Annotated in this window: 43 protein-coding genes and 1 pseudogene (1 of these 44 running past the window's edge); 27 read left to right on the top strand and 17 right to left on the bottom strand. The window is 70.5% G+C overall.

Translation table 11 applies throughout. The annotated features are described in order from the left end of the window. The 3 genes from ABZZ04_RS28785 to ABZZ04_RS28775 form a co-directional block, all read left to right on the top strand. A protein-coding gene (locus ABZZ04_RS28785) for a polyprenyl synthetase family protein (RefSeq protein WP_356935130.1) crosses the window boundary here: on the top strand, positions 1 to 370 show its 3' portion. The gene continues 653 nt to the left of window position 1, outside the view; only the last 370 of its 1023 coding nucleotides appear in the window; its start codon lies beyond the left edge, outside the window; the stop codon is at positions 368 to 370. Positions 371 to 787: 417 nt separating this feature from the next. Then, positions 788 to 1216, top strand: coding sequence for an ATP-binding protein (locus ABZZ04_RS28780; RefSeq protein ID WP_356935129.1), 429 nt, complete (start codon positions 788 to 790; stop codon positions 1214 to 1216). A 192-nt stretch (positions 1217 to 1408) separates the two neighbouring features. Further along, entirely contained in the window at positions 1409 to 3937 is a 2529-nt protein-coding gene (locus ABZZ04_RS28775; RefSeq protein ID WP_356935167.1) for a SpoIIE family protein phosphatase, read from the top strand. Positions 3938 to 4034: 97 nt separating this feature from the next. Here the strand turns inward: ABZZ04_RS28775 and ABZZ04_RS28770 are convergent, their stop codons facing one another. Both ABZZ04_RS28770 and ABZZ04_RS28765 read right to left on the bottom strand, forming a co-directional pair. Then, entirely contained in the window at positions 4035 to 4745 is a 711-nt protein-coding gene (locus ABZZ04_RS28770; RefSeq protein WP_356935128.1) for a PspA/IM30 family protein, read from the bottom strand. Positions 4746 to 4806: 61 nt separating this feature from the next. Then, complete coding sequence (locus ABZZ04_RS28765; RefSeq protein WP_356935166.1) at positions 4807 to 6900, bottom strand: TPM domain-containing protein; 2094 nt, start codon at positions 6898 to 6900, stop codon at positions 4807 to 4809. Positions 6901 to 7041: 141 nt separating this feature from the next. Between ABZZ04_RS28765 and ABZZ04_RS28760 the strand changes: the two genes are divergently transcribed. Beyond that, positions 7042 to 8085 (top strand): hypothetical protein, encoded by a 1044-nt coding sequence (locus ABZZ04_RS28760; RefSeq protein WP_356935165.1) that lies wholly within the window; start codon positions 7042 to 7044, stop codon positions 8083 to 8085. Positions 8086 to 8287: 202 nt separating this feature from the next. Here ABZZ04_RS28760 and ABZZ04_RS28755 read toward each other — a convergent pair whose 3' ends face one another. The 5 genes from ABZZ04_RS28755 to ABZZ04_RS28735 all read right to left on the bottom strand — a co-directional run bounded on the left by ABZZ04_RS28755 (position 8288) and on the right by ABZZ04_RS28735 (position 14518). After that, positions 8288 to 9760: a glucoamylase family protein gene (locus tag ABZZ04_RS28755; protein ID WP_356935127.1), complete on the bottom strand. Its 1473-nt coding sequence runs from the start codon at positions 9758 to 9760 to the stop codon at positions 8288 to 8290. A gap of 310 nt (positions 9761 to 10070) precedes the next feature. Beyond that, on the bottom strand, positions 10071 to 11273 hold the full coding sequence (locus ABZZ04_RS28750) for a family 1 glycosylhydrolase (protein WP_356935126.1): 1203 nt from the start codon (positions 11271 to 11273) through the stop codon (positions 10071 to 10073). Positions 11274 to 11385: 112 nt separating this feature from the next. Next, entirely contained in the window at positions 11386 to 12273 is an 888-nt protein-coding gene (locus ABZZ04_RS28745; RefSeq protein ID WP_356935125.1) for a carbohydrate ABC transporter permease, read from the bottom strand. After that, a complete protein-coding gene (locus ABZZ04_RS28740; RefSeq protein WP_356935124.1) occupies positions 12270 to 13262 on the bottom strand; it encodes a sugar ABC transporter permease in 993 nt (330 codons plus the stop codon). Before ABZZ04_RS28740 ends, ABZZ04_RS28745 begins: the two co-directional genes overlap by 4 nt. A 5-nt stretch (positions 13263 to 13267) precedes the next feature. Further along, positions 13268 to 14518: a sugar ABC transporter substrate-binding protein gene (locus tag ABZZ04_RS28735; protein ID WP_356935123.1), complete on the bottom strand. Its 1251-nt coding sequence runs from the start codon at positions 14516 to 14518 to the stop codon at positions 13268 to 13270. A gap of 247 nt (positions 14519 to 14765) precedes the next feature. On the opposite strand from ABZZ04_RS28735, the gene ABZZ04_RS28730 reads away from it, so the two are divergent. Next, positions 14766 to 15758: an acetylxylan esterase gene (locus tag ABZZ04_RS28730; protein WP_356935122.1), complete on the top strand. Its 993-nt coding sequence runs from the start codon at positions 14766 to 14768 to the stop codon at positions 15756 to 15758. A gap of 221 nt (positions 15759 to 15979) precedes the next feature. On the opposite strand, the gene ABZZ04_RS28725 is transcribed toward ABZZ04_RS28730, so the two are convergent. Then, a complete protein-coding gene (locus ABZZ04_RS28725; protein WP_356935121.1) occupies positions 15980 to 17035 on the bottom strand; it encodes a LacI family DNA-binding transcriptional regulator in 1056 nt (351 codons plus the stop codon). A gap of 335 nt (positions 17036 to 17370) precedes the next feature. Here ABZZ04_RS28725 and ABZZ04_RS28720 point away from each other — a divergent pair, with 335 nt between their 5' ends. From ABZZ04_RS28720 to ABZZ04_RS28690, 7 genes are all read left to right on the top strand, one after another. Continuing rightward, positions 17371 to 19722, top strand: a complete 2352-nt coding sequence (locus ABZZ04_RS28720; RefSeq protein ID WP_356935120.1) for an ABC transporter family substrate-binding protein — start codon at positions 17371 to 17373, stop codon at positions 19720 to 19722. 628 nt (positions 19723 to 20350) lie between these two features. Further along, positions 20351 to 22255 carry a translational GTPase TypA gene (typA, locus tag ABZZ04_RS28715; RefSeq protein WP_356935119.1) on the top strand — a complete coding sequence of 635 codons (1905 nt, stop codon included), beginning with the start codon at positions 20351 to 20353 and terminating at the stop codon, positions 22253 to 22255. A 678-nt stretch (positions 22256 to 22933) separates the two neighbouring features. Further along, on the top strand, positions 22934 to 24577 hold the full coding sequence (locus ABZZ04_RS28710; protein ID WP_356935118.1) for an ABC transporter substrate-binding protein: 1644 nt from the start codon (positions 22934 to 22936) through the stop codon (positions 24575 to 24577). 150 nt (positions 24578 to 24727) lie between these two features. Next, on the top strand, positions 24728 to 25654 hold the full coding sequence (locus tag ABZZ04_RS28705; RefSeq protein ID WP_356935164.1) for an ABC transporter permease: 927 nt from the start codon (positions 24728 to 24730) through the stop codon (positions 25652 to 25654). Beyond that, the gene (locus ABZZ04_RS28700) at positions 25647 to 26597 is read left to right on the top strand and encodes an ABC transporter permease (protein WP_356935117.1); all 951 of its coding nucleotides are present in this window, start codon (positions 25647 to 25649) and stop codon (positions 26595 to 26597) included. Before ABZZ04_RS28705 ends, ABZZ04_RS28700 begins: the two co-directional genes overlap by 8 nt. Before the next feature lie 14 nt (positions 26598 to 26611). Beyond that, positions 26612 to 27667, top strand: coding sequence for an ABC transporter ATP-binding protein (locus ABZZ04_RS28695; RefSeq protein ID WP_356935116.1), 1056 nt, complete (start codon positions 26612 to 26614; stop codon positions 27665 to 27667). After that, positions 27660 to 28811: a dipeptide ABC transporter ATP-binding protein gene (locus tag ABZZ04_RS28690; protein ID WP_356935115.1), complete on the top strand. Its 1152-nt coding sequence runs from the start codon at positions 27660 to 27662 to the stop codon at positions 28809 to 28811. Before ABZZ04_RS28695 ends, ABZZ04_RS28690 begins: the two co-directional genes overlap by 8 nt. A gap of 199 nt (positions 28812 to 29010) precedes the next feature. On the opposite strand, the gene ABZZ04_RS28685 is transcribed toward ABZZ04_RS28690, so the two are convergent. The 5 genes from ABZZ04_RS28685 to ABZZ04_RS28665 all read right to left on the bottom strand — a co-directional run bounded on the left by ABZZ04_RS28685 (position 29011) and on the right by ABZZ04_RS28665 (position 35124). Further along, positions 29011 to 30108 (bottom strand): dipeptide ABC transporter ATP-binding protein, encoded by a 1098-nt coding sequence (locus ABZZ04_RS28685; RefSeq protein ID WP_356935114.1) that lies wholly within the window; start codon positions 30106 to 30108, stop codon positions 29011 to 29013. A 26-nt stretch (positions 30109 to 30134) separates the two neighbouring features. Continuing rightward, positions 30135 to 31100: an ABC transporter ATP-binding protein gene (locus ABZZ04_RS28680; protein WP_356935163.1), complete on the bottom strand. Its 966-nt coding sequence runs from the start codon at positions 31098 to 31100 to the stop codon at positions 30135 to 30137. A 71-nt stretch (positions 31101 to 31171) separates the two neighbouring features. Continuing rightward, positions 31172 to 32152: an ABC transporter permease gene (locus ABZZ04_RS28675; RefSeq protein ID WP_356935113.1), complete on the bottom strand. Its 981-nt coding sequence runs from the start codon at positions 32150 to 32152 to the stop codon at positions 31172 to 31174. A gap of 87 nt (positions 32153 to 32239) precedes the next feature. Next, on the bottom strand, positions 32240 to 34024 hold the full coding sequence (locus ABZZ04_RS28670; protein WP_356935112.1) for an ABC transporter substrate-binding protein: 1785 nt from the start codon (positions 34022 to 34024) through the stop codon (positions 32240 to 32242). A 74-nt stretch (positions 34025 to 34098) separates the two neighbouring features. Continuing rightward, positions 34099 to 35124, bottom strand: coding sequence for an ABC transporter permease (locus ABZZ04_RS28665; RefSeq protein ID WP_356935111.1), 1026 nt, complete (start codon positions 35122 to 35124; stop codon positions 34099 to 34101). Between the two features lie 510 nt (positions 35125 to 35634). Between ABZZ04_RS28665 and ABZZ04_RS28660 the strand changes: the two genes are divergently transcribed. From ABZZ04_RS28660 to ABZZ04_RS28635, 6 genes are all read left to right on the top strand, one after another. Beyond that, positions 35635 to 37266, top strand: coding sequence for an ABC transporter substrate-binding protein (locus ABZZ04_RS28660; protein WP_356935110.1), 1632 nt, complete (start codon positions 35635 to 35637; stop codon positions 37264 to 37266). Positions 37267 to 37413: 147 nt separating this feature from the next. Further along, positions 37414 to 38337 carry an ABC transporter permease gene (locus ABZZ04_RS28655; RefSeq protein ID WP_356935109.1) on the top strand — a complete coding sequence of 308 codons (924 nt, stop codon included), beginning with the start codon at positions 37414 to 37416 and terminating at the stop codon, positions 38335 to 38337. After that, positions 38330 to 39304 carry an ABC transporter permease gene (locus tag ABZZ04_RS28650; protein WP_356935108.1) on the top strand — a complete coding sequence of 325 codons (975 nt, stop codon included), beginning with the start codon at positions 38330 to 38332 and terminating at the stop codon, positions 39302 to 39304. The genes ABZZ04_RS28655 and ABZZ04_RS28650 overlap by 8 nt, the downstream gene beginning before the upstream one ends. A gap of 13 nt (positions 39305 to 39317) precedes the next feature. After that, positions 39318 to 40295, top strand: a complete 978-nt coding sequence (locus tag ABZZ04_RS28645) for an ABC transporter ATP-binding protein (RefSeq protein ID WP_356935107.1) — start codon at positions 39318 to 39320, stop codon at positions 40293 to 40295. Further along, a complete protein-coding gene (locus ABZZ04_RS28640; protein ID WP_356935106.1) occupies positions 40285 to 41592 on the top strand; it encodes a dipeptide ABC transporter ATP-binding protein in 1308 nt (435 codons plus the stop codon). The genes ABZZ04_RS28645 and ABZZ04_RS28640 overlap by 11 nt, the downstream gene beginning before the upstream one ends. A 198-nt stretch (positions 41593 to 41790) precedes the next feature. Then, positions 41791 to 42804, top strand: coding sequence for a hypothetical protein (locus tag ABZZ04_RS28635; RefSeq protein ID WP_356935105.1), 1014 nt, complete (start codon positions 41791 to 41793; stop codon positions 42802 to 42804). A gap of 70 nt (positions 42805 to 42874) precedes the next feature. Here ABZZ04_RS28635 and ABZZ04_RS28630 read toward each other — a convergent pair whose 3' ends face one another. Further along, positions 42875 to 45010, bottom strand: a complete 2136-nt coding sequence (locus tag ABZZ04_RS28630; protein ID WP_356935104.1) for a prolyl oligopeptidase family serine peptidase — start codon at positions 45008 to 45010, stop codon at positions 42875 to 42877. A 174-nt stretch (positions 45011 to 45184) separates the two neighbouring features. Between ABZZ04_RS28630 and ABZZ04_RS28625 the strand changes: the two genes are divergently transcribed. The 9 genes from ABZZ04_RS28625 (at position 45185) to ABZZ04_RS28585 (ending at position 54007) form a co-directional block, all read left to right on the top strand. Then, complete coding sequence (locus tag ABZZ04_RS28625; RefSeq protein ID WP_148839028.1) at positions 45185 to 45379, top strand: hypothetical protein; 195 nt, start codon at positions 45185 to 45187, stop codon at positions 45377 to 45379. Positions 45380 to 45582: 203 nt separating this feature from the next. Next, entirely contained in the window at positions 45583 to 46488 is a 906-nt protein-coding gene (gene mshB / locus ABZZ04_RS28620) for an N-acetyl-1-D-myo-inositol-2-amino-2-deoxy-alpha-D-glucopyranoside deacetylase (RefSeq protein WP_356935103.1), read from the top strand. Continuing rightward, entirely contained in the window at positions 46485 to 46931 is a 447-nt protein-coding gene (locus ABZZ04_RS28615) for a DUF6113 family protein (RefSeq protein WP_356935102.1), read from the top strand. Before mshB ends, ABZZ04_RS28615 begins: the two co-directional genes overlap by 4 nt. A gap of 175 nt (positions 46932 to 47106) precedes the next feature. Beyond that, positions 47107 to 49251, top strand: coding sequence for a hypothetical protein (locus ABZZ04_RS28610; protein WP_356935101.1), 2145 nt, complete (start codon positions 47107 to 47109; stop codon positions 49249 to 49251). Between the two features lie 229 nt (positions 49252 to 49480). Beyond that, a complete protein-coding gene (locus ABZZ04_RS28605; protein WP_356935100.1) occupies positions 49481 to 50419 on the top strand; it encodes an ABC transporter ATP-binding protein in 939 nt (312 codons plus the stop codon). Further along, complete coding sequence (locus ABZZ04_RS28600) at positions 50413 to 51168, top strand: ABC transporter permease (protein ID WP_356935099.1); 756 nt, start codon at positions 50413 to 50415, stop codon at positions 51166 to 51168. The genes ABZZ04_RS28605 and ABZZ04_RS28600 overlap by 7 nt, the downstream gene beginning before the upstream one ends. Then, positions 51165 to 52391: a sensor histidine kinase gene (locus ABZZ04_RS28595; RefSeq protein ID WP_356935098.1), complete on the top strand. Its 1227-nt coding sequence runs from the start codon at positions 51165 to 51167 to the stop codon at positions 52389 to 52391. The genes ABZZ04_RS28600 and ABZZ04_RS28595 overlap by 4 nt, the downstream gene beginning before the upstream one ends. Beyond that, positions 52388 to 52999 (top strand): response regulator transcription factor, encoded by a 612-nt coding sequence (locus tag ABZZ04_RS28590; protein WP_356935097.1) that lies wholly within the window; start codon positions 52388 to 52390, stop codon positions 52997 to 52999. The genes ABZZ04_RS28595 and ABZZ04_RS28590 overlap by 4 nt, the downstream gene beginning before the upstream one ends. Positions 53000 to 53224: 225 nt before the next feature. Then, positions 53225 to 54007: a DUF3626 domain-containing protein gene (locus ABZZ04_RS28585; RefSeq protein WP_356935162.1), complete on the top strand. Its 783-nt coding sequence runs from the start codon at positions 53225 to 53227 to the stop codon at positions 54005 to 54007. 9 nt (positions 54008 to 54016) lie between these two features. Here the strand turns inward: ABZZ04_RS28585 and ABZZ04_RS28580 are convergent, their stop codons facing one another. The 3 genes and pseudogenes from ABZZ04_RS28580 to ABZZ04_RS28570 all read right to left on the bottom strand — a co-directional run. Beyond that, positions 54017 to 54817 (bottom strand): immunity 49 family protein, encoded by an 801-nt coding sequence (locus ABZZ04_RS28580; protein WP_356935096.1) that lies wholly within the window; start codon positions 54815 to 54817, stop codon positions 54017 to 54019. Between the two features lie 157 nt (positions 54818 to 54974). Continuing rightward, positions 54975 to 55652 carry an immunity 49 family protein gene (locus ABZZ04_RS28575; RefSeq protein ID WP_356935095.1) on the bottom strand — a complete coding sequence of 226 codons (678 nt, stop codon included), beginning with the start codon at positions 55650 to 55652 and terminating at the stop codon, positions 54975 to 54977. Between the two features lie 201 nt (positions 55653 to 55853). Beyond that, positions 55854 to 57671, bottom strand: a pseudogene (locus ABZZ04_RS28570) (hypothetical protein); the annotation flags it as partial.

Raw genomic sequence — 57671 nt, 5'->3', positions numbered from 1 at the left:
GCTCGGCGTCGCCTTCCAGATATCCGACGACCTGCTCGACCTGGACGCCCCCGCCGCGCGCACCGGCAAGGAGCAGGGCAAGGACCTGATGGCGGGCGTGCCGAGCCTGCCGGTGCTCCTCGCCCGGCAGGACACGAGCCCGGAAGGAGCCGAACTGCGGGAGCTGCTGGCGGACGGTCCGGTCGAGGGGGCCGGGGCCAGACGGCGCGCGCTGGAACTCTTCCGGGCCTCGCCCGCGCCCGCGCGGGCGCGGGACCTGCTGCACGGGCGGCTGGACGCGGCACGGGCCGAGCTGGCCCTGCTGCCGCAGTGTCCGGCCCGTCGCGCGCTCGACGCGCTGTGCGGCTACGTGGCCCTGCGCACCGGCTGAGGGCCCGTCGGGTGGCCTCCGGACGGGGCGGTCCGGCGGACCTGCGGGCCGCCCCGCCGGACCGTCGGACGGCCGCGGGGCGGCGCGGGTCTCCCCGGGGCCGTTCGTCGGCGCGTTCCCGCCCGCCACGTCCACCCCGCGTGCGCCGGAGTGCGACGGTGCGCCCGGGGTGATCGGGGTTGGGTGCGACGGCAGGGCGTACGGGGGCGCCGGGCAGGTGGTTGACCGAGGCAAGCACCATCTCGGCGGCGCGTGCCGGGCGGTCGTGCGCCCCCGCCCCGGTGTCCCCCCGTTCGTGCGCGCGGTCATACACCCGTACGCCCCACGTGTCGATGCCGACGATAGTTCACCCCGATTATCGGGTATGTGCTGATTAGTCCTCGCAGGCGAGGCGTTCTTCTTTGCTGGTCTTGGGAAGTGATCGGCGTGATCGACACCGCAGGCGACAGCGCCGAGTGGACCTTCCCGGCTGTGCCGGGCGCCGTTCGATCCGCGCGGCACGCGGTTCACGAGGCACTGAGCGCCTGGGGGCTCGACGCCGGTGTCGCCGATGTGACGGTTCTGCTGGTCAGCGAGTTGGTGACCAACTCCATGCGGTATACATCGGGTCCCATCGGCGTACGGTTGCTGAGGCCGGACCCCGACGGCGGCGGGCCCGCCGCCCGGCCCGGACTGCTGGTGGAGGTCTCCGATCCGCTTCCGGATCCGCCCACCGAACGCGCGGCGGGACCCGACGACGAGGGCGGCAGGGGGCTGCAGCTCGTGGCCTGTACGGCGCGGCGCTGGGGGACCAGACAGGGAAAGACTGGCAAGACGGTGTGGTTCGAGCTGGCCCTGCCTGGTTAGGAGTGGGGTGGGACGCACAGCGATCACGGAGGTCCGAAGGAACCTGGACGAAAGGGACTGAGACCGTGCTGTGATCGTGAACGCCGTGTCGGAAGAGGCCGTAGTGCTGAATACTGCGGGCAGGACCGGTCCGGTGTGTGAGCTGGAGGGGACGGTCGCGTGAGCGAAATACCTGGGACGGCGGGCGATGTCATGTGGCAGACAAGCCCGCCCGGCTCGATCTACGACTACATCAGAGTCGCCTCCTTCTCGATCGGCCCCGACGGCCTGATCGAGCAGTGGAGCCGCCGGGCAGCCGGCCTCTTCGGCATTTCCGCGGACAAGGCCGTGGGCATGGACCCGGTCGAGGCGTTCCTGCCCGACGGTCTGCACGGCGACGGCCGGCGCCGGATCGACGAGATCCTCGACGGCCGGGAATGGACGGGCCTCGTCCCCTTCCGGATGCCGGACGAGGACACCGTGCACGGCCTCGCCGAGATCTATGTGATGCCGAGCGAGACGGAACACGGGGAACGGGCCGCGATCTGCATCGTCGTGGACGTCCGGGCCCTGCGCCGCATCGAGACCGACCTCGCCGCCTCACAGGCCATATTCGGCCAGTCACCCTTCGGCTTCGTGCTGTTCGGCACCGACCTCACGGTGATCCGGGCCAACCAGCGCTTCGCCACCGTCTTCGGCGGCCGGGCCGACGACCACCGCGGCCGCACCGTCGAGGACTACCTCTCCCGCCCCGAGGCCGACCGGCTCACCGCCAGCCTCGAACGCGTACTGGAGACCGGCACCTCCGTCACCGACCTCCAGCTCGTCGGCACCGCCCCCGGCGAACCCGGCAGCCGGTACTGGTCCGTGAACCTCTACCGGGTGCACAGCGGTTCCGGCCGCCCCGCCGGCATCGCCGGGCTGGCCACCGACGTCACCCGCAGGCACATCGCCGCCCGCGAGGCCGCCAGCGCCCGCCGCAACCTCGCCCTGCTCAACGAGGCCAGCGCCCGCATCGGCAACTCCCTCGACCTGGAGACCACCGCCCGCGAACTCCTCGACGTCGCCGTGCCCGGCTTCTGCGACCTCGCCTCCGTCGACCTGTACCAGGGGATGCTGACCGGCGACGACGCCCCGCCCGGCAGCTGGGACTCGCTCCGTCAGGAATCCGTCGGCGGCTCCGCGGAGCTGCGCCGGGTCGCCCTGGCCAGCGCGGTGTCGGACGCCCTGCCGGAGACCGACGCCGCCGACGGGCCCGCGCTCGGCGCCGTGCACCGCTTCTCGTTCAACTCGCCCTGCGCCATCGCCCTGCGCACCGGCCGCGTCGAGGACGTCCCCGGCGACGACCGGGGCTTCGTGCAGTCCACGCTCGCCGTGCCGATGGTCGCCCACGACACGGTGGTCGGCCTGGTGCGGTTCTCCCGCACCAAGGGCAGCGAGCCCTTCGGCGAACGGGACCGCGCACTGGCCACCGAACTCGCCGCCCGCGCCGCGGTCTGCATCGACAACGCCCGCCTCTACCGGCGCGAGCACGAACGCGCGCTGATCCTCCAGCGCAGCCTGCTGCCCCCCGGCGACCCGGTGGCCGCCGGACTCGACATCGCCTGCCGCTACCTCCCCGGGAACACGGCCACCGAGGTGGGCGGCGACTGGTTCGACGTCATCGAACTCCCCGGCCACCGCACCGCCCTCGTCGTCGGCGACGTCATGGGCCGCGGACTGCGGGCCGCCGTGGCGATGGGCGAACTGCGCACCGCCGTACGGACCCTGGCCCTGCTGGACCTGGAACCCGCCGAGGTGCTCTCCGCACTCGACGAGGTCGCCCGCGGACTGGGCACCTCCGGCGGCTCCGGCCCCTCCCGCGGCGGCTCCCAGTGGCCCTCCCGGGCCGCCCACAAGTCCCGCGAGGCGGACCTCTCCGAGGTCTACCTGGCGACCTGCGTGTACGCGGTCTACGACCCGGTCACCCGGCGGTGCACCTTCGCCAACGCCGGTCACCTCCCGCCCGCCGTGGCCGAGCCCGGCCGGCCCGCCGTGCTGCTCGACGTCCCGCCCGGGATGCCGCTCGGCGTCGGCGGCGAACCCTTCGAGGAGGTCGAGGTCGAGCTGGGGGAGGGCGCCCTGCTCGCCCTCTACACCGACGGCCTCGTGGAATCCCGCCACCACCCGCTCGACGAGGGGCTGGACGCCCTGCGCGGAGCGCTCGTGGAACCCGAGCGGCCCGTCGAGGAAATCTGCGACCAAGTGCTGTCCACCCTCGACACCCGGCACGGCGAGGACGACATCGCCCTGCTGGTGGCCCGAGTCCAGGGGCTGCCGGACGACGCGGTCGGCGACTGGGTGCTGCCCCGCGAACCCCGCTCCGTCGGCCGCGCCCGCGAACTGGCCCGGGGCCGGCTCCTCGCCTGGGACCTGGACGAACTGGTCGACACCACCGAACTGCTGGTCAGCGAGCTGGTCACCAACGCCCTGCGGTACGGCGAGGGCGAGATCAGGCTCCGGCTGCTGCGCGACCGCACCCTGGTGTGCGAGGTGTGGGACGCGGGCCTGGTCCAGCCGCGCCGCCGCCGGGCGCGCGACACGGACGAGGGCGGCCGCGGCCTCCAGCTAGTCGGGCTGATGAGCGTGGCCTGGGGCTCGCGGCGGACCCCGCGCGGCAAGACCGTCTGGTTCGAACTGGCCCTGCCCGACGGGGAGCCGCCCGCCGAACTCTCGGTGGAGCAGCTGCTGAGCATGTACTGAGACGGGCGCACCGGGGACGCCGACCGGGACGTCCGTCCGGCCGACCGGTTCGCGGGCGTCGCCCGGGACCGCCCGTCGGGTTGCCTCCGGGCCGCCCTCAGGCCGCCTTCAGCGCGGCGAGCCGGGCCTCGATCTCGGCGCTGTCGCCCAGCGCGTCCAACTGCTCGAACTGGGCGTCCAGGGACGACGCGGCGAGCTCCTGCTTGCCCAGCGCCCTCGCCTCCTCGCGCCGCACCTTGTCCTCGAACCGGCCGAGTTCACCGGCCGGGTCGAGCACGTCGACGCTTCTGACGGCGTCCATCATCCGGTTCTGCGCCTCGGCGGTCTTCGCACGGGCCACCAGCTCGTCCCGCTTGGCCCGCAGCTCCGTCAGCTTGTCCCGCATCCGGTCCAGGCCGGACCTGAGCCGGTCCACGACCTCGGTCTGCGCGGCGATGACCGGTTCCGCCGTCTCCGCCTCCTTCTCCGACCGGAGCTGACGGCCCAGCGCCACCTTGGCCAGGTTGTCGAACCGGTCCGCCTCCGCCCCGGCCCCGGCCGCCCGCAGCTCGTCCGCCTTGCGGCTCGCGGCGAGCGCCTTGCCGCCCCACTCGTGGGCCGCGTCCACGTCCTCCCGGCGGTCCTGCTCCATCAGCCGCAGGTTGCCGATGGTCGTGGCGACCGCCTGCTCGGCCTCCGCGATGTTGGCCGTGTAGTCGCGGATCAGCTGGTCCAGCATCTTCTGCGGGTCCTCGGCCTGGTCGAGCAGCGCGTTGATGTTGGCCCTCGCCAGCTGGGTGACCCGGCCGAGAACGGTCTGCTTGGTCATGCTCTCTCCTCGATGCGTGTATGTGTCGTGGGGTCCGGGCGGGACCGCCCGGACCGTCGGCTCAGAAGCGGCCCCCGCCGCCGCGCCGCTCCCGTGTGCCCCCGCCGCCGAAACTGCCGGGCCCGCCGCCCCCGCCGTACCCCCCGCCCCCGTGTCCGCCACCGCGTCCGCCGCCCAGGAGCCCGCCGAGGATGATCCCGCCGAGCACCGCGCCGCCGATCCCGTCGCCCGCCCCCCGCACACCGCCCGCCGCGCCGCCACCGCCGTACGACCGCACGTCCTGTTCCGCCAGGCTCGACGCCTCCCCGGCCAGCGCGTCCGCCTGCCGGGCCTGTGCCAGCGCCCCCTGCGGATCGCCCGCCCCGGCCAGTTCGAGGGACCGGTCCAGCCTCCGCTGCGCCTCCGCCAGCCGGGTCCTGGCCGGGCTGCCCACCGCACCGCGGTTCGTGGCGACGAAGTCGGCGGCGGCGGCGATCGCCGAACGCGCGGTGAGCGTCGTGCGGTCGAGCAGGGAACGGGCCCGCTCCTCGTCCTTCTCCCGCGCGCGGGCACCGGCCAGCGCCTCGTCGAGCGCCGCGTCCGCCTCCTCCACCCTGCGCAGCGCGTCGAGCGGGTCGTACGGCCCGGCCCGCAGCTCCTCCCGCACCCCGTCGAGCACCGACCGGGCGCGGGCGATCCGGCCCCGCAGGTCACCGGTCGGCACGCCCGCCCCGGTGCCCTCCAGCAGCCCGCCCGCGTCGGCCAGATCGGTCTCCGTACCGGCGAGGGCCCCGGCCAGCCGCCCGTCCGCCTCCGCGAGCTCCCGGCCCCGCCGGTCCACCGCGTCGACGAGGGTGGCCGCCTGGTCCACGGCGCCCTCGGCGGCCCGGATGTACACGGCCGCCGCGGAACCGTCCCCGTCGTCCACCGCCTGCCGGGCCCGGTTGAGCCCGGCCGTGGCGAACAGCAGCCGCTCCTTGGCCTGCTCGACGTCACCGGCGACGGGCGCGGACGCCGACTGCGCGTACCGCCCGCGCATCGCGGTCAGGGCCGCCTCGGCGGTGGAGACGCGTCCGGCGAGCGTGCGGAACGCCTCCTCGACCGAGGCCAGGGCCCCCGGCGCGTCGCGCTCCAGGGCCCGCAGCCGGTCGAAGTCGCCGGACACGTCGTCGAGCCGGGCGCCCGCGTCCGCGCAGCGGCGGACGATCTCGTCCAGCATCCGGCGCCGGGTCGCGTCGTCCTCGGGAATGGCGTCGTCCAACTGCTGACGCAGCCGGAACGCGGCCGTCAGCTCGCCCTTCGCCCATTCGACCGCCGCCGCGAAGGGCGCGGCGGCCTCCTCCCCGAACTGGGCGGTGGCGAAGCCGAGTTCCTCCTCGCTGGTGCGCACCGCGTCGTCGGTCGCCACCAGCGCCTCCTTCGCCCGCGCGTCGAGCCGCTCCAGCGGGACGGGCGGCGGCTGCGGCGGCCCGCCCCGGCCCCAGCCCCGTGCGGCGGGCGTGGTGCGGGTCGCGGCGCGCCGCCTGCGCCGGACGTACGCGTAACCGGCGACCGCCACCACCCCGCCGACCACGACCACCGGCAGGACCAGGCTCTTGGCGTCCCTCCCGGCCGGGCCGCCGGTGCCGGGGTCGGGGTCGCCGGGGGTGGGGGTCGGGGTGGGCACCGCCCGGCCCGTCAGCACCGCCGCGTACCCGTTCGCGGCGCCGATCGCCGCCCCGGCCCAGTCGTTCTCCCGCAGCGCGGGCCCGATCGCCGTGCGCGCCACGTCCCCGAGCTGGTCGTCGGTGAGGCGCGAGCCCTGCTCGACGGTGTACGCGTACCGCCGGTCGTGGGTGGCGACGGCCAGCAGGACGTCGTCCTGGCCGAGGCCGTTGCGGTCGGCCGTCGCGTCGGCCCAGCCCTGCGCGGACCGCCCGGAGAAGTCGCGCACGTAGACGACGAAGAGCTGGACGCGGCGGTCCGCGTACAGCCGGTCGAGTGCCGCCTCCACCTGGTCCCTGCGGTTTCCCAGCGCCCCCACCCGGTCGGTGATCTGCCCGTCCCGGGACAGCGTGACGGGATCGTCGGCGTGCGCGGCGGGCAGTACGGGCAGGGCCAGCCAGCACACCGCCGACAGCACGGCGAGAAGGGCCCGGCCCGTCGGGGAGACCCGGGCGCGGCCCACGAGCGGCATCACCTTTGCGAGGCTATGTCCGCCCCGCACCGCCCGCGACCCGGCGACCGGACCACCGGGGCGCCGCACGGCACGCCCCCGAACCCTTCAGACTGTGACGGCACACCGACACACGAGGGGGAGACGGACGTGCCGACGCGGATGAGGCGGGGGATCGCTGCCGTACGGGAACGGGCGGCCCGGTTCCGTTGGACCTGGCCACGGCGGATCGCGCTGGTCGTGGTCCTGGTGATCGTGGTGCCGGTCCTCGCCGCGGGCACCGCCCTGCGGCTCAACTACACGGGCGACCCCGGCGACGGCACCCGCACCCGGGGCCGCGACGCCATCTGGCTCGGCCACGCCTGGGTCGACGGGCGCAAGGACGACGCCGACCTCGCCGCGTTCGCCGAGCGGATCGCGGGCACCGGCATCAAGGACCTGTACGTCCACGCCGGGCCGCTGGAACACGACGGCACCCTGCCCGCCGGCCGCCACCCCCGGGCCCGGTGGCTGATCGACGCCGTCCACCGCACCCTGCCCGGCATCCGGGTCCAGGCCTGGCTGGGCGACGTACTGGCCACCGAGGGCCCCGACGGGCTGGACCTGGAGCGGGCCGCGTCCCGCACCGCGGTGGTGGCCTCGGCCCGGCAGGTCCTGGACGCCGGATTCGACGGCGTCCACTTCGACCTGGAGCCGCTGCTCTCCGACGACGGCGACTACCTCTCGCTCCTGGACGACCTGCGCGCGCTCACCCGGCCGCGCGGGGCGCAACTGTCGGTCGCCGCCCACCAGATCGACCCGCTGCCGGCGGCGCACAGCGTGAACGGCGCGCTCAGCGGGAGCGAGAAGTGGTGGTCGCAGGAGTTCTTCGGACAGGTCGCGCGCCGGGTCGACCAGATCGCCGTCATGTCGTACGACACCTGGATGCCCCTGGAGGGCCTGTACGGCGGCTACGTCGCCCAGCAGACGGCGCTGGCCCTGGAGGTGACGCCGGAGGACACCGACCTGCTGATGGGGCTGCCCTTCTTCCACGAGGACGACCTCGGGCACCACGAGTCGGCGGAGACGGTCACGGCCGCGGTCCGGGGCACCAGACTGGGCCTGGCGCGCACGGACCGCGGCCGCGAACGGTTCGGGGTCGCCCTCTACGTCGACTTCGCCGCCCGGGACGGGGACTGGGCGGCGTACCGCGAGGACTGGAACTGACCCCGGGACCGGGGGACTTCGGGGCCCCGGGAGCCCGGAGGCCCGGGATCCCGGAACCGGGTCCGTCCGGCGACGGACCCCCGGCGGCGCACCGGGCCGGGGCCGGGCCCCGAGCACTCCGCCCCGCCCCGGTGCGCCGTGTCGGTGGGCGTCCTCGGAGCCTGTCGGGCGGCCGCCCGGTCAGAGGCCACCCGGCAGGCTCTCAGATGGAGAACCGCTCCTTGGCGAGCAGCGGCCGCACCCGCGACCGGAACCCGCCGGTGCGGAACGGGCGCTGCAGCAGACCGGGGCGGAGCGCCTGGGCCAGGGCCGCGGCGATCATGCCCTGGTCGAGGGCGAGCAGGTAGTCGCTGACCCGGCCGGTGTCCACGTTCACGGAGTCCCGGAACCCGTACCCGGGGTGGTAGGCGCCGAAGTCGCGGTCGAGCGCGCGCAGGTTGGCGACCGCCTCGTCGTGGGCGTACGGCAGGGCCAGGAAGGAGGCGTGCGGGGTGACCACGCCGTTGGTGAACGCGGAGGCGGGCGGCAGCGGCGCGCCGTCCTCGGTGTACGTGCGGTCGGTGTTGGAGGCGTAGCCGTCCACCTGCATGCCGAGCGCGTCGACGCCGTACTCCTGATAGCCGCCCTCGGGGACGTTGGCGGGGGAGAAGCCCCAGTACCCGTACTCCGCCTCCGCCAGGCCGTGCTCGATCTGGCCGCGGACGTAGCGGTGGTGGTTCTTCCCCCAGGAGTCCGGCGACCACTCCTGCTCCGGCACGAACAGCGGCACCATCAGCGCCTCGAACATCGACCCGCCCCAGGTGGGCACGATCTTCCGGCCGCGGTGGGTGTAGTGGCCCTGCCAGACGCGGACGCCGTCCATGGCGACGTAGCTGCCGCCGGGGTGCTGCTCCTGGCCGTGCTCGGGGAGCATCGTGCGCAGCAGGTGCCAGTAGTGGTCGGCGGGCAGCGAGCCGTCCGCGATGCCCAGGTAACTGGCCATCCGGGGCTCGGTGTTGAGCGCGCCGTAGTGGTGTCCGGTGGGCTCGCCGGTGTCGGTCCAGAAACCGCCGCGCAGCTGGCCGGGGCCGGCGACGGGGTCGGCGGGGTCGTACGGCGTGTAGTAGTGGGACCAGTCGGCGGTCGCCAGGATGCGGGCGATCCGGGGGCGCAGCGCGGGCGCGGCGTCGGCGGCGATCCGCAGACCGGTGACCAGCCAGGCGTTGTCGACCGAGGAGAGGAACGGGCGCACCGGGTCGCCGCTCCCGGGCCAGTGGGTGATGACCGAACCGTCGTGCGCGTCGTACCAGTTGAGCCAGAAGCCGTGGTGGCGCTCCAGCTTCTCGACGGCCCGTACGGTGTGCTCCAGCCTGCGCCGCATGGTGGCGTCGTCGATCACGCCGAGTCCGGCCGCGGCGACGGTCGACCACAGGCCGCAGCCGATGTTGGTGGGGGAGGTCTGGCGCGACTGCACGGGGCGCGTCCCGCTGACGTCGATCTTGTCGACGGCCAGCCCGAAGTCGGTCGTCATGGCCTCGATCGAGCGGTACGTGTCACGGAACCAGCGCAGCAGCAGCGGTGCGTCCGGGCCGCTCACGGGCCGGGCGGCGGCGCCCGCCGGGGACGCGGTGACGGCCCCGAGCGACAGGGCCGCGGCCCCGGTGCCCGCAGCGGTGAGAAACGTGCGACGGTTCATCTGAATCCCTCGGGGAAGAGTCGCCGGCGCTCCGGCCGGCGGGCGGATTTCGTTCGTCGGTCGTGCTCGCGGGTGCGGGGGCGCCCGGCGCGGGCGCCGCACGTGAACGGGGCTGGACACGGGCGGCGCCGCACGCGGGCGCGGGGCCCGTCCGGTACGTGTGCGGTCCGGACGGGGCCCCGGCGGTACGGGAACCGGCGATCCGTCAGGTGTCACCGGTGCCCGTACGGGCGGGAGCTGTCAGGTAGCTCCCGGTCGGGGGAGCCGGGAGGGCCCGGCGCGTGGAGCCGGAGCGGCTCCGGGACCGGCGTCAGCCGGCGGTGCGCGGCAGCGCGCGGGTGCGGCCCATTTCGCCCAGCCAGGAGGCGGACGGCTTGGGCAGCCGCTCGAAGGTCTCCGGGTTCCAGCCGATCAGGCCGAAGGTGGGCTTGTAGGAGCCCCACTCGTAGTTGTCGAGGGCGCTCCAGGCCAGGTAGCCCTGGACGTTCAGGCCGTCCTCGACGGCGTGGGCGACCTCGTTCAGCGCGCCGGTGTAGTAGTCGATCCGGCGCTGGTCGTCGTCGGTCGCGATGCCGTTCTCGGTCACGATCAGCGCGATGCCGTTGCCGGCCACCTCGGCGGTGTGGCGCAGCGCGTACCCGACGGCGGAGGGGTAGTACTCCCACTGAGTGAGGGTGCGCTCGGCGCCCTCGGGCGTCGGTATCGGGCCCTCGGGGCCGATCTTGGTCCGGGTGTAGGACTGCACGCCGATCCAGTCGTCGCCGCGGGCGGCCTCGATGAAGACGTCCTCGCGGGGGTGACGGTAGGCCGCGGTGACCTCCTCGGCGCCGGGCAGGGCCTGGTAGACCTGGTTGGCGATGGTCCAGCCGACCTTGATGTCGGGGTCGATCGCCCGGACCGCCTTCACGGCCGCGTGGTGCGCGGCGATGACGGCCTCGGTGGTCTCGTCGTCGGGGGTCGGCAGGCCGGCGGGCGGGAAGCTGTTGTCGCCCCGCTTGGCCTGGCCGGCCATCACGGCGATCATGTTCGGCTCGTTGATGGTGCAGACGTACTCGACGCCCTCGGAGATCACCGGCGCGCAGGCCGCGACGTAGCGGGCGAACAGCTCGGTGGCGCCCTCGGCGGTCCAGCCGCCGCGCGCCTCGAACCACTGCGGCACGGTGAAGTGGTGCAGGGTGATCATGGGGCGCAGGCCGCGCTCGATCGCGCCCTCGACCATGCGGCGGTAGTGGGCCAGCTCGGCGCGGGAGAAGGTGCCCTCGACGGGCTCGATGCGGGCCCACTCGATGGAGAACCGGTAGTCCGTGAAGCCCAGCCGGGCCAGCACGTCCATGTCCTCGTTCCAGCGGTGGTAGCTGTCGCAGGCGTCCAGGCTGGGTTCCTGGATGTGGGTGCCCGGGGTGTGCTCCTTGACCCACCAGTCGCAGTTGGTGTTGTTGCCCTCGATCTGGTGCGCGGCGGTGGAGGCGCCCCACAGGAAGCCTTCGGGGAACGGGACCTGGGTGTGAGTCATCGCGAAATGTCTTTCTGGTGCGTGAAGGGGTGTGACCGGGCGGATGCGGGGCGCGCGGCCTCGTACGTTTCGTGGGGGCGGCCGGGGAAGGACCCGGCCGCCCGGGGCGGGGCTACTTCATGCCCGCCGTGGCGATGCCCTGGGTGAAGTGGCGCTGGAGCGCGATGAAGACGACCAGGACCGGCAGCACGATCAGGAAGGACCCGGCCATCAGCATGCCGTTGGACCCGCCCGCCTTGTTGGGGTCGGTGGCGAAGGTGGCCAGCGCGACCGGGAGGGTGTACTTGTCGGGGTCGTTGGTCGCGATGAGCGGCCAGACGAAGTTGTTCCAGGAGCCCAGGAAGGTGAAGATCGAGAGCGTCGCCAGCGCGGGCTTCACCAGCGGCATCACGATGCGCCAGAAGATGTACCACTCGCCGGCGCCGTCCATCCGGGCCGCCTCCAGCAGCTCGTCCGGGATCGACTGCATGAACTGCCGCATCAGGAAGACCCCGAAGGCACCGGCCGCGAACGGCAGCACCAGACCGGCGTACGAGTCGATCAGCTGCAACTTGCTCATCAGCACGAACAGCGGCAGCAGCATCAGGTTGCCGGGCACCATCAGCGCGCCCAGGACCAGTCCGAAGATCTTGTTGCGGCCGGCGAAGTTCAGCTTGGCCAGGGCGTAGCCGAGCATCGAGCAGAACACCAGGTTCGAGACGGTCACCAGCACCGCCACGATCACCGAGTTCATGAAGTACAGCGGCAGGTCGAGCTTGTCGAGCAGGTTCCGGAAGTTCTCCAGGGTCCACTCGGTCGGGAGCCACACGGGCGGGCTGGCCGACAGGTCCGCCTGCGTCTTGAAGGCGGAGATCGCCATCCACAGGAACGGCGCCGACATGACCAGCAGGCCGAGGGAGAGCAGGACGTAGACGAGGACGCGCTTCGCTCCGCTGCCGGACCGCCGGGACTTCTTCACGGGCGCCGTCGGGACGGCGCCGGGTGCACTGGTGGCGCTCATTTCGTGTTGTCCTTCAGCAGTCGGAGCTGCAGCACCGTGATGCCCATGATCACTACGAAGAGGACATACGCCATGGCGCTCGCATAGCCCATGTGGAAGAAGTTGAAGCCCTCGCGGTACATGTTCAGCGAGACGGTGAGCGTGGAGTCCGAGGGGCCGCCCTGGGTCATCACGAACGGCTCCTCGAAGACGTTGAGGTAGCCGATGGTCGTGATCACCGTGGCGTAGAGCAGCGTGGGCCGCAGCAGCGGCACCGTGATGCCCTTGAACTCCTGCCAGGCGCCGGCCCCGTCCAGCCGGGCGGCCTCCCGCACCTCGGTGGGGATGGCCTGGAGGCCGGCGATGAAGAGCACCATGACCGTGCCGAGGTTGCGCCAGACCGCCATCGCGATCATCGAGGGCATGGCGAGCGTCTCGGACCCCAGGAAGTCGGGCGCGGTGAGGCCCACTTCCGAGAAGAGCCCCGCGATCAGACCGTCGCTCGGGTCGAGCACGAACCGCCAGACGACGGCGACCGCGACGATGGTCGTGACCACCGGGGCGTAGAAGCCGACGCGGAAGAAGGTCCGCGCCCGGTCGATGCCGTTGTTCAGCAGCACGGCGACGAGCAGACCGAGGCCGATCGTCAGCGGGACGCCGACCACCACGAAGTACGCCGTGTTGAACAGCGACTTGAGGAACTTCTCGTCGCCGAACAGCTTGACGTAGTTGTCGAAGCCGATGAACTCCGCGTCCAGCGGGTGCGTGACGTTGCGCAGCCCGAAGTCGGTGAAGCTCATCACCAGCGTCGCGATGATCGGGAACGCCATGAAGACGAGGAAGAGCACGAGGAACGGGGTGGAGAACAGCCAGCCGGCCAGGTTCTGCACGCCCATCGAGCGCTTCCTGCCGCCCCGGCGGCCGGCGGGCCCGCCGGCCGGGGACTTCGAGGTCCCCGGTCCGGCCTGCGCCTTGGCCGACTCCGCGGCCCTTGAGGTCATGGTGCGCATGACTCCTACTTCACGAGGCCTTCGATTTCGGACTGCGCGGTCTTGAGCGCGTCCTCGGCGGACGCCTTGCCCTGGGTCACCTTCGCGATGGCCTGGTCGACCTTGTCCGTGATCTCCGTCCAGTTGGACAGCGACGGCGAGGACTTGGCGGTGTCCATCTGCTTCTTGAAGACCTGGAGGTTGGCGTCGTCGGCGAGGTCGCCGGAGGTCCAGGCGGCGGTGTTGGCCGGCAGGTCCTTGGTGCGCTCGTACCAGTCGGCCTGGCCCTTGGTGTCGGTCAGGTACTTGATGAACTCCTTGGCGGCGGCCTTGTGCTCGCTGTCCTTGGAGATCACCAGGGAGGAACCGCCGGCCATGGAGACCGAGGACTTGTCGGCGGGCACGTTGGCCACCGCCCACTTGCCCTTGATCTGCGGCTGGCCCTCGTTCAGCAGGGTGACGTGCCAGGGGCCGCCGAAGAACATCGGGACGCGGCCGTTGCCGAAGTCCTTCACCACGTCGTAGCCGGGCTGCACCGACTTGTTGGACAGGCCCTTGTCGAAGTACGAGCCGTACTCCTTGAGCGCCTTGACGGCCTCGGGGCTGTCGATGACGGCCTCGCCCTTGTCGTTGACGATCTCGCCGCCGGCCGAGTAGAGGAAGGAGTAGAAGTTCTGCACCGTGTCCAGGCCGCTGGGCTGGATGGACAGGCCCCACTTGGTGCCGGCCTTCTTCTGGTAGGCCGTGGCGAGGTCCTGCATCTCCTTCCAGTTGCTCGGAGCCTTGGTGACACCGGCCTTCTCGGCCAGGTCGGTGCGGTAGTAGAGGACGCGGGTGTCGACGTACCACGGCACGCCGTACGCCTGGCCGTCCACCTCGCCCTGGCTCCAGCCGGAGGGGAAGTAGTCCTTCTCGTCGAAGGTCTTGGTGTCGACCGGCTCCAGCACCCCGAGCTCGGCGAACTCGCCCATGTAGCTGCCGCCCATCTGCGCCACGTCCGGCAGGGTGCCGGCGGCGGCCGCGGAGACCAGCTTCTGGTGGGCGACGTCCCAGCCGACCGGGGTCACCTTGACGGTGATGTTCGGGTTGGCCTTCGTGTACTCCTTGGCCACATCCGTGAGCTTCTCGCCCTCGGCCCCCATGGCCCAGACGGTGATCGTCTGCTTCTTGTCCGCGGCGACGTCGTCGCCCCCGGAGCTGCCGCACGCGGTGATACCGAAGGTGAGCGCGACTGCGGTGGCGATGCCGACCGTGGCGTTTCTGGCGGTGCGGGACATGGAGGGCTCCTCCTTGAGCAATCCTGATGTATGCGCTGCCTGTAAGCGCATACATCACTCTGCGACAGGAATCCGGGAATCCGCAAGAGGGTGCTGGGTCACACTCGTGCAACGTGCTGGACACCTGAATGTTCAACTTGGCACGGTAAGTGTGCCATTTGCGAAATAGTGGGCGTTGTGACCGATTCCGCATGATCGCGCGACGGCGCCCGGAGGTCCGCGGGGGCGGGGCGCTACTGTCGCGACCATGGCTTCGTTCGAACATGACTTCCCCTTCGACCCGACCCACGGGCACACGCTCGACGACCTGCTGCGGATATCCGCGCCCGACGGCGCCCCGGCCGACTTCGCCGACTTCTGGCGGGGCCGGTACGAGGAGGCGCGCAAGGTCGACACCGAGCCGGAACTCGGCCCGCCGGAGGACGAGCGCGACGGCGTGCGGATCCACGGCGTGACCTTCACCTCGGTGGGCGGGGCGCGGCTCGGCGGCTGGGTGGCGCTGCCCGACACGGGGACGGCGGAGCACGGCTTCGTCATCGGGCACGGCTACGGCGGCCGGGAGGCGCCCGGCCCCGACGTGCCGCTGCCGCTGCCCCGGTCCGCGGCGATCCTGCCGTGCGTGCGGGGCATGGTCTCGCGCGGCCTGCTGCCGGGCGTGCCGACCGTCTCCAGCTCGCACGTGCTGCACGGCATCGAGTCGCGCGACACCTACGTCATCGGCGACTGCGTGGCGGACCTGTGGTGCGCGGCCTCGGCCCTGCACGAGCTGGTGCCGGAGCTGGCGCCCGGCACCGGCGCCCCGCTGCTCGGATACCTGGGGGAGAGCTTCGGCGGTGGGCTCGGCGCGCTGGCGATGCCCTGGGACGACCGTTTCGGGGCGGCGCAGCTGACCGTGCCGACCTTCGGCAACCACCCGCTCCGGCTCACCCTGCAGTGCACCGGCAGCGGCGAGGCGGTGCGCGGGTACCACCGGGACCACCCCGAGGTCACCGAGGTCCTGCGGTACTTCGACGCCGCCACGGCCGCGACGTGGCTGAAGCAGCCCACGCTGGTGGCCGCGGCGCTCTTCGACCCGTCGGTGCCGCCGCCGGGGCAGTTCGCCGTGCACAACGCGCTGGCGGGCGAGAGCGAGCTGCAGGTGCTGAGCGCGGGCCACTTCGAGCACGAGGGCCTGGCGGCGGAGACGGCGGAGCTCGTGGCGGCCCGCAAGTGGTTCTTCGGGGAGCGGCTGGGGCGCTGACCCGAGCGGTACGGCCGGCTCGGCCGTACCGCTGCCTCGGCCGCACCGCTATGGACCGGCCGTACCGCTGCCGGTCGCCGGACGGCCGCACCGCCACGGGCCGACCGGCCGTGTCGTTGTCGCGCACCGCTGCCGGCCGGCCGTACCGCCCGTCGGCCGGCCGCACCGCTGCCGCGTGGCACCTTCGGGGCGACGGTCGCGGCGCGGTGGCCTCGGAGGTGTCAGCCGCAGCCGCAGCTGGCGCGGCGGACCGGGGTGACCGGGAGCATCAGCGACACCGGCTCCTTGCTGCTGTTGCCCAGTCGCTGCACCAGCAACTCGACGGCCTGCTCGCCGAGTTGGCGGATCGGCTGGCGCACTGTCGTCAGTGCGGGGCGGACGATCCGGCTCAGCGGGATCCCGTCGAAGCCGGTCACCGCGATGTCCTCGGGCACCCGTACCCCGCGCCGCTCCAGGGCGCGCAGCGCGCCCACCGCCATCTGGTCGTTGGCGAAGAGCACCCCCTGCGGCCGTTCGCCGGGCCGGTCCAGCAACGCCTCCGCGGCCCGTGCGCCCTCCGCCTGCGTCATCATCGCGGCCCGCAGGTCGGGGGCGTCCGGCACCGGGAGTCCGGCGTCGCCGCACGCCTGCCGGAAGCCGAGGAACCGGGCCTCGGCGTCCGGCGAGTCGACCTCGCCGCCGACGAAGGCCAGCCTGCGCAGCCCGTGGTCCTCGATCAGGTGGCGGGTCAGCTCGCGCTCGCCGTCGGCGTTGGCGACGACGATGTGGTCGAGGTGGTCGATCTCGCGGGGACCGGCGAGCATCACCACCGGGAGCCGGCGCGAGATGACCTCCAGGTCCTCGGTCGGCACGGTCTGCGCCAGCACGGCGAAGCCGTCGACCCGGCCCGCGACCTTCGCGACGAGGCTCTCCGGCCCGCCCTCCAGGGAGGCGGCGATCAGCAGCGCGTAGCCGTGCCGGCGGGCGGCCCGCTCCATGCCGCGGATGATCTGGTCCGAGTAGAGCATCACCGCGTCGTCGGCGTCGCTGTCCGCCTCGGCGTCGGCCTCCGCGTCGGGGTCCGCGTAGTCGGGGAAGCAGAGCCCGAGCACGCCGGTGGTCCGGCTGGCCAGCCCCCGGGCGTTCCCGCTGGGCACGTAACCGAGCTGGCGGGCGGCTTCGAGGACCCGCTCGCGGGTCTGGGCGCGCACCGAGTCGGGGGTGCGGTAGACCCGCGAGACCGTGGCAATGGAGACGCCGGACCGCTCGGCGACGTCGTACACCGTGGGGGCGCTCACTCGACCGACCGTCCGCTTCTTGTTCCGTACCGAAGCACCTGTTGTTGCATCTACCGACCCTTTTCTGAAAGCGCATTCACCCTAGATCGCGGGCCGCGCGGCGGGCAAGGCGGTCCGGGAGCGGGCGGGCGGGGCCGCCCGGGGGCCGCGGGCGGTTCCGCTCCTCCGCACGGGTGAGGTTGCGGGGTGCGGCGCCGTGTCTGCGCCGCCTCGCGCGCGGGGGCGCATTCAGTGGAGGGGCGGAATCAGTGTGATCAACTGCATATGCCACCAAAAATGCACAATTCGGCCCACTCGGGTGCGGGTGAGCCGGGCCGGCCCCGGAGGTATCAGCCATGTCCCACGTCGGCGTCCCGCGCGGGACGGCCCGCAAGCGCCGCTCGCTCGCGCTCCTCACGACGGGTGTGCTGACGCTCCCCGTGCTGGCGGGCTGCACCTCCGGCGACAGCGGCGAGGCCGTCGCCACCGCCCCCCAGGACGTCGCGGTCGCGGGCCGGAACGCGGTCGCCGAGGGAGGCACCGTCCACTGGGCGATCGACGCCGTGCCCACCACGCTCAACGCCTTCCAGGCCGATGCCGACGGTGCCACCGCCCGGATCACCGGCGCCCTGCTGCCGCACCTCTTCCCGCTGGACGCCAGGGGGAGGCCGCAGCGCGACCCGGACTACCTGGAGTCCGCGAAGGTGATCGAGAGCGAACCCCGGCAGGTGGTGCTCTACCGGCTCAACCAGCAGGCGGTGTGGAGCAACGGCCGGGAGATCGGGGCCCCCGACTTCGTCGCCCAGTGGCGGGCGCTGAGCGGCAAGGACTCGGCGTTCTGGACCGCCCGCAACGCGGGCTACGAGCGGATCGAGAAGATCGAACGCGGCGCCGACGACCTGGAGGTGCGGGTCACCTTCGCCAAGCCGTACGCGGACTGGCGCTCGCTGTTCTCCCCGCTGTACCCCAAGGAGGTCACCGGCTCCCCGGACGCCTTCAACGACGGGGCCCGCACCACGCTCAAGGCCACCTCGGGACCGTTCCGGCTGCGCGGCGTGGACAAGGCGAAGGGCGAGGTCACCCTGGTCCGCGACCCGCACTGGTGGGGCGGCCGGGCCAAGCTGGACACGCTGGTCTTCAGGGCCGTCGGACCGCAGGACCGGACCGGGGCCCTGGCCGGGGGGAAGGTGGACGTCGCCGACGTCGACGCCGCGACGGCGCACCGGATCACCCGGGCCGCCGCCGACCGGGGCGCGGCCGGCCCGCTCGCCCACGGCCCCGGCGCCCCGGCGGGCCCGGCCGCGGCGCTGCGCTCCTGGGCCGTGGCGCACGGCTCCGACCCGAAGGCGGCGGCCGCCGCACGGGCGGCCAGGAAGAAGGACCGGGCCGCCGCCGAGACGTATGCCACCGAGCAGCGCGGGCTGGGCGACTACGTGGTCCGCAAGTCGCTGGAGCCCGCCTACACCCAGCTCGCGCTGAACGGCGAGTCCGGGCCGCTCGCCGACGCCCGGGTGCGCCGTGCGGTCGCCCGCGCCCTGAACCGCCAGGAGATCGCCGACGCCGTGCTCGCCCCGCTCGGCCTGCCCGCCGAGCCGCTCGGCAGCCACCTCGCCCTGGCCGGGCAGCCGGGGTACGAGGACGGCAGCGGTGCGCTCGGCGGCCACGACACCGAGGAGGCGCAGGCGCTGCTGGCCGACGCGGGCTGGACGCGGGAGGGCGCGGTCGACACCTCCGACGGGACCAAGGCGGGCAGCGAGGCCGACAAGAAGCAGAAGGAGAAGCAGCCCGCGGGCAAGCCCGAGGAGAAGGCGGGGAAGGCGGGGGCCGCCGAGGGGAAGAACGCCGCCGGGCACGAGCCCGCCGCGGACGACGGCCTGTACATCGTCGGCGACGACGGCAAGTCCGGCGACGGTGAACCGGTGGGCGGCATCACCCACGTACTGGCCCCCGCCCCCGTGGCCGCGTTCCACAGCTCGGCCCTGCTGCGGCAGGCCGGGTACCTGGCCCGGACCGGGACCTCCGAGGACGCCCCCGCCGAGGCCGCCGCCCGGGACCGGGGGCCGGGCGGCGCCGCCGGCGCGTACGCCCCCGCGGGCACCGCGGCCCCCGCCCGCGCGTCCGGCGCCCCGCACGGCGGCCCGCTCGGCAAGGACGGCGAGCCGCTGACGCTGCGCTTCGTCCTGCCGTCCGGCCCGGGGGCGGAGCCGCTGCGCGGCGTCGGGGACAGGATCGCGGCGATGCTCGACGTGATCGGCGTCCGCACGGAGATCACCAAGGTCTCCGACGACAGCTACTTCCGGGACCACATCGCGTCCGGCGACTACGACCTGGCGCTGTACTCCTGGCCCGCCACCGCCTACCCGGCCACCGACGACCGTCCGATCTACGCCAAGCCGGTGCCCGCCACCGACGGCTCGCTGCTGGTCGAGCAGAACTACACCCGCGTCGGCACGGACCACATCGACCAGCTCTTCGACCGGGCGCTCTCGGAACTGGACGAGGGGGCCGCCCGGGACCTGATGAAGCAGGCCGACGCCCGGATCTGGGCCGCCGCCGGGTCGATTCCGCTCTACCAGCGCCCGCAGCTCGTGGCGACCGACCGCGAGCTGCTGAACGTCGGCGCCTTCGGCTTCGGCACACCCCACTACCAGGACATCGGTTTCAAGAAACCGCAGGCCGCCGGGGCTCCGGCCGAGAAGAAGAAGTAGCAGGTCAGCGCGGTTCCCAAAAGCTCAGAACTGGCTCAAATTCCTTGCCCGCCGGACCGTCCGGCGGGCAAGGTCGTACCCACCCGTCGACCCGGGTGGCCGCTCGCTCCCCCCACTTCTGAGGCCCCCCACCCCGGAGCCCCTTGCTCCGGGTCCTCAGAACCTCCGTCCCGGAGCCCCACCTCCGAGATGCGCCGACGCCGTCCGCTTCCGCCGCCGGGCGACCGTGGCCGGACCGGTCGATGACGATCGCCGGAACAACCGGTCACGGAGGCGGAAACGCGAAGTGGACGCGGACCGGCGCCGGACGGACCGGGGGAGCGAGCGCATTGCGTCCCTCGTTCCCGCCCGTCGCCGCGGACGATTCCGCAGGCCGTCCGCCGCCCGCGCGTCCGCCCGCGAGGAGGCCGGTGCCGTGCGCCCACCGGCCCGTACGGCGGTGTTCGCGCGTCCTGCCCGCGGGGCCGCGCACCCGCCCGGAGGCCGGGCGGCACTCGCCCGGGAAGCCGCGGCGGCGTCAGCCCCGTACCATGGACAAGCCGTGGCGCGTCCGCCCGGCGGGCGTACGAGGAACCCGAGACCGACTGAGACGCCTGATCCCACGATCCGAGAGAAGCGCAAGCCACCCATGCCCACGCGCCACGACATCCGTAACGTAGCCATCGTCGCCCACGTCGACCACGGCAAGACGACCATCGTCGATGCCATGCTCAAGCAGGCCGGGGCGTTCGCCGCCCACCAGCTGGAGTCCGTCGACGACCGCGTCATGGACTCGAACGACCTGGAGCGTGAGAAGGGCATCACGATCCTCGCCAAGAACACGGCGGTGAAGTACCACCCCAAGGACGGCGGGGCGCCCATCACGATCAACATCATCGACACCCCCGGCCACGCCGACTTCGGCGGCGAGGTCGAGCGCGGCCTGTCGATGGTCGACGCGGTCGTGCTGCTGGTCGACGCCTCCGAGGGCCCGCTGCCGCAGACCCGCTTCGTGCTCCGCAAGGCCCTCCAGGCCCGGATGCCGGTGATCCTGTGCATCAACAAGACGGACCGCCCGGACTCCCGCATCGACGAGGTCGTCAACGAGACGTACGACCTCTTCCTCGACCTGGACGCCGACGAGGACCAGATCGAGTTCCCGATCGTCTACGCCTGCGGCCGTGACGGCATCGCGTCCCTCACCAAGCCCGAGGACGGCACCGTCCCGGCCGACTCCACCAGCCTGGAGCCGTTCTTCTCCACCATCCTGGAGCACGTCCCGGCCCCGACGTACGAGGAGGACGCGCCGCTCCAGGCCCACGTCACCAACCTCGACGCCGACAACTTCCTCGGCCGCATCGCGCTGCTCCGCGTCGAGCAGGGCGAGCTGCGCAAGGGCCAGACGGTCGCGTGGATCAAGCGTGACGGCACGGTCTCCAACGTCCGCATCTCCGAGCTGATGATGACCGAGGCGCTCACCCGCAAGCCGGCCGAGGTGGCGGGCCCCGGTGACATCTGCGCCGTGGCCGGCATCCCGGACATCATGATCGGCGAGACGCTGGCCGACCCGGAGAACCCGGTCGCGCTCCCGCTGATCACGGTCGACGAGCCCGCGATCTCCATGACCATCGGTACGAACACCTCGCCGCTGGTCGGCCGCGGTGCCACGGGCAAGGGCGCCGACGCCAAGGCCGTCGTCAAGGACCGCAAGGTCACCGCCCGCCAGGTCAAGGACCGCCTGGACCGCGAGCTGATCGGCAACGTCTCGCTCCGCGTCCTGGACACCGAGCGCCCCGACGCCTGGGAGGTGCAGGGCCGCGGCGAGCTGGCGCTGGCCATCCTGGTCGAGCAGATGCGCCGCGAGGGCTTCGAGCTGACCATCGGCAAGCCGCAGGTGGTCACCAAGCAGGTCGAGGGCAAGACCTACGAGCCGGTCGAGCGCATGACCGTCGACGTGCCCGAGGAGCACATGGGCGCCGTCACCCAGCTCATGGGCGTCCGCAAGGGCCGCATGGACAACATGTCGAACCACGGCTCCGGCTGGGTCCGCATGGAGTTCGTCGTGCCCTCCCGCGGTCTCATCGGCTTCCGCACGGAGTTCCTGACGCAGACCCGCGGCACGGGCATCGCCCACTCCATCCACGAGGGCCACGAGCCGTGGTTCGGCACCCTGACGACCCGTAACAACGGCTCGCTGGTCGCCGACCGCGCGGGTGCGGTCACCGCCTTCGCGATGACCAACCTCCAGGAGCGCGGCGTGCTCTTCACCGACCCGGGCACCGAGGTCTACGAGGGCATGATCGTCGGTGAGAACTCGCGCGCCGACGACATGGACGTGAACATCACCAAGGAGAAGAAGCTCACCAACATGCGCTCCTCCTCCGCCGACTCCTTCGAGGCGATCGTGCCGCCGCGCAAGCTCTCCCTGGAGCAGTCCCTGGAGTTCTGCCGCGACGACGAGTGCGTCGAGGTGACCCCGGAGGCCGTGCGCATCCGCAAGGTCGTCCTCGACCAGAAGGAGCGCGGCCGCACCGCGTCGCGCGCCAAGCGCTGATGTGACCCCGCACGCGCCCGGCGCCGGCCCCGTGCCGCGAGCCGGGCGCTGACGCGGCGTCGGGTGCGGGCAGCGCCCCGCACGCCGGTGCGCGCCCCGATGCACCACGAGGGCCCGGTCCTCCGTCAACTGACGGAAGGCCGGGCCCTCGTGCGGTGTTCCGGGGGTCCGCCGGACCCTCTCCGAGGGGGGTGTCCGCACGGCCGCGACGGTTGTGCGGGATCATTCGTGGGCAAGGTGTGAAGGCGCCGGTTCGCTTCGCCGGAGTGCGGTCGTGTGCATCCGCGACGGGGGCGGGGCGGACCCATGATCATCCGGCAGCCCGATCATGCCCTTGTCCAGTGGTTTTCTCCGGCGATCCGTCCGGATATCGATCGTCGCTCTCCGAAAGCTGCGTTAACGGTCCGTTTCGAGGGTGTCTGTCTGGGATCAGTTTGTCCGGATTTCGGGCATTCAAGGTTCCTCGATGTTGTCAAAACGAGACCCCTTAAGTGTGGTTTACAGCCCGGTCGTACTTAATAGTTGGCTCCATTGAGCTCGGGTCAATGGGTCACGCACTGTGGGGAGTGCCGACTCACGAGCACACTAGGGGCACTGAAACGATCACCGTCAGGGGTGTCGGTGTATCACTCCAGTGCCCTTCTTGTAGTCAAAAGTGGACTCATGAGGAGGAAACCCATGCGTGGTGCCAAGAGCGCCAAGTGGGTCGCAGGCGCGGCCATCATCGCCCTGGCCGCGACCGCCTGTGGTGGTGGCGACAAGGACAGCGACAGTGGCATGAACTCCGGCAAGGCGGACCCGAACGGGATCCTGACCGCCCAGCTCGGAGAGCCGCAGAACCCGCTGCAGCCGGCGAACGCCAAGGAGAGCCAGGGCAGCCGTGTCCTGCGCACCATCTTCTCCGGCCTGGTCGACTACGAGCCCGGCACCGGCAAGCTCACGTACGTCAACGCCGAGTCCGTGACGCCCAACGCCGACTCGTCGGTGTGGACCGTCAAGCTCAAGCCGGGCTGGAAGTTCCACGACGGCACCCCGGTCACCGCCAAGTCCTACGTGGACTCCTGGAACTGGTCGGCCAACGTCAAGAACAACCAGACCAACTCCAGCTGGTTCCAGGACATCAAGGGCTACGAGGACGTCCACCCGGAGAAGGGTGACCCGAAGTCCGACAAGATGTCCGGCCTGAAGGTCGTCGACGAGAACTCCTTCACCATCACCCTGACCGGCCCGGTCTCGTACTTCGCGTACAAGCTCGGCTACGACGTCTGGGCGCCGCTGCCCGAGGTCTTCTTCAAGGACCCGAAGGCCGCCGGCCAGAAGCCGATCGGCAACGGCCCCTACAAGTTCGTCTCGTGGGACCACAAGAAGCTGATCAAGGTTCGGAAGTTCGACGGTTACCAGGGCCCGAACAAGGCCAAGAACGGTGGCATCGACTTCAAGAACTACACCACCGCCGAGGCCGCCTACTCGGACCTGCGCTCGAACAACCTCGACTGGATCGAGCAGGTTCCGACCACCTCGCTGACCAGCTACAAGCAGGACCTCGGCGACCGTGCCATCGACGCCGAGTACTCCGCGGTGCAGTCGATCGTCCCGGCGTTCTACACCAAGCAGTTCAAGGACATCGACCCCAAGGTCATCCAGGGTCTGTCGATGGCCATCGACCGTGACACGATCACCAAGACCGTGCTGCACGGCACCCGTACCCCGGCCGACTCGTACGTCGCCCGCGGTGTGCTCGGCTACAAGCCCGGCGCCCTCGGTGACATCACGAAGTACGACCCGGCCAAGGCCAAGAAGCTGATCGAAGAGGGCGGCGGCGTCCCGGGCAACAAGATCTCGATCCAGTTCAACGCCGACCAGTCCCACAAGCCGTGGGTCGACGCGGTCTGCAACAGCATCCGCAAGGCCACCGGTGTCGAGTGCACCGGCGACTCCAAGCCGGACTTCCAGGCGGACCTGAACGCCCGCGACAACAAGCAGGTCAAGTCCATGTACCGCGGTGGCTGGGTGCTCGACTACCCGGTCAACTCGAACTTCATGCGCGACCTGTACGGCACCACCGCCGCCGGTAACACCTCGGGTTACTCCAACAAGGAGTTCGACGAGCTCGCCTCGAAGGCCGACAAGGCCAAGACGCTCGACGAGACCGTGAAGATGTACCAGGAGGCCGAGCAGCTCCTGAAGAACGACATGCCGGCCATCCCGCTGTGGTTCTACAAGAACAACTCGGGTCAGTCCGAGAACGTCTTCGGCAAGATCGTTTACGGCCAGGACGGCGACCCCATCTTCACCGACGTCCAGGTGAAGGCCAAGAAGTAACCATCGGGATCCGAAGGCCGGTTCCGCCGTCCCTCACGAGGGACGGCGGAACCGGCCCACGGGCGTAGGCCCCGGGGCTCTCCCCCACACCCCCGCGGCGGAGACACCTCTGAGTAGGCCATCGCCGACCCCTCACGGCATGGAGGCATGATGGGGCGTTACGTCGCAAGGCGACTGCTCCAGATGATCCCGGTATTCATCGGGACCACTCTGATTATTTTCCTCATGGTCCACATCCTTCCCGGCGATCCGATCCGGGCGATGTGGGGAGACAAGGCGGCAGACCCCGCACAGGTCGCGTCGCTCCGCCATGAGTTCGGGCTCGACCAGCCCCTGTGGAAGCAATACGTCGACTACATGGCGAATCTCTTCCAGGGCGACTTCGGCAAGACCTTCGGTGGCCGCGAAGTCATCGACGAGATGTCCGAATCCTTCCCGGTGACCCTGCGCCTGACCGCGGTCGCCATGATCATCGAGATCATCGTCGGCATCGGGCTCGGCGCCTGGGCGGGTCTGCGGGCCGGCAAGGCCGCCGACACCGGCGTGCTGATCTTCACCCTGATCGTCATCTCGATCCCGGTGTTCGTGCTCGGCTTCCTCGCCCGCTTCGTCCTCGCGGACACGCTGGGCTGGGTGGCACCGAACGTCCAGGACTCCACGGACTACGCGCAGTTGTTCCTGCCGGGCTTCGTGCTCGCCATGCTCTCCATGGCGTACGTGGCACGACTGACCCGCACCACCTTCGCGGAGAACCTGCGCGCCGACTACATGCGCACGGCCATGGCCAAGGGCCTGCCGCGGCGCCGCATCGTCGGTGTCCACCTGCTGCGCAACTCCCTGATCCCGGTCGTCACCTTCCTGGGTACGGACGTCGGCGGCTTCATCGGCGGCGCGGTCGTCACCGAGGGCATCTTCAACGTCCAGGGTGTCGGGAACCTGCTCTTCAAGGCGCTGCAGCAGCGCGAGGGCTCGACGATCGTCGGCGTCGTCACGGTCTTCGTCCTCGTCATCCTTGTGATCAACTTGCTCGTCGACCTGCTGTACGCGGTCCTGGACCCGAGGATCCGGTATGCCTGACGCGACCAAGACCACGACCGAAGCAGCGGTGGACGCCACCGCTGCCCCCGCGGCCGCCGAGGGCGCCAAGGGACAGGGCAAGCCGCGCAGCCTCTGGGGCGACGCGTGGTTCGACCTGCGCCACCGCCCGATGTTCTGGATCTCCTCGATCCTGCTGCTGATCCTGCTGATCGTCGCGGCCTTCCCGGGGCTGTTCACCGGTGCGGACCCGCGCGACGGCGACCTGACCAACCACTTCCTGTCCAAGCCGGAGCTGGGGCACTTCTTCCAGCCCGACTGGTTCGGTTACGACGGCCAGGGCCGTTCGATCTACGCCCGTGTCGTCTACGGCACCCGCGCCTCGATCCTGGTCGGCGTCGGCGTCACCGCCACGGTCACCCTGGTCGGCGGCCTGCTGGGCATGCTCGCCGGTTACTTCGGCGGCTGGCTCGACTCGATCATCTCCCGGGTCACCGACATCTTCTTCGGCATCCCCTTCCTGCTCGGTGCGATGGTCGTCCTGAACGCCTTCACCGACCGCAAGGTGTACGTGGTGATCCTGGCCCTCGCCTTCCTGGGCTGGACCTCGATCTGCCGTGTGATGCGGTCCTCCGTGATCACCGCCAAGCAGGCGGACTACGTGACGGCGGCCCGCGCGCTCGGCGCCGGCACCTCGCGCATCCTCTTCCGGCACGTACTGCCCAACGCGCTCGCCCCGACCATCGTCGTGGCCACCATCGCGCTCGGCGGATACATCTCGGCCGAGGCGACGCTCTCGTTCCTCGGACTCGGACTCGCGGACCCGACGATCTCGTGGGGCATCGACATCGCGGAGGGCAGCCAGGCCATCCGTGACAACCCGCATGCGCTGCTGTTCCCGGCAGGAATGCTCAGCCTCACGGTCTTCGCGTTCATCATGCTCGGCGACGCGGTCCGCGACGCCCTCGACCCGAAGCTGCGCTGAGGAGGGCGTACGACGTGACCAGCATCAAGACATCAGACATTCCGGCGCCCCGTGCCGAGGAGTCGGGCGACACCCCGCTCCTGGAAGTGCGCGACCTGCACGTGGAGTTCCACACCCGTGACGGGGTCGCCAAGGCCGTCAACGGTGTGAACTACAGCGTGGACGCGGGCGAGACCCTGGCCGTGCTCGGCGAGTCCGGTTCCGGCAAGTCCGTGACCGCTCAGGCGATCATGGGCATCCTCGACATGCCGCCCGGCAAGATCCCGCAGGGCCAGATCCTGTACCGCGGCCAGGACATGCTCACCATGAGCTACGAGGAGCGGCGGAAGATCCGCGGCCAGAAGATCGCGATGATCTTCCAGGACGCGCTCTCCTCCCTCAACCCCGTGCTCTCGGTCGGCTACCAGCTCGGCGAGATGTTCCGGGTCCACCAGGGACTCTCCAAGAAGCAGGCGAAGGCCAAGGCCATCGAGCTGATGGACCGGGTCAAGATCCCTGCCGCCAAGCAGCGGGTCGACGACTACCCGCACCAGTTCTCCGGCGGCATGCGCCAGCGCATCATGATCGCCATGGCGCTGGCCCTGGAACCGGACCTGATCATCGCGGACGAGCCGACCACCGCGCTCGACGTGACGGTCCAGGCCCAGGTCATGGACCTGCTCAGCGAGCTGCAGACCGAGTTCAACATGGGCCTGATCCTGATCACCCACGACCTCGGCGTCGTCGCCGACGTCGCGGACAAGATCGCGGTCATGTACGCGGGACGGATCGTCGAGACGGCGCCGGTGCACGAGCTGTACAAGCGGCCCGCGCACCCGTACACCCGTGGTCTGCTCGACTCGATCCCGCGGCTCGACCAGAAGGGCCAGGAGCTCTACGCGATCAAGGGTCTGCCGCCCAACCTGCTCAAGATCCCGTCCGGCTGCGCCTTCAACCCGCGCTGCCCCAAGGCGGAGGACATCTGCCGCACGGAGATTCCGGCCCTGGTGCCGGTCTCCGAGCAGGACGGCACCGAACTGCCCGGTCGCGGCAGCGCCTGCCACTTCTGGAAGGAGACGATCCATGGCTGAGCTCGACAAGACTGACGGTTCCATGGACGCCACCCCGAACGTCACCGAGGTCGTGACGGTCGACACCGCAGACGAGACGGCCGCGGTCGCCGCGCTCGAGGCTCCGGTGGAACGCGGCGAGCCGATCCTCCAGGTGCGCAATCTGGTCAAGCACTTCCCGCTGAGCCAGGGCATCCTGTTCAAGCGCCAGGTCGGCGCGGTCAAGGCCGTGGACGGGGTCTCCTTCGACCTCTACCAGGGCGAGACCCTCGGCATCGTCGGCGAGTCCGGCTGTGGCAAGTCCACCGTCGCCAAGCTGCTGATGACGCTGGAGACCGCGACCGCCGGCGAGGTCTTCTACAAGGGCCAGGACATCACCAAGCTGTCCGGGCGCGCGCTGAAGGCGGTCCGCCGGAACATCCAGATGGTGTTCCAGGACCCGTACACCTCGCTGAACCCGCGCATGACGGTCGGCGACATCATCGGCGAGCCCTTCGACATCCACCCGGAGGTGGCGCCGAAGGGCGACCGCCGCCGGAGGGTCCAGGACCTGCTGGACGTCGTCGGCCTCAACCCGGAGTACATCAACCGGTACCCGCACCAGTTCTCCGGCGGTCAGCGCCAGCGCATCGGCATCGCCCGCGGCCTCGCGCTCAACCCGGAGATCATCATCTGCGACGAGCCGGTCTCCGCGCTCGACGTGTCGGTGCAGGCGCAGGTCATCAACCTGATGGAGAAGCTCCAGGACGAGTTCAACCTGTCCTACGTCTTCATCGCGCACGACCTGTCGATCGTCCGGCACATCTCCGACCGGGTCGGCGTCATGTACCTCGGCAAGATGGCCGAGATCGGCACCGACGCCGAGATCTACGACCACCCGACGCACCCCTACACCCAGGCGCTGCTGTCGGCGGTCCCGGTCCCGGACCCGGACGCCCGTGAGGGCCGCGACCGGATCATCCTCACCGGTGACGTCCCGTCGCCGGCGAACCCGCCGTCCGGCTGCCGCTTCCGCACCCGTTGCTGGAAGGCCCAGGACAAGTGCGCCACGGAGATGCCGATCCTGGCGATCCCCGAGCGCTTCAAGGACTCGGACAGCCCCGCGGCACACGAGTCGGCCTGCCACTTCGCCGAGGAGAAGGACGTCGTGGGCGCGGCCTCGTAGCCCCGCAGCACGACCCGCAGTACACGAGAAGCGCCCGGAACCGATCGGTTCCGGGCGCTTCTCCCTCTTCAGGGACCGGGCGCGCAGGTGGCTCGGGTCAATGGGCTCACGTGCCCGGTCCCGCGGGGCCGGGGAGCCCCGCGGGAGGGGACCGGTCGGGTCCGTGTCCGCGAGGCCCACCGGGGCCGGGCCAGGGGGGTCAGGCCCCGGCCTCGGGGTCTTCGGCGGACTTGCTCCCGGCCTTGTCGGGCTTCGGCCCGGAAGCGGCCTCACGGGCCTTCGGGACGGCCGGGACGGACTGCGAGTCCTCGGGGTGGTGGCAGGCCGTCAGATGGCCCTCCCGGCTGCCCTCCACCCGCACCAGCGGCGGCGCCTCGCTCGCGCACTTGTCCGTCGCCTTCCAGCAACGGGTGCGGAAGCGGCAGCCCGAGGGCGGGTTGACCGGGGACGGGACGTCGCCGGCCAGACGGATGCGCTCACGGCCCGGGACGTCCTCGGCGCTCACCTCGGGCACGGCGGAGAGCAGCGCCCTGGTGTAGGGATGGCGGGGATTGCCGTACAGGTCCTCGCGGTCGGCGATCTCCACGATCCGGCCGAGGTACATGACGGCGACGCGCTGCGAGAAGTGCCGTACGACGGCCAGGTCGTGGGCGATGAACAGGAACGCGATGCCGAGTTCCTTCTGCAGCTTCTGCAGCAGGTTCACCACCTGGGCCTGGATCGACACGTCCAGCGCCGAGACCGGCTCGTCGGCCACGATCAGCTTCGGCTCCAGGGCGAGCGCGCGGGCCACCCCGATGCGCTGGCGCTGACCGCCGGAGAACTCGTGCGGGAAGCGGTTGTAGTGCTCCGGGTTGAGACCGACGGTCTCCAGCAGCTCCCGCACGCGCGCCTCGCGCCCGCCCGCGGGGTTGATGCCGTTGATCTCCATCGGCGCGGTGATGATCTTGCCGACGGTCTGCCGCGGGTTCAGCGAGGCGTACGGGTCCTGGAAGATCATCTGGATCTCGGAGCGGACCGGGGCCAGCTCCTTGCGCGTGGCGTGGGTGATGTCCTGCCCGCGGTAGGAGATCCGGCCGGCCGTCGGCTCCAGCAGCCGGGTGACCAGCCGGCCCGTCGTCGACTTGCCGCAGCCGGACTCGCCGACCAGGCCGAGGCTCTCGCCCTCGGAGACGGTGAAGTCCAGCCCGTCGACGGCCTGGACCGCGCCGACCGTCCGCCGGATCGGGAAGCCGCCCTTGATCGGGAAGTGCTTGGTGAGTCCGGAGACGTCCAGGAGGGGATCTTTGCTGCTCATGGTGGGGAAGTCCCGTCTCTTGTACGTCAGTTGGGCCGGTTGCCGGCGAAGTCCGTGAAGAACTCGGCGCGCTGCTCGGCGGTGAGGTGGCAGGCGGCACCGCGCCCGGCGGTGAGCTCCAGCGGCGGCTGCTCGCTCGCGCAGCGCCCGCCGCCGACCTGCTCGGTGAACGAGCAGCGCGGGTGGAAGCGGCAGCCGGACGGCGGGTTGAGGAGGCTCGGCGGGGAGCCGGGGATCGGCGAGAGCGGCACGTCGACCGGGCCGTCCAGGCTCGGCATGGAGCCCAGCAGACCCCAGGTGTACGGGTGCTGGGGCGCCCGCAGCACCTCCTTCTTCGTGCCCCGCTCGACGCAGCGCCCGCCGTACATCACCAGGACGTCGTCGGCGATGTCGGCGATGACGCCGAGGTCGTGGGTGATGAAGACGATCGAGGTGCCGGTCTCCTGCTGGAGGTCCTTGAGCAGGTCCATGATCTGGGCCTGCACGGTGACGTCCAGCGCGGTCGTGGGCTCGTCCGCGATCAGCAGCGACGGGTCGCAGACCAGCGCCATGGCGATCATGGCGCGCTGGCGCATGCCGCCGGAGAACTGGTGCGGGTAGTCGTCGACCCGCAGGTCGGGCTGGGGGATGCCCACCCTGGTGAGCATTTCGACGGCCCGCGCCCGGGCCTCCTTCTTGGAGGCGCCGGTGTGCTTGCGGAACGTTTCGCCGATCTGCTTGCCGATGGTGTGGTACGGCGACAGCGAGGCCAGGGCGTCCTGGAAGATCATCGCCATCTTGTTGCCGCGCAGCCGCTCCAGCTCCCGCTCCGACGCGGTCAGCAGGTCCTGGCCGTCGAGCAGGATCTCGCCCTCGATCTCGGTGTGCTCGGGGTGGTGCAGGCCCAGGATCGTCAGGTTGGTGACGGACTTTCCGGAGCCGGACTCGCCCACGATGCCGAGGGTCCTGCCCTTCTCCAGGTCGAAGGACAGTCCGTCGACGGCCTTGACCATGCCGTCTTCGGTGGAGAAGTGCACGCGCAGATCGCGTACGGAGAGGAAGGGGGTGCTCACTGGATCTCTCCCTAGGCGAGGCGGACGCGTGGGTCGATGAGGGCGTAGACGGCGTCGACGATGATGTTGAAGACGACGATCGCCGCTGCCGCGACCAGTACCACGCCGAGAATCAGCGGAAGGTCGTTGTCGGCGACCGCCTTGATGGAGAGCGCGCCGATCCCGTGCAGACCGAAGGTCTTCTCGGTGATGATCGCGCCGCCGAGCAGGACGCCGATGTCGAGGCCGAAGATGGTGACGATCGGGCCCATGGCCCCTCGCCAGGCGAATCTGAAGAACACCGTCCGCCGGGACAGGCCCTTGGCGCGTGCGGTGCGCACGTAGTCCTCGCTCAGCGTCTCGACGAGCTGGGAGCGCGCCATGCGGGTGTAGTTGGCGGTGAAGATCAGCGCCAGCACCAGCCAGGGCAGCAGCAGCCCGGAGAACCAGCCGGCCGGGTCCTCGGAGAAGGGGACCTCCTTGGGGCGGCTCAGGATGTGCCACTGGTCCGCGAGGTAGTACATGGCGACCACGCCGACGATGTAGATCTGCATCGAGGAGGCGATCAGCGACGCCGAGGAGGCGATCTTGTCCAGCGCCTTGCCCTGCTTGACCGCGGCGAGCATGCCGGTGCCCACACCGAAGATCACGAAGACGAAGGCGCTGCCGACGGAGAGGGCGAGCGTCGTCGGGAAGCGGTCGATGATCGTGCCGAGGACCGGCTCGCGGTTGTGGAACGAGTAACCGAGGCACGGTGCGGGACAGTTGCCGAACGAGGTGTAGTCCCGGCCGACGAACACGCCCTGCAACCAGTGCCAGTACTGCACCGGCATCGGGTCGTCTATGCCGAGGTTGCGCTTGACCAGTGCCAGCGTCTCGGGTGTGCACACCTTGCCGCAGGCCACGCGAGCTGGATCACGGGGCGCGATGTAGAAGAGGACGAAAGTGATGGCACTGATGATCAGCAGGATGACCAGTGCGCCGATTGCCCGGCGGATGAGGAAGCGGAACATGGCGATGGATTTCCCTGGCAGACGCCGACGAGGGGGAGTGGAGCGGGCGGGGCGCCGCAGGGGCGCCCCGCCTCGGGAGTGTCGGCGTCAGGCCTTCACGAACAGCTTGTAGAAGACGGCCGAGGAGAACAGCGGGTGGAACATCGCCCCGCCGACCTTCTCGCCGTGGAGGTAGAAGCGGCGCTGGTACGTCTCGGGGATGATCGGCGCCTCCTCCGTCATCATCCGCTTGTCCAGTGCGGCCCAGGCCTTGCCGGCCTCGGTCGGGTCGGCGATGAGGTTGTTCTTCTTGATGGCCTCGTTGACCCAGTCGACGTTCAGCTGCGAGATGTTGTTCGCGCCGTTGGCGATCGTGCTGCCGTCGAAGAGCGGCTGCATCAGGGTGTAACCGGTCGGCCAGTCCGGGGACCAGCCGAACCACATCACGTCGAACTTGTTGTCGATCTGCTGGATCTGGTCGTAGTAGCTGGTGGAGTCCAGCTGCTTGATGACCGGGTCGAAGCCGGCCGCCTTGAGGGCGTTCTCGATGACGACCTTGGTCTTGTCGTAGGTGTTGCTCTGGGGGAAGGCGTAGACGACCTTCTGGCCCTCCTTGCCGGCCTCCTTCAGCAGCTTCTTCGCCGCCTCCGGGTCGCCCATCGGCTTCTTCAGCTTGCCGTAGACGTCGTCCTTGGCGTAGCCGAGGATGTCGGGGCTGAGGATGGAGGTCGCGTAGTCACCGGCCGAGGGACCACCGTAGATCTTGCGGATCTGCTCCAGCGGCCAGGCGTGGATGAGCGCCTGACGCACCTTCACGTCGGTGATCCGCTTGGTGTTGATCGCGTAGTAGTAGATGCCGGTCAGCAGGCCGTTGAAGGTCCGCTTCTTCAGCTCGGGGTCGGTGAGGACCTTCTGGATGCGCTCGGCCGGGACGCCGCTGTACGCCATGACCGCGTACTGGTCGTCGCCGTCGTTGGCGATCAGGCGGTCGGTGGCCTGGAGGGACTCGGGGCCGAACTCGTAGACGATGCTGTCCGGGTACGCGTTGCGGATCGAGTCCGTGTTGGGGTCCCAGTGCGGGTTGCGCACCAGCGTCATGGACTTGTCGACGGAGTGCGCCTTGATCCGGTACGGACCGCAGCTCATCGGGTCCTTGTCGTACTTCTCCTTGGTGTCGCCCTTGACCGGGACGGCCGCGTAGGAGTTCATCGCCAGGGTGAAGTTGAGGTCCAGGCGGGGCTCGGCCAGCTTGAAGGTGATCGTCTTGGCCTTGGCGTCGACGACGACCGAGTCGAGGTGCTTGCCGCCGTACGGGCCCTTGTACTTCGAGCGGTAGTCGCCCGGGCCGACCAGCGCGTTCTGGACGTAGCCGGCGCCCTCGGTGGTGAAGCTGGCGAAGCCGCGCTCGATGCCGTGGCGCACGTCCTCGACGGTGAGCTCCTTGCCGTCCTCCCACTTCAGACCGTCCTTCAGGGTGAAGGTCCAGGTCTTGCCGCCGTCGGACATGGTGCCCGCGTCGGTGGCGAGGTCGCCGACCAGCTTCATCGAGCCGTCCGCGGCGATCTTGTAGCCGGTCAAGCCGCGGATGAAGAGGTCACCGACCGCGGAGTTCCACGAGAAGTAGATGCGCTGCGGGTCCAGGTGCGAGAAGTCGTCCGGGGCGATGCCGCGGATCGTGCCGCCCTTCTTCGCGCCCGCGATCTCGGGGGCCGGACCGGTGGAGTCGGCCTTCGTGCCGACGACGACCGCGCCGGTGTACTTGTCGGCACCGCCGTGCCCGGCGCCGTTGCCGCCCTTCTTGGCCGTGCTGCCGCTGCTGCACGCGGAGAGGACCATCGAACCGCCGGCTGCGACCGACGTGGCGATGACGAAGTTTCTGCGGGAAAGGGACATGGCTTCCTGCTCTGGTCGATGGAGAGAAACGTTCGGTCCGGTGGGCCCCGTCGCCCGGCCGGAGGAAGTGCGGTTCAGCGCTTGGTCTTCGGGTCCAGTGCGTCACGCACCGAGTCGCCCAGCAGGTTGAAGGCGATGACGAAGATCACCATCGAGACGCCGGGGAAGAGCATGAACGTGATGTCGCTCTGGTAGACGTCCGAGCCGCGCTGGATCATCACGCCCCAGTCGGGTGTCGGGGAGGTCAGCCCGACACCGAGGAAGGCGAGGCCCGCCTCCGCGGTGACGTACATGGGCAGCGCGAGCGTGGCCTGGATCAGGATCGGCGTCCAGAGGTTGGGCAGCAGTTCCTTGAAGACGATCCGGAACGGCGAGGCGCCGGTCACCTTCGCGGCCTCGACGAACTCGCGCTCGCGCAGGGCGAGTACCTCGCCGCGCAGGAGTCGGGCGATGGAGGCCCAGCCGAACGCGGTCATGACCGTGATGAGGCTGACGACGGTCAGCCAGACCGGGGTGTTCTCCTCCGGGGAGACCAGGATCGAGATCATCACCGGCCAGAAGGCGATGAAGAAGAGCGTGGAGGGGAAGGCCAGCAGGATGTCGATGACCCGGCCCACGAAGTAGTCGGTCTTCCCGCCCAGGTAGCCCGCGGTGATGCCGACGGCGATGCCGATCACCGTCACCAGCAGGGTGGTCGCGGCGGCGATGAGCAGGGAGTTGCGGATCCCGTAGAGCAGGAAGGTGAAGACGTCCCGGCCGAGTCCGGGCTCGATGCCGAACCAGAAGTCGCCGCTGATGCCGCCGTTGGGCAGTACCGGGTAGCTGAAGTCGTCCAGCAGACCGGGTTCGTTCTGCCCGTACGTCGTGTACGGGTCCTTGCCGTACAGCTTCGCGATCAGCGGCGCGCAGATACCGACCGCGAAGAAGAAAATGACCACATAGGCCGATATCACGCCGGTGCGGTCGCGCTTGAAGCGCCGCCAGGCCATCTTGCCCGGGGACCGTCCGTCGCCGCCCTTCGAGGCGGACTTGTCGGATATCGGCTGCTTCGCGTCCGCCGTCTCAAGTGGCGTGGCTGCTTGCGAGGTTGGAATCGTCATGGTGCTCCTGGCCCGGAGGGTCGAAGGACTCCGCAGGGCAACACCTACGGGCTACCCGGACTTTTTCAACGCAATTCATGCAGGGTCAATGAATGTCCGACGCCCTTGGGGTGCTCTTTGGAAACTTTGCCATTGCATTGCCTTTTCTGGGGCGTGGCTTTGCTTCCACTTGGGTTTTTCGAAGACATGTTCGTCACTTAACGGTCTAAGTCCGGCAATGAGTCCGATATGCGGGCGCTGTTGTCTCGGAATCCGTACATCCGGTCGGACGGGCTCGTGGATGATGCGCATTCGATGCGCAGCCGTTACCTCTCCGCTGTGCGGCGGGCGTCCGGACCTCCCCTTTTCCCGGTCCGCGCGGGGGTGGGGCGAGGAGAAGCGGAGACGGTCGCGCGGTGCCACTCGGGTGGGGCCCCGACGCGCCCGAATGGGTGGAGTAAATGTGCATCATGTCCCTTGTGCGGTGATATTTGACCCCAAGTGAGACGGAGCACCAAGAGGAGGCACTCCATGCGCGGAGCCACACAGGCCAGGTGGGCCGCATGTGCGGTGGTCGTCGCCCTGGCGGCGACGGCATGCGGCGGAGGGGGCGGCAGCAGTGGCGGCGGTGGGGCCGACGGAATCGTGAGCTCCTCCTGGGGGGACCCGCAGAACCCGCTCGAACCGGCGAACACCAACGAGGTCCAGGGCGGCAAGGTCCTCGACATGATCTTCCGGGGTCTCAAGAGGTACGACCCGAAGACTGGCGCGGCCGACAACATGCTCGCCGAGAAGATCGAGACCAAGGACAACCAGAACTTCACCGTCACCGTGAAGGACGGATGGACCTTCAGCAACGGCGAGAAGGTCACCGCGAAGTCGTTCGTGGACGCCTGGAACTACGGCGCCCTGCTGAAGAACAACCAGAAGAACGCCTACTTCTTCGGTTACATCGACGGATACGACAAGGTCCACCCCGACTCCGGAACCTCCACCGCGACCACGCTCTCCGGCCTGAAGACCGTCAACGACCGGACCTTCACGGTCAAGCTGTCGCAGAAGTTCTCCCTGTGGCCCGACACCCTCGGCTACCCGGCCTTCGCCCCGCTGCCCAAGGCCTTCTTCACCGACCACGCGGCCTGGGTGTCCAAGCCCATCGGCAACGGCCCGTACAAGGTCGACAAGTACACCAAGGGCTCGGCGATGAGCCTGCGCAAGTGGGACGGGTACCCCGGCGACGACAAGGCGCAGAACGGCGGCATCGACCTCAAGGTCTACACCGACAACAACACCGCCTACACGGACCTGACGGCCGGCAACCTCGACCTCGTCGACGACGTGCCCGCCTCGCAGCTGAAGAACGTGAAGGCGGACCTCGGCGACCGCTACATCAACACCCCGGCCGGCATCATCCAGACCCTCGCCTTCCCCTTCTACGACAAGAAGTGGGACACCCCCGGCGGCGTCAAGGTCCGCCAGGGCCTGTCGATGGCGATCAACCGGCAGCAGATCACCGACCAGATCTTCCAGAAGACCCGCACTCCCGCGTCCGACTGGACCTCCCCGGTCCTCGGCGCGGACGGCGGCTTCAAGGAGGGGCTGTGCGGCGCGCCCTGCGAGTACGACGCGGCGAAGGCCAAGAAGCTGATCGAGGAGGGCGGCGGCATCCCCGGCGGCCAGCTCAAGATCTCGTACAACGCCGACACCGGCTCCCACAAGGAGTGGGTCGACGCCATCTGCAACAGCATCAACAAGGTGATGGGCGACAACAAGGCGTGCGTCGGCGGTCCCGTCGGCACCTTCGCCGACTTCCGCAGCCAGGTCACCCAGCAGAAGCTGACCGGCGCCTGGCGGGCCGGCTGGCAGATGGACTACCCGCTCATCCAGAACTTCCTCCAGCCGCTCTACTACACCAACGCCTCGTCCAACGACGGCAAGTGGAGCAACAAGCAGTTCGACGACCTGGTCGACAAGGCCAACGCCGAGACGGACAAGGCCAAGGCCGTCTCGACCTTCCAGGACGCCGAGCGGGTCCTGGCCGACCAGATGCCCGTCATCCCGCTCTGGTACCAGAACGGCAGCGCCGGTTACTCGGACCGGATCTCCGACGTCAGCCTGAACCAGTTCAGCGTCCCGGTGTACGAGCAGATCAAGGTCAAGTGACCCGTCGGGGCCGGGTGGCCGGTGTGCTTCCCCGCACCGGCCACCCGGCCCCACCGTCCCGCACCGGCCACCCGACAGGCCCTCACCGTCCCCGACGCGTCACTCCCCAGCCCCGAGTTCCTGACCCCGCGACTTCCGGAGCCCTTCATGGGACGTTATGTGATCCGGCGGCTGCTGCAGATGATCCCGGTCTTCTTCGGCACCACGCTGTTGATCTTCCTCATGGTGAATGTGATGGGCGACCCCATCGCGGGCCTGTGCGGCGACCGCCAGTGCGACCCGGCGACCGCTGCCCAGCTCCGTGCGGAATTCGGCCTCGACAAGCCCGTGTGGCAGCAATACCTCACCTACATGGGCAACGTCTTCACCGGAGACTTCGGCACCGCGTTCAACGGGCAGAAGGTCACCGAGCTGATGGCCACCGCCTTCCCCATCACCATCCGGCTCACCATCGTGGCGATCGTCTTCGAGATCGTCATCGGCATCAGCCTCGGCGTCGTCACCGGCCTGCGCCGCGGCCGCCCCGTCGACACCACCGTGCTCATCCTGACCCTGGTCGTCATCTCCGTACCGACCTTCGTCACCGGCCTGCTGCTGCAACTCCTGCTGGGCGTCGAGTGGGGCGTCATCAAACCCTCCGTGTCGCCGGAGGCCCCCTTCAACGAACTGCTGGTACCCGGGATCGTCCTGGCCTCGGTCTCCCTGGCCTACGTCACCCGGCTCACCCGCACCTCGATCGCCGAGAACGCCCGCGCCGACTACGTCCGCACCGCCGTGGCCAAGGGCCTGCCGCAGCACCGCGTCGTCATCCGGCACCTGCTGCGCAACTCGCTGATCCCGGTCGTCACCTTCATCGGCACCGACGTGGGCGCCCTGATGGGCGGGGCGATCGTCACGGAGCGGATCTTCAACATCCACGGCGTCGGCTACCAGCTCTACCAGGGCATCCTGCGCCAGAACTCCCAGACCGTCGTCGGCTTCGTCACGATCCTGGTCCTCGTCTTCCTGGCGGCGAACCTGATCGTCGACCTCCTGTACGCCGTACTCGACCCGAGGATCCGCTATGCCTGAGCAGACACCGGACGAGGTGATCTCGTCGGCCGGAGCGGGAGGTGTGATGGACCTCGCCCTGGAGGAGGGCGCGACCCTCGAGAAGACGCCGGGCGGCCCCGAGGGCACCGGCCCCGCCGAGAAGCCGCGCAGCCTGTGGTCCGACGCCTGGCGGGACCTGCGCCGCAACCCGGTCTTCATCATCTCCGCCCTGGTCATCCTCTTCCTGGTGATCATCTCGATCTGGCCCTCGCTGATCGCCGACCAGGACCCCCTCGACTGCGACCTGGGCAAGGCCCAGGAGGGCTCCCAGCCCGGCCACCCCTTCGGCTTCGACGGACAGGGCTGCGACGTCTACACCCGGACCGTCTACGGGGCCAGGAACTCGGTCACCGTGGGCGTCTGCTCCACCCTCGGGGTCACCCTGCTCGGCGGGCTGCTCGGCGGCCTGGCCGGCTTCTTCGGCGGCTGGTGGGACTCGGTCCTCTCCCGCATCACCGACGTCTTCTTCGGCATCCCCGTGGTCCTCGGCGGCCTGGTCTTCCTCTCCGTGGTCACCAGCTCCACCGTCTGGCCGGTGATCGGCTTCATCGTGCTGCTGGGCTGGCCGCAGATCGCCCGCATCGGCCGCGGCTCCGTGATCACCGCCAAACAGAACGACTACGTGCAGGCGGCACGGGCGCTCGGCGCCTCCAACACCCGGATGATGCTCCGCCACATCGCCCCGAACGCCATCGCGCCGGTGATCGTCGTCGCGACCATCGCACTCGGTACGTACATCTCGCTGGAGGCGACCCTGTCGTTCCTCGGCGTCGGGCTGAAACCGCCGGCCGTCTCCTGGGGCATCGACATCTCCGCCGCGTCCCAGTACATCCGCAACGCCCCGCACATGCTGCTCTGGCCCGCCGGAGCCCTGGCGATCACCGTGCTCGCCTTCATCATGCTCGGCGACGCGGTGCGCGACGCCCTCGACCCCAAGCTGCGCTGAGGAGCCCGCTGCCATGTTGCTCGAAGTGCGCGATCTGCACGTGGAGTTCCACACCCGCGACGGCGTGGCCAAGGCCGTCAACGGGGTCAACTATTCGGTGGCCGAGGGCGAGACGCTGGCCGTCCTCGGCGAGTCCGGCTCCGGCAAGTCCGTCACCGCGCAGGCCATCATGGGCATCCTCGACATGCCCCCGGGAAAGATCAGCGGCGGCGAGATCCGCTTCAAGGACCGCGACCTGCTGACGATGAAGAAGGACGAGCGCCGGAGGATCCGCGGCCAGGAGATGGCCATGATCTTCCAGGACGCGCTCTCCTCCCTCAACCCCGTGCTCAGCGTGGGACAACAGCTCGGCGAGATGTTCGAGGTGCACCGGGGGATGTCCCGCAAGGACTCCCGGGCGAAGGCCGTCGAGCTGATGGACCGGGTCCGCATCCCGGCCGCGAAGGAACGCGTCGGGAACTACCCGCACCAGTTCTCCGGCGGCATGCGCCAGCGCATCATGATCGCGATGGCGATGGCGCTGGAACCCTCGCTGATCATCGCGGACGAACCCACCACCGCCCTCGACGTGACCGTCCAGGCCCAGGTGATGGACCTGCTCGCCGAGCTCCAGCGCGAGCTGAACATGGGCCTGATCCTGATCACCCACGACCTGGGAGTGGTCGCGGACGTCGCCGACAAGATCGCCGTGATGTACGCGGGCCGGATCGTCGAGTCCGCCCCCGTCCACGAGATCTACCGGGCACCCGCCCACCCGTACACCAGGGGCCTGCTCCAGTCGATCCCGCGCCTGGACCAGAAGGGCCGGGAGCTGTACGCGATCAAGGGCCTGCCGCCCAACCTGCTGCACATCCCGCCCGGCTGCGCCTTCAACCCGCGCTGCCCGATGGCCCAGGACGTCTGCCGGGGCGAGGTGCCGCCGCTGTTCGAGGTGGCCGAGCACCGCGAGAGCGCCTGCTACTTCTGGAAGGAGACGCTCGATGCGCGCTGACGACTCGGCGACCGGCACGGTGCGCGGGGCGGCCGTGGGGACCGGCGAGCCGATCCTGGAGGTCCGCGACCTGGCCAAGCACTACCCGCTGACGCAGGGCATCCTGTTCAAGAAGCAGATCGGCGCGGTCAAGGCCGTCGACGGGGTCTCCTTCGACCTGGCCGCGGGCGAGACGCTCGGCATCGTGGGGGAGTCCGGCTGCGGCAAGTCGACCGTGGCCAAGATGCTGGTGCACCTGGAACACCCGACGGCCGGCGCGATCAGGTACAAGGGCGAGGACGTCACCAAGCTGTCGGGGCGCGCCCTGAAGGCGGTGCGCCGCAACATCCAGATGGTGTTCCAGGACCCGTACACCTCCCTCAACCCGCGCATGACCGTCGGCGACATCATCGGGGAGCCGTACGAGATCCACCCCGAGGTGGCCCCGAAGGGCGACCGCCGCCGGAAGGTCCAGGACCTGCTGGACGTCGTCGGCCTCAACCCGGAGTACATCAACCGCTATCCGCACCAGTTCTCCGGCGGCCAGCGCCAGCGCATCGGCATCGCCCGCGGGCTGGCCCTGAACCCCGAGATCATCGTCGCCGACGAACCCGTGTCCGCCCTCGACGTCTCCGTCCAGGCGCAGGTGGTCAACCTGCTGGACCGGCTCCAGGCGGAGTTCGGGCTCGCTTACGTCTTCATCGCGCACGACCTGTCGATCGTCCGGCACATCTCCGACCGGGTCGGCGTCATGTACCTGGGCCGGATCGTGGAGATCGGCTCCGACGAGCAGATCTACGACCACCCCACGCACCCGTACACCCAGGCGCTGCTGTCCGCCGTCCCGGTGCCGGACCCGACGGCCCGTGAGCACCGGGAGCGGATCATCCTGCACGGCGACGTCCCCTCGCCGGCCAACCCGCCCTCCGGCTGCCGCTTCCGCACCCGCTGCTGGAAGGCGCAGGAACGGTGCGAACTGGAGGTGCCTCTGCTGGCGGTCCCGGCCGTCTTCCGGCTGACGGAGACCATGGCCAAGCACGACTCGGCCTGCCACTTCGCGGAGGAGAAGCAGGTGGTGCCGCCGGAGGGGCTGCTGGAGACACCGGGCGGGCCGGTCGCGCCGGGCGCCGCAGAAGGGACGGACGAGGCGGACGGGGGAGCGGACGGGGCGGGTGCGCAGGGTGTGCCGGGTGCCGCGGACGAGGAAGGGGAGAAAGGCGGCGGGAGCGAGGAAGGGGAGAAGGACGGCGGGAGCGAGGACCCGGACGGGGGCCGGGACGGCGGGGCCCCGCCCGCCGGGAGCAGCCGGGTGAGCTGAGCCCCGGGGCGCGTTCACAGCGGGGCAACCCGGCCGTCCCACGTCCGATACACGGACCCGTCAGCATGGCCGGTGTGCGGCCGTGCGGGTGCCGTGGACCGGCCGGGAGCCCTCACAACTCCCGGCCGGTTGCCCGATCGCGCACCACGCGGGCCAACCCCTTGTCCGACGGAGCGGCGGCGGTGGAGGATCGCTCGCGTGATACTCACTCGGGGGGCAAGGGTCACCGGCGCCGTTCTCTGCGCGGTGCTCGCGGTGATCGTCGCGGGCTGGATCGTACGGGACGTCGGCGCCGTCGACGATCCGGCGCGGCTGTGGAGCCATTGGGCCGGTTACTACGACGCGCGGCTTCCGGCACCACCCGCCACCTCGGCCTACGACGTGGTGTTGTTGCCGGTGTACCTCGCCGCGGCCGTCGCCGCCCTGCGCTCGTCGGTGGCCGCCACCGCGCTGGTCGCGGCCGGGGTGGTCACGATCGCCGTGCGGCTCCCCGGGCTCTGGACCATCGGCGGGAACGGGACGGCCGCCCGGTTCACCGACGACCTGCGCACCCGCGCCCTGCTCAGCGCCTTCGCGGCGCTCGCGGCGGGCATCGCGCTGATCATCACCGCCGGGGCCGGCCGCAGGGCGCCGTACGACTCCTCCGAACGCCTCCCGGCCCGGCCCGGCCGGGGCGCGGGCGTGATCGCCTTCCTGGGCCTCGGCGCGGCGGGGGCGGTCGTGATCGCCTGGGAGATCCGCCAGGCGGTGCGGTTCGCCGACGCCCCCTTCGACGTCTACCCCGACTGGTACGTCGGCGGGGACCGGATCGCGCACGGGCTGATCGACCCGCCGCCCGGCTGGTTCACGGTGGTCCTGGCGCTGCTCTGCCTGTCCGCGGCGGTGAGTGCGTTGGCCCGCGCCGCGCACGCGCGGCCGTTCGGCATGATCGCCGCCGTGCTGCTGCTGTTCGGCGGGGTGATGGGCGTGGCCCGTTCCGTGCACCACGAGCTGCTGGAGCGCTTCGGCGGACTGCCGGTGGAGGAGCAACTCCTCGTGCTGACCTCGTTCTTCGAGGTGGCGGCCGGAGTCGTGGCGCTGCTGGCGATGTCCCTGCCGGGCCCCGCCGACGTCCCCGCCCCGCCCCACCAGGGCTACGGGCAGGGGTACGGCTATCCGCGGCCCGGTGTCTTCGGGCCGCCGCCGCCGTCCCAGCCGCCGCCCGGCTGGTGACGGACCCGCCGCCCGGACGCGCCCCTTCCGCCCGGTGTCACCGGCCGGGCGGAAGGAGCGGCCCGCGGGCCTATCCGTCCAGGCCCAACGACCGCTTCAGGAAGTCGACCTGGAGCAGCAGCAGGTTCTCCGCCACCTGCTCCTGCGGTGTCATGTGCGTCACCCCGCTGAGCGGCAGCACCTCGTGCGGGCGTCCGGCCGAGAGCAGCGCCGACGAGAGCCTGAGCGAGTGCGCGACCACCACGTTGTCGTCCGCCAGGCCGTGGACGATCATCATCGGCCGCGCCTGGTCGGCGGCCTCCGAGAGCCCCTCGTCCGTGATCACCGAGTTGCGCGCGTACACCTCGGGCTGCTTCGCCGGGTCGCCGAGGTAGCGCTCGGTGTAGTGGGTGTCGTACAGCCGCTGGTCGGTCACCGGCGCGCCCACCACCGCCGCGTGGAACACGTCGGGTCGGCGCAGCACGGCCAGGGCCGCCAGGTAGCCGCCGAACGACCAGCCGCGGATCGCCACCCTGCCGAGGTCCAGCGGGAACCGGTCGGCCAGCGCGTGCAGCGCCTCGATCTGGTCGTCCACCACCACGTGGGCCATGTCGTCCTTGACGGCCTTCTCCCAGCCCGGCGAACGCCCCGGCGTGCCCCGGCCGTCCGCGACCACGACCGCGAAGCCCTGGTCGGCGAACCACTGCGAGGTCAGATGCGGGTTGTGGGCGGCGAGCACCCGGCGGCCGTGCGGGCCGCCGTACGGGTCCATCAGGACCGGAAGCGGGCCGTCCGACTCGTCGTACCCCTCGGGGAGCAGCACGGCGCACGGAATCCGCCGTGCGCCCCCCTCGGTGAGGTGGGGGCGGGCGGAGAGAACCGGCCGTTCGGAACGGTTCGCCACCGTGGCGACCGACTTGCCGTCCCGGAACACCTCGACGTGGGCGCCCGGCCGGTCGGGCACCTGGGAGACCATGACCGTCACCCCGCCCGCGCGCACCGCCGAATGCACCCCGGCCCCTTCGGAGACCCGCTCCACACCCAGTTCGTTGACCCGGTAGACGTGGCTCTCGCCGATCTCCGGCGCCGCGGCCCCCTCACCGGCCGACGCCGACACCAGGATGTCGGACTCCCCGACGTCCAGGACCGCCTGGATCTGCAACTGTGCCCCGGTCAGCGGCCGGTCGCCCACCGCGAGCACCCGCGCCCCGCCCTCGTCCGCGATCCGCACGAGCCGCCCGTCCGGCGCCCAGGCCGGCACCCCGGGGAGGATTTCCAGCCATACGGGGTCCTCGTCGGCGTGCACCGTCCGCGTCGCGCCGGTCTCCGTGTCCACCGCCAGGAAGAGCTGGCTCTGCTGGTCACGGGCCTGGACGAGCAGCAGCGGCGCCCCGTTCGACGACCAGTGCACCTGTGCCAGGTAGGGATGGCGGGCCCGGTCCCAGACCACCTCGGTACGGGTGCCGTCCAGGCCCATCACGAAGAGCCGCACCTCGGCGTTGGGCGTCCCGGCCGCCGGGTAGGCGACCTCGGCGGGCCTGCGGTCGGGGTGCGCGGAGTCGGAGATCCACCACCGCTGCACGGGGCTGTCGTCGACCCGGGCGACCAGCAGCCGGTCCGACTGCGGCGACCACCAGAAGCCCCGCGACCGCTGCATCTCCTCGGCCGCGATGAACTCCGCGAGGCCGTACGTGACGTTCGCCCCGTCCGGTTCGGCGAGCGCCCGGTCCCCGTCGCCCTCCGCCCCCACGACACGCAGCTCACCCTTGGACACGTATGCGACGTGTCGCCCGTCCGGTGACGGTCGCGGGTCGATCACCGGGCCCGGAACCGGCAACGCGCGGGCCGTTCCCGCCCGCAGCTCGGCGACGTACACCTTCCCGGAGAGTGCGAAAGCGGCCAACTCGGCGGCCGCGTCGACCGCGTAGCCGACGATCCCCGACGATCCCTCGCGGCTGCGCTCGCGCCGGGCCCGCTCCTGCGCCGACAGCCGCTCCTGCGAACCGCCCAGCAGGGCAACGGGATCGGCGACCATGCGTTCCTCCGGCGCCCCGTCCTTCGGCAGGTCCAGGACCCACAGCCGGCCCGTCCGGTCCGTACCCGACTCCGAGCGGATGAAGATCACCCGCTCCCCGTCGGGGGAGACGGTGAACGCACGGGGTGCTCCGAGGCTGAAACGCATCGTTCGGGCGTGTTGGCGGGGGAACGAGATCTTCTGCGAAGTCATGTGTCGAACCTAGCCCCCGACCACCCGTTCGTGCGCCCCTCGTGCTGCCGTGCTCCGAACAATGCGTTGGCACGGATAGTTATGATCCGTAGCGCTCGGTGGGTATGAACCTGCTGGCTCCGTGTGTGCTGCCCGTCCCGACCGTATTGATGGAACTGATGGAGGTGAACCGCCGTGGCACTCTCGATTTCGGCGGTGGTGCTGCTGGCGATCGTCGTCTTCCTGCTGATCCGGAAAGCCGGACTGAAGGGCGGACATGCGGTGGTCTGCGCGCTGCTCGGTTTCTATCTCGCCAGCTCGTCGATCGCGCCCACCATTTCGGAGCTGACCACGAACGTGGCGGGCATGATCGGCGGCATCAAGTTCTGAGCCCCGCCCTCCGGGCCCCGTCCCGTCGGCGGGCCGCGGGCCGCGGTCCGCGCCCGGCGGGCTGTGGACCGGGGACGGACCGGGGACGGGTCGCGGATCGCGGGTGACCGACCGGTGGTCCACCGGTGGGTGTCCGGTGTGCGGTGGGTGCGCGTACGGTGCGCGGGCGGTGATCGGTCCGCCCGGCTCGTAGGCTGTTCCCCATGACGGACCATCCCGCCCGGCGTCTGCTCCTGGTGCACGCGCACCCCGACGACGAGTCGATCAACAATGGCGCCACCATGGCCAAGTACGCGGCCGAAGGCGCCCAGGTCACCCTGGTGACCTGCACACTCGGCGAGGAGGGCGAGGTCATTCCGCCCGGACTCGCCCATCTCGCCTCCGACCGGGACGACACCCTCGGCCCGTACCGGCAGGGTGAACTCGCCGCGGCGATGAAGGAGCTGGGGGTCACCGACCACCGGCTCCTCGGCGGCCCCGGCCGCTTCCGCGACTCCGGAATGATGGGCGCCGAGCAGAACCACCGCCCCGGCGCCTTCTGGACGGCCGACGTGGACGACGCCGCCGGACACCTGGTGGAGATCATCCGCGAGGTGCGTCCGCAGGTCCTCGTCACCTACGACTCCGACGGCGGTTACGGGCACCCCGACCACATCCAGGCGCACCGGGTCGCGATGCGCGCCGCGGACCTGGCCGCCGATCCCGAGTACCGCGCCGGGTCCGGCGCCCCGCACGCCGTCGCCAAGATCTACTGGAACCGGGTGCCGCGCACCGTCGCGGAGGACGGCCTCGCCCGCCTCCGGGAGACGGCGCCGGACGCCTTCCCCTTCCCCGGCGTCGCCGCCCTCGACGACCTGCCGGGCGTGGCCGACGACTGCCGGATCGCCGCGGAGATCGACGGCTCGGCCCACGCCGCCGCGAAGGCCGCCGCGATGCGCGCCCACGCCACCCAGATCACCGTCGACGGCCCCCTCTTCGCCCTCTCCAACGGCCTCGGGCAGCCGCTCCTCACCACCGAGTACTACGAGTTGATGCGCGGCACGTACGGGGCTCCCCGGGGCACCCGGGAGGACGACCTGTTCGCGGGCCTGGCGGAGGCGGAGCGATGAGCGGCGGGGAGCGGCGCGAGCCGCGCCCCCGGACGCCCGCCGGGAACGCCGCGGCCACCGGCCTCGCCGCCCCCGTCAATCCCGGGCGGATCGCCTCCTACGTGGGTCTCGCCCTGCTCGGCGCGCTCGTGGGGATCGCCGGAGCGCTCGTCCAAGCCGCCTGGTTCCCCGCCGGATTGCTGCTCGCGCTGCTGGCCGCCGGCGGTCTCTTCTACGGCGGCCGCCGGGTCTTCGACACCCAGCTCGGCGCCCTGGCGCCCGCCGCGGGCTGGCTGATTTCGATCGTTGTTCTGCTCGGTGGGCGGCCGGAGGGCGACTATGTCTTCGGCGGCGAACTGGGCCTGATCCTCTTCATGCTCGGCGGGATGGCCGTCGCTGTGATCTGTGCCACCATGTCGCGGTCGCTTCTGCGGGGTGCCGACAGCGACCGACCTGGCAAGTAATGTGCCATCTCCGATCCCGTAATGCCCCTTGTCCTTCCGGCGGCCACCCGGCCGTTTCCCCCGGTCGCGGGGTGTCTGCCGGTGGCGGCCAGTATGGTGGTTCGCGCGCCGAGCCGTCCCCAGGCCTGCGGCATGGGGGAAGTACGGGCGGCGGAGCCAATCGGGAGAACCTGCTTTGAGTCGTGAAACTGACAGTTCGTCCTCCGGGCCCCAGGGGCGCGGAGGAGCCGCGTACCCTTCGGGGACGCCGCCGTACGGATCCCGCCAGTATCCGTCGCTGCACCCTTCGCAGGACGCCCCGGAGGGGGCCCCGGAACCTGCGGATCCTCCTCGGTCCGAAGAGCCGAAGACCGAGACGACGCTGACGACGCGGATCCGGATCAACATCCCGGGGTCGCGCCCCATCCCGCCCGTCGTCATGCGTACGCCCGTGGGCGAGGCCGACAGCGAGGGCGCCGAGCGCACGGGCAGCATCCCGCGCCCCGCGCGGCCCGTGTCGGACGGCGCCCCGGACACGCCCGACGCCGCACCGGCCGCCGAGAAGCGGACGGGTGCCGCGACGGCCGAACCGGCCGCGGAGAAGTCGGCCAAGGAGCCGAGCGGCAGCGACTGGTTCGCCCCGCGCAAGCCCCTCGCGAACGGCTCGAAGCCCTCGCCCTCCGGCGGCGGCACGCTGGGCGGCAACGCGCCCCTCGGCGGGGACCCGGCCGGTGGCGGCGGCACCCTCGGGGGCAACGCGCCGCTCGGCGGCCCCTCCGGCGGCGGCCCGGCCAACGGCGCGGAACGCCCCGAGGGCCCCGCGCCCACCCCGCCCCGCCCCGACCTGCCGTACTTCTCGGACGGTCCGCAGCACACGGGCGGCCAGGGCGTGCCCCGCCTCGACGGCGACGACTTCGGCGCCGACGACGCCCCCACGGGCGGCCCGCGTCCCACGCCGAGCCTCGGGGTGCGCACCCAGCCTCCCGGCGGTCCCACCACGGGTCCGGTCACCGGCGCCTCGTCCCTCACCCCGAACCTCGACGGTCCCGGCGGCCTCGGCTCCGGCCCGGCCGGTCCCGGCGGCGCGGGCGGTGTGCCGCCGCGGATGTCGGACGACACGGCGGTGCTGACGCCGCAGTTCGCGGCCCCGGCCCCCGGAGGGCCCGACGGCAACGTCTCCGGTGACACGCTCACCAGCGGCATCCCCGTCGTCCCGCCGGAGCACCGGACCGCCTCCCCGTTCCCGGCCCCGCCCGGTCTCGGCGAGCGCGCGGGCGCGGTGTCCGGCGGTCCGGGCGACCCGATGGGCACCGGCCCGGCCGGCCCCGGCGGCCCCGCCGCGCCCGCCCGGCCCGAACCGGCTTCCTCGTCCTCCTCGTCCGCGCCCGCGAAGAAGGGCCGCTCCAAGCTGGTCCTCCTCGGCGTGGGCGTCGTCGGCCTGGTCGGTGTCGCCTACGGCGCAGGGCTGCTGATGAACCACTCCGAGGTCCCCAAGGGCACCACCGTCCTCGGCGTCGACATCGGCGGCGGCACGAAGGACGACGGCGTCGCGAAGCTGGACGCAGCCCTCGGCAAGCGCGCCGAGGCCCCGCTCCAGCTGTCCGTGGCCGGCAAGAAGACCGAACTCGTGCCGGACAAGGCGGGGCTCGCCCTGGACAGCCAGGCGACCGTGCGCGCCGCGGCCGGCAGCGACTACAACCCGGTCTCCGTCATCGGCTCCCTGTTCGGCAACAAGCGCAACGTCGACCCGGTGATCCCGGTCGACGAGGAGAAGCTCGGCGTCGCGCTGACGGACCTGGCGGGCGTCTCCGGCTCGGCCAGCGACGGCACGATCAAGTTCGCGCCGAACAAGGTCACCGCCGTCCCCGGCAAGCCGGGCAAGGCGCTGGACGTCGACCAGTCGATGATCTCGGTCCGTGACGCGTACCGCACCCAGGTGCAGACCGGCCGGTCGAACGTCGTCGAACTGCCCGTCACCACCCGCGAGCCCACCATCACCCGGGCCGAACTGGACCGGGCGATGAAGGAGTTCGCGAAGCCCGCGATGTCCGGGCTGGTCACCATCAAGGCGGGGGCGAAGGAGATCCAGTTCGGCCCGTCCCGGTCGCTGCCGCAGATCCTCACGATGGTGCCGATCGAGGGCAAGCTGGTCCAGCACTACGACAAGAAGGCCATCGACGAGCTCTGCGACGGCGTCTTCGACGGCATCATGGTCACCAAGGGCGACGGCAAGAAGCACCAGCTCAACGCGGACGACGTGGCTGCGGCCATGAACACCGCGCTGCTCGGCAAGACCCTTGCCGAACGGACCGCCGTCATCGACCTCGGCGGCAACGGCTGACCTTCCGACGCACCGAACCGCACCACCCGCCCGCCCCCGTCCGGACCCACCGGCCGGGGGCGGCGCCGTTTCCCGGGCCGGTGCCGCGCCACCGTTCCCGTACTGCCTTGGAAGCGTCCCGCCCGGGAACGGCTTGCCCGCAGTCACAAACCGGGCATGACATCTGTCATCCCGTTTCCACGACCGGCGACCCTGCCGCCCCCACCCCGCCCTCCGCCACGCTGGAGGCATGACAACGAAAGCCGCCGAGGCCACCGGGGCGAGGACCGCCGCGGTCCGCTTCGACCAGGTCAGCAAGGCGTACGGAGAGGTACGCGCCGTCGACGGGCTCACCCTCGAACTGCACCCCGGGGAGACCGTCGCACTCCTCGGCCCCAACGGTGCCGGGAAGTCCTCCACCCTGGACCTGCTGCTCGGTCTGCGCACCGCGGACTCCGGCACGGTCCGGGTCTTCGGCACGACCCCGCAGGACGCCATCGCCGGGGGCCGGGTCGGCGCGATGCTCCAGACCGGCGGCCTGATGGAGGACGTCACCGTCGAGGAACTGGTCCGCCTCGGCTGTTCCCTGCACCCCAGACCCCACCCGGTGGGCGAGGTGATGTCCCGCGCCGGCATCGCGCAGATCGCCGGCCGGATGGTCAACAAGCTCTCCGGCGGCCAGGAACAGCGCGTCCGTTTCGCGCTCGCCACCGCGGGCGCCAACGACCTGATCGTCCTCGACGAGCCGACCACCGGCATGGACGTCACCGCCCGCCAGGCGTTCTGGGCCACCATGCGCGAGCAGGCCGAACAGGGCCGCACCGTCCTGTTCGCCACCCACTACCTGGAGGAGGCCGACGCGATCGCCGACCGCGTGCTCGTCCTCCACAGGGGCCGGCTGCTCGCCGACGGCACCGCCGCCGAGATCAAGGCGAGGGCCGGGGCCCGCCGGATCTCCTTCGAGCTGGAGGGCCCGGTCGACGAAACGGCCCTGCGCGGTCTGCCGTTCCTCGCCAGGCTCGACGTCACCGGCAACCGGGTCCGCATCCAGTCGCACGACGCCGACGCGACCGTCCACGCCGTCTACGGGCTCGGCCTGTACCCGCGCGAGCTCGAAGTCGCGGGACTCGGCCTGGAACAGGCCTTCGTCGCCATCACCGAGGCCGAGGAGGCCAGGACCGCATGCTGAGTTTCTTTTCATGGGCCCTGATCAGGCTCGAAATCACCCGCACCCTGCGGAACAAGAAGTTCATGTTTTTCTCGGTCGTCTACCCCTCGGTGATCTACCTCCTCATCTCCGCCACCCAGAACACCACCGACCGGATTCCGCACACCGACCTCACCTTCCAGGCCTTCTTCATGGTCTCGATGGCCTCCTTCGGCGCGCTGACCGCCGTCCTCATGGGCAACAGCGAACGCATCGCCAAGGAACGCGAGAAGGGCTGGGTCCGCCAGCTGCGGCTCACCGCGCTGCCCGGCCGCGGCTACGTCCTGGCGAAGATCGCCAGTGCCGCGGTGGTCACCCTGCCCTGCATCGTGGTGGTCTTCCTGGTCGGCGCCGCGGTCAAGAACGTACGGGTGGAGCCCTGGCAGTGGTTCGCGCTGACCGGGGTCATCTGGGCCGGTTCGCTGGTCTTCGCCGCGCTCGGGGTCGCCATCGGCTACATCGCCAGTGGGGACGCGGTCCGCCCGCTCACCATGATCATCTACTTCGGACTCTCCATCCTCGGCGGCCTGTGGATGCCCAGCGCGATCTTCCCGCAGTGGCTCCAGAACATCTCCGAGTGGCTGCCCACGCACGCGTACGCTTCTCTCGGCCAGGCGATCGAGATGGGCGGCGCGCCGCACGGCAAGGACGTCGCCGTCCTCTGCGCCTACTTCCTCCTCTTCACGGGCGCCGCGGCCCTGCTCTACCGGAAGGACACCCTGAAGGCGTGAACGACGACGAGACGTCGATGGGCACCGGGCGCCCTCCCACGAACCGCAAGCAGTTCTGGATCAAGCTGCTCTGGATCGGCATCTGGCTCGCGTTCATGAGCGCCCCGGTCAAGGACCTGGCGGGGGGCCACCACACCCCGTGGGGGACGGTACTGGGCTGGCTCGGCCTGCTGACCTTCGTGGGGTCCTACCTGCTCCTGCTCTTCCGCCACACGAGCAGGCCCCTGGACCGACGTGTCGTCCACGCCTCGATCGCCTTCCTCGGCCTCCTCTCGACCGTCCTCACCCTGACGCTCGGCACCTCGTGGCTGGTGCTCTTCGTGTATGTGTCGGTCTCCGTCGGCGCCACCCTGCCGCTGCGCACGGCTCGTTGGCTGATCCCCGCCGTCGTGGCGGTCATGGTGGGCGTCGGGCTGACGGACGACCACCCCCGCGAGATCATCACGGCCCTGATCTTTCCCGCGCTGCTCGGCGGGTTCTCGATGACGGGGGTGCGCCAGCTGATCCGTACGACGATCGAGCTGCGCGAGGCCCGAGCCACCGTCGCCCAGCTCGCCGCCAACGAGGAGCGGCTCAGGCTGGCCCGCGACCTGCACGACCTGCTCGGCCACTCGCTCTCCCTGATCACGCTCAAGAGCGAGCTGGCCGGCCGGATGCTCCCGGACCACCCGGAGCGGGCCGCCGCCCAGGTCGCGGACATCGAACAGGTCAGCCGCCAGGCCCTGATCGACGTGCGCAGCGCGGTCACCGGCTACCGTCGCCCCACCCTCCCCGGCGAACTCGCGGGCGCCCGTACGGCGCTGGCCGCCGCGGGCATCGCGGCCGACGTCCCGGCCGAGGTCCCCGACGACCTCCCCGAGAAGCCGGAGGAGGTGCTCGCCTGGGCGCTGCGGGAGGCCGTCACGAACGTCGTGCGGCACAGCGGGGCCCGCCACTGCACGGTCACCCTCGCCCGACGCCAGACCCTGGACGGCAAGGTCCTCGAACTCGCCGTCTCGGACGACGGCGTCGGCGCCTCGGGCACCACGCCGGGCAACGGCCTCACCGGCATCGGCGAACGCCTCGCCACGGTCGGCGGCACGCTGACCACCAGGTCGGGCAGGTACGGCCCCGGCTCGGGCAAGTCCGGTCCCGGTCCGGGCAGAATCGATTCGGGTTCGGGCAAAGGCTTCACGCTGACCCTGACCGTTCCGCTCGGTTCCGGCCTAGGATCCGACGAATGAGCATGATCAGACTCCTTCTGGCCGAGGACCAGTCCATGGTGCGCGAGGCCCTGGCGGCGCTTCTCGGCCTGGAACCCGACATCGAGGTGGTGGCCCAGGTCGCCCGCGGGGACGAGGTGGTGGCCGCCGCCCACGCGCACGACATCGATGTGGCGCTCCTGGACATCGAGATGCCGGGCATGACCGGCATCGACGCGGCGGCGGTGCTGCGGCGCGAACTGCCGGACGTGAAGGTGGTCGTCGTCACGACCTTCGGCCGCCCCGGCTATCTGCGCCGGGCCATGGAGTCGGGCGCCGCCGCCTTCCTGGTGAAGGACGCCCCGGCCGCCGAACTGGCCGCCGCGGTACGGAAGGTGCTCGCCGGGGAGCGCGTCATCGACCCGACACTCGCGGCGGCGGCCCTCGCCGACGGGGCGAGCCCGCTCACCGAACGCGAACGGGACGTGCTGCGGGTGGCGGCGGACGGCTCCACCAACGCGGAGATCGCCGGTGCCCTCCACCTGTCCCAGGGGACGGTGCGCAACTACCTCTCCATGGCCATCCAGAAGCTGGCGGCCCGCAACCGCGCGGAGGCGGTCCGCATCGCCCGCGAGAAGGGCTGGCTGTAGACCGTTCCGGTCCGGCCCGGAACCTGGCTTCTGGTTTCCGGCCCGGAGTCCGACCCCCGGCCCTCGGCCCGGAACCGACGGACAATTCGCGAGCGCGGACCGGCCACCTCGGGAAACACTGTGCGAATGACCTCCCAAGCCTCCGCCACCCCACCCATCCCGCCCTCCCCGACGCCGCGGGAACAGGCCCTCGGCCATGTCGCGGAACTGGCCTCGGGCCCTCCGATGGACCCGACGCTCCGGGTGACCCTCAACTTCCATCCGGACCGCCCGGTGCACGGCACGTCGATACTGGACGCGATGGCCGAGGACGGCGTCTACCGCTCGCAGTTCGTCACGGGAACCAGCAACGGCGGGCTGACCGCGCATCCCGGAGGCGACCGGTGGCGCTGGGAGAGCCGGATCTTCAACGGGGCGTACGACAAGGCCCCCGCCCATGAGCGCCCCGTCTACGGGGCGTTGAACTTCCGCCGGAAGCCGGTCGGCGGGGCCCCGCGATTCGGCTCCGCCCATTTCCGGCTGGCGGCCGGGACGCTGGGGCGGACCACGTTCTGCTATCCGGACAGCTTCCTCGAACCCTCGGATTTCGGCGTCGCGGACCGCATGGGCCTCATCGGGCTCGCCCTCGCCGATCAGCAGGACGATCTCGACGACTACATCGAGGCACAGGTGCACGGCCCGGTCCGCCCGGACCGCCATGTGGAGGCCCTGGTCCTGGACCCCTGCTACCGGAACACGACCGTCGAGGCCGCGGCCCTGCGCCTCGGCTGCCCGGTGGAGTGGCACCCCGGATTCCGCCTCACGGTCGAGGAACTCCACCGCCACCCCGACTACCGGGGCCAGGAGTACGTCGACCTGGGCACGGAGATAGCCGTCGACGGTGTACTCGACCCTCGCATCGTCGGAGAAGCCGCCCACGACGACCGATTCGACCCCCAGGCGGTAAAGAGGGTGTGGCACTACCTGGCACGGTTCGGACAGCAGAGGCCGGCCGTAGCCGCCGGGTGAGGGGGCGGCTCAGGTGGGGAATTCGCCGAGCCAGCCGTGCTGGAGGAGGTGTTTGGGGAGGTATTCGGATTCGATGCCGATGGGGAATTCGCCGTCGTATGCGAGGCAGGCGATGGCGAGGGGGCCGAGTGCGATGCTGCCGTTGATGTCGGTGGACCGTTCTTCGGTGAGGGTCCAGTAGGCCTGGTGGAGTTTCAGGGTTTCGGTCAGGGCGGGGGTGAAGCCTTCGATGTCCCTGGTGACGAAGTGGTAGAAGAGGTTGATGGGCGGATAGAGCTGCCCCTGCAGCAGGTCGAGCGGGGCGATCCGGGCGATGGCGGGGTTGGTCATCTCGATGGCGGTGGTGAGTTTCTCCGCCAGGCCGGGGCGGCGCAGCCAGTACGTCTGCAGGGTGTCGACCCAGTGGTAGATGTACTCGTCGTACGCCCCTTCCGGAGACCGCAGCCGCTCCAGCGGGATCTCGCACAACTGCGTCATCCGCTGCTGCTCACGGCAGACGACGGCGAGCCAGAACGCGGACAGCCAGTTGCCGGCGTCGGCGGACGACCTGGGACCCCTGGCAGCGGGGAGATTTCGCAGCTTCCGGTTGATTCGGCACTCGACGGTTCCTTCGGTGATGCCGGTCACGGCGAAAAGCGCCGAACCCAGCTGCATGGCGTTCACCGCGGCTTCCCACGTCTCCACCGCTGCGGCACGCGGGTCGATGACGCAGTGAGCGTACAAAGACAGAACGGCGGAGTCGAACGTGGAATCGATTGCCTCTGTCGTCTCTTCGAGGGAGTCGATGTCCCTGAATAGGTACTCGTCCATCTCCTCTGCGAGCTGCTCGATTCCAGGTCGGCTGGAGAAATCGTGTCGGGCGAAAGTTATGGCCATGGAAGATCCCCCTTGCTGGTGTTGAACCGACGGTAGGAGGGGAAGTCGGTGTCGGGGATGGTCGCTTCCACCGCGTGGTTTCTCCCGGAGGCTATGCGTCGAACTCGCCGCGCCAGGCGAAGTCCAGCAGGGCGGTCGGCAGGTAGCCGGATTCGACCTCGATCGGGATGCCGTTGGCCTTGGCGAGGCAGGCGATGGCCAGTGGGGCGATGGCCACGACTCCTTCGATGTTCTGGGTGCGGTCCTCGTCGGCGGTCCAGTACTCCTTGTGCCAGCGCAGGGCATCGTTCAGGGCCTCGTTGAAGCCTGCCGCGTCGTTGCGCAGGTAGCGGTAGAACATCATCATCGGCGGGTACTTCAGCTTGCTCATGGTCTCGGGATCCATGATGCGAGCGTGTTCGGGGGTGCTCAGGTCCACGGCCCGCACCAAGTGCTGACCGACGTCGTCGCGTCGCAGCCAGAAGCTCCGAAGGGTCTCCACCCAGGCGTAGACGTACTCGTCCGGCACACCGCCGCAGTCCCGCAGCAGCGATGCGGGTACCTGCGCCAGCATGTCGAGGCGGGCCGTCTCCCGACAGATCAGCGCGAGGAAGAAGGCATTGAGCCAGGTTCCCGCATTGAGGTAGAACTGCGGACCGGTGGTGGTGAGCTGTCGTTCCTCCTGGCGGATTTTGCAGGTCACGGTTTCCTGGTCAGAGCTCGCGGCGGCGAAGACCGCAGAGGACACCTGCATGGCCAGTAGCCAGGACTCCCAGGTCTCCAGCATCACCGCGTCCGGGTCCCCGACACAACGGATACGCGCGACGTTCAGGGACGTTGTCAGCGCACCAGTCCTGGCGCGATGCGAAGTCTCGATATTCTGCAGCGAATTGGCCAGGCCTTCCTCCAGGACGGGAACGACTGCCGCCATCTCTGTCACCGGATAATCCTGACGGGGTACGCTTATAACCACTGATATCCCTTGTTAGATTCAGATATTGAAGTATTCGAGGACGGCTCCAGCGTATGTGCCGTTACTCTTGGCGGCCTTCACCATCACATACTCCAGGTTGCCGTTATCGAACGCCGTCCTCAGTTCAATTGCCAGCTGGGCGTTGGTCCAGACTTTCCCTGTGCTGTCGGTCACCGAAAGCGAAGAACGGACTTCCATTTCAGTGATGATGGTTTCCAGATAGTGGCTGGTGCCCTGCTGAACCATAAATTCTTCGGCGGCACCCTTGCCTCTGCGCCAGATGAGTCCCGAACCCGGCGCCTTTGCCTCGACGATCATGAGCTTACCGTCCGGCCGTCGGTACAACTGATCGAACATGTTGGCACCGTTGGGCGTCTTCGGCAGAGGTTGCTCCACCGAGCCCTCGAACCGCTGGGGTATCACATGCAGCCGCGCGGCGTCCTCGCCCAGCCGTTCGGAGTAGCTGCTGTTGTTGGATGTCTGATCGTCGAAGTGGTCGATGAACTGTTTTCGCGCACGCTCCACTTCCGCCAACGTCTGCTCGGTCGGTGCGGTCTTGTGCGCACGCTCGGCATTGGACAGGTCCACTGAGACCTTGCGGTCTCTTGCGACATCGTCCAGGTGGTCGATCTGGTCGACCGGGGTGCTCTTGCGGGTCAGCGGGTCGCGGCCGTACCTGGTCTCGGACGGGGCCGAGGGAAGGTCGTGCTTGGACATCCAGGATCCGTCGCTGTCCTTCGCGAGGATGGGGAGTTCAACACCGTCGATCTTGGTGTGGATGCTGTGGCGATGGCCATCGGACCGGTAGTAGAGGTCGAACCAGGACTTGTCGGGGTCGTTCGCGCGCCGGACGAATTCGTCCTGCTTGGCCTTGATCTCTTCGGCGGGCAGTCGCCGCCCCTCTGAGGGGTGCGTCGGCTGCGCCGCATCATCCGCGCTGTGTGCTGCGCCGTCCAGGCCGCCTGCTCCCGGGCTTTCCGGGAGACGGGTTTCGCCGCCCAAGGACGGGGGCTCGTGGTGCCCGCCGCCCAGGCCGTCCGTGTGGTTGCCGATATTGAGAGGACCGTCCCCGTTGCCGACGCCAGAGGGGCCGTCGTTGTGGCTGCCGCGGGGGGTGTTGTCCAGGTTGTTCGTGGGCATGTGGTCGGGCGCGTGGCCGCCGGGGGTGTGGTCGCCGTTGTGGGGCGGGGTGGAGGTGTCGCTGTCCAGGCGGGTGGTGTCGGTGCCGTTGCGGCCGCCGACGCCTGCCAGTTCGTGTTCCGGGACCTTGGCCGTGGCAGGGGTGTCCGTGTTCGTGGTCGGGTTGCCTGTCGGGGCGTCCTTGGCGTGCTGGACGATGTTGCCGGTGGCGTCGTAGATGGTGCCGTCGGGGTGCAGGAACTGTGGCGGGCCGTCGCCGGTGAGTTTCACCGTGCCCGGGGGGAAGGTGGTGGTGCCCTCGGGGAGCCCGATGCTGCCGTCGGGGAGTCTGGTCGCCCCGTCGGGGACCGCCGTGCCCGGCGGGAGGTGGATCGTCCCGTCGGGAAGGTGCGCGGCGCCTTCGGGCAGGGCGATCGCGCCGTCCAGGTCGATGGTCGGGACCTCGAACCTGCCCAGGCCCTTGAGATGGGCCATCGCGTCGCTGATCCTTGTCAGGCCGGCGCCCGCGCCCTTGAAGAGGTAGGTCATGGGGTCGACGGCGCGGGCGGTTTTGCTGGTGAGGGAGAGGGCCTTGGCGGCCGCGCCGGCCTTGCCTGCGCCGGAGGCCGCGCCGCCGGTGCCGCCGGTGAAGACGGTGGTCAGGACGTTGAAGGTGACCGCGCCGGCCGCGCGGGAGGGGTTGGAGCCCCACTGGTC

Origin of the sequence: Streptomyces sp. NPDC006435, assembly GCF_040612315.1 — a bacterium.
Classification (GTDB): Bacteria; Actinomycetota; Actinomycetes; order Streptomycetales; family Streptomycetaceae; genus Streptomyces.
The sequence above is the reverse complement of the archived record's forward strand: the minus strand, read 5'-3'. Positions and strand labels throughout refer to the sequence as shown.

What these genes read in the sequence shown, in the direction of transcription:
- ABZZ04_RS28775 (WP_356935167.1), top strand. Translation starts at nt 1,409, where the DNA reads ATGTGGCAGACAAGCCCGCCCGGCTCGATCTACGACTACATCAGAGTC.
- ABZZ04_RS28770 (WP_356935128.1), bottom strand. Translation starts at nt 4,745, where the DNA reads ATGACCAAGCAGACCGTTCTCGGCCGGGTCACCCAGCTGGCGAGGGCC.
- ABZZ04_RS28765 (WP_356935166.1), bottom strand. Translation starts at nt 6,900, where the DNA reads ATGCCGCTCGTGGGCCGCGCCCGGGTCTCCCCGACGGGCCGGGCCCTT.
- ABZZ04_RS28760 (WP_356935165.1), top strand. Translation starts at nt 7,042, where the DNA reads ATGAGGCGGGGGATCGCTGCCGTACGGGAACGGGCGGCCCGGTTCCGT.
- ABZZ04_RS28755 (WP_356935127.1), bottom strand. Translation starts at nt 9,760, where the DNA reads ATGAACCGTCGCACGTTTCTCACCGCTGCGGGCACCGGGGCCGCGGCC.
- ABZZ04_RS28750 (WP_356935126.1), bottom strand. Translation starts at nt 11,273, where the DNA reads ATGACTCACACCCAGGTCCCGTTCCCCGAAGGCTTCCTGTGGGGCGCC.
- ABZZ04_RS28745 (WP_356935125.1), bottom strand. Translation starts at nt 12,273, where the DNA reads ATGAGCGCCACCAGTGCACCCGGCGCCGTCCCGACGGCGCCCGTGAAG.
- ABZZ04_RS28740 (WP_356935124.1), bottom strand. Translation starts at nt 13,262, where the DNA reads ATGCGCACCATGACCTCAAGGGCCGCGGAGTCGGCCAAGGCGCAGGCC.
- ABZZ04_RS28735 (WP_356935123.1), bottom strand. Translation starts at nt 14,518, where the DNA reads ATGTCCCGCACCGCCAGAAACGCCACGGTCGGCATCGCCACCGCAGTC.
- ABZZ04_RS28730 (WP_356935122.1), top strand. Translation starts at nt 14,766, where the DNA reads ATGGCTTCGTTCGAACATGACTTCCCCTTCGACCCGACCCACGGGCAC.
- ABZZ04_RS28720 (WP_356935120.1), top strand. Translation starts at nt 17,371, where the DNA reads ATGTCCCACGTCGGCGTCCCGCGCGGGACGGCCCGCAAGCGCCGCTCG.
- typA (WP_356935119.1), top strand. Translation starts at nt 20,351, where the DNA reads ATGCCCACGCGCCACGACATCCGTAACGTAGCCATCGTCGCCCACGTC.
- ABZZ04_RS28710 (WP_356935118.1), top strand. Translation starts at nt 22,934, where the DNA reads ATGCGTGGTGCCAAGAGCGCCAAGTGGGTCGCAGGCGCGGCCATCATC.
- ABZZ04_RS28705 (WP_356935164.1), top strand. Translation starts at nt 24,728, where the DNA reads ATGGGGCGTTACGTCGCAAGGCGACTGCTCCAGATGATCCCGGTATTC.
- ABZZ04_RS28700 (WP_356935117.1), top strand. Translation starts at nt 25,647, where the DNA reads ATGCCTGACGCGACCAAGACCACGACCGAAGCAGCGGTGGACGCCACC.
- ABZZ04_RS28690 (WP_356935115.1), top strand. Translation starts at nt 27,660, where the DNA reads ATGGCTGAGCTCGACAAGACTGACGGTTCCATGGACGCCACCCCGAAC.
- ABZZ04_RS28685 (WP_356935114.1), bottom strand. Translation starts at nt 30,108, where the DNA reads ATGAGCAGCAAAGATCCCCTCCTGGACGTCTCCGGACTCACCAAGCAC.
- ABZZ04_RS28680 (WP_356935163.1), bottom strand. Translation starts at nt 31,100, where the DNA reads ATGGTCAAGGCCGTCGACGGACTGTCCTTCGACCTGGAGAAGGGCAGG.
- ABZZ04_RS28675 (WP_356935113.1), bottom strand. Translation starts at nt 32,152, where the DNA reads ATGTTCCGCTTCCTCATCCGCCGGGCAATCGGCGCACTGGTCATCCTG.
- ABZZ04_RS28670 (WP_356935112.1), bottom strand. Translation starts at nt 34,024, where the DNA reads ATGTCCCTTTCCCGCAGAAACTTCGTCATCGCCACGTCGGTCGCAGCC.
- ABZZ04_RS28665 (WP_356935111.1), bottom strand. Translation starts at nt 35,124, where the DNA reads ATGACGATTCCAACCTCGCAAGCAGCCACGCCACTTGAGACGGCGGAC.
- ABZZ04_RS28660 (WP_356935110.1), top strand. Translation starts at nt 35,635, where the DNA reads ATGCGCGGAGCCACACAGGCCAGGTGGGCCGCATGTGCGGTGGTCGTC.
- ABZZ04_RS28655 (WP_356935109.1), top strand. Translation starts at nt 37,414, where the DNA reads ATGGGACGTTATGTGATCCGGCGGCTGCTGCAGATGATCCCGGTCTTC.
- ABZZ04_RS28650 (WP_356935108.1), top strand. Translation starts at nt 38,330, where the DNA reads ATGCCTGAGCAGACACCGGACGAGGTGATCTCGTCGGCCGGAGCGGGA.
- ABZZ04_RS28645 (WP_356935107.1), top strand. Translation starts at nt 39,318, where the DNA reads ATGTTGCTCGAAGTGCGCGATCTGCACGTGGAGTTCCACACCCGCGAC.
- ABZZ04_RS28640 (WP_356935106.1), top strand. Translation starts at nt 40,285, where the DNA reads ATGCGCGCTGACGACTCGGCGACCGGCACGGTGCGCGGGGCGGCCGTG.
- ABZZ04_RS28630 (WP_356935104.1), bottom strand. Translation starts at nt 45,010, where the DNA reads ATGACTTCGCAGAAGATCTCGTTCCCCCGCCAACACGCCCGAACGATG.
- mshB (WP_356935103.1), top strand. Translation starts at nt 45,583, where the DNA reads ATGACGGACCATCCCGCCCGGCGTCTGCTCCTGGTGCACGCGCACCCC.
- ABZZ04_RS28615 (WP_356935102.1), top strand. Translation starts at nt 46,485, where the DNA reads ATGAGCGGCGGGGAGCGGCGCGAGCCGCGCCCCCGGACGCCCGCCGGG.
- ABZZ04_RS28605 (WP_356935100.1), top strand. Translation starts at nt 49,481, where the DNA reads ATGACAACGAAAGCCGCCGAGGCCACCGGGGCGAGGACCGCCGCGGTC.
- ABZZ04_RS28600 (WP_356935099.1), top strand. Translation starts at nt 50,413, where the DNA reads ATGCTGAGTTTCTTTTCATGGGCCCTGATCAGGCTCGAAATCACCCGC.
- ABZZ04_RS28590 (WP_356935097.1), top strand. Translation starts at nt 52,388, where the DNA reads ATGAGCATGATCAGACTCCTTCTGGCCGAGGACCAGTCCATGGTGCGC.
- ABZZ04_RS28585 (WP_356935162.1), top strand. Translation starts at nt 53,225, where the DNA reads ATGGACCCGACGCTCCGGGTGACCCTCAACTTCCATCCGGACCGCCCG.
- ABZZ04_RS28580 (WP_356935096.1), bottom strand. Translation starts at nt 54,817, where the DNA reads ATGGACGAGTACCTATTCAGGGACATCGACTCCCTCGAAGAGACGACA.